Here is a 55,749-nt window from a genome sequence, read left to right on the forward strand (position 1 = left end):
ACCCGACTCCAGGAACGCCGGGCCGACCCCGCTGCCGTCCGCCGCCGCGTTGAACAGGGCGCCCGGATCCCAGGCGAACCGGTCCAGTATCAGTACGGCGACCACGGCGCCCGATCCGAGCAGCATCACCAGCTTCAGGATCTGGATGAGTGCGGTGCCCTTCATCCCGCCGATCGCCGCGTAGCTGATCATCAGCACGCCCAGGCCGACGATGCACCCCGTCTTCAGGGTGTCGCTGGAAAATCCGAGGATGAACGCCAGCAGCTGCCCGGTCCCGGCCAGTTGCACGAGCATCAGCGGCACCAGCGCGGCCAGCGTCACCGCGCAGGCCGCGATCCGTACGCCCCGCCCCGGCATCCGGCGCGCGAGGGCGTCGCCCATGGTGAACCGGCCCGCGTTGCGCAGGGGTTCGGCCAGCAGGAACATCAGCAGCATCAGCGACAGGGCGGTGCTCAGGGCCAGCACGATCCCGTCGTAACCGCACAGCGCGACCACACCGGTGGTCCCGAGCACGGTGGCCGCGCTGATGTAGTCGCCGCCGATCGCCAGGCCGTTGCGCATCGGGGACAGGGAGCTGTAACCCGTGTAGAACTCGTCGAGGTCGTCCCGGTCCGGGCCCGTCATCACGCACAACAGCAGCGTCACGGTGGCCACCGCGCAGAAGGCGACCAGCGACATCGCCTGTGCGTTATCGCTGAATTCCGTCATCGCCACGTCTCCCTCTGCCCCGTGTCCCGGCTGCCCGTCTCCCGCTTGCCCGACTCCCGCTTGGCGTCCACCGCGGCCTCCTTGCGGATGCGGTCCGCGAGCGGGTCGACGTAACGCCGGGCGGTGTGCTCGTACAGCCATATCGCCAGCCAGGTGACCGGCAGTTGGAGCAGCGCGAGCAGCATGCCCGCGGGCAGGCCGTCGGCGACCGTGCTCGACATGAAACCGGGCGCGAAGGCGGACAGGATCAGGAAGAGGGTGAAGTAGCCGAGCGCGGTGAGCGTCGCCACGCGCCGCTGCCAGCGGTAGGCGGTGCGCAGGATCCGCAGGTCACGGTGGTGCCCGAGAGGTGGGTGATCGGGGGTTCGGTGGTGTGGGGACGGGGGTGGTTGCGGTGGGTCGGGGGGTTGCCAGGGGTAGCCGGCGTATGGGTCGTACGGGGAGGACATCCCGGTGCTCCTTGCGTGGCTCGGGTCCGGTGCGGCGGACCGCAGGGAGTGTGGGGGGCGGGCGAGCCACGCACGTTACTTCGGAGTACCTATCGAGCGCGAGGGTTTCATCGAACTGAGTGGTCGGTATGCACTTCCTTCACCGAACCGTGTCTGACCTGGAGTGTTACCGCCGTTAACTCAGACTTTTGAGTCGGCTGTGAGCAACAGCAAGCAACCGCCGCACTACTTCAGGTGAGCCAGCATCGGCTGCCGGCGTCAGGGTGGCGGCTTCAGGCCGTGTCGTCGGGGAGGGGCGCTTGCGAGCGCCGGTAGCGGATCCCGGGCCGGCCGTCGATCGTGATGTCCTCCACGGCGGTGAAGGCATTCCTCTCCAGGACGGTCCGGGAGGCGAGGTTGTCCAGGGTGGTCTTGGCGACCAGGGACGTCAGTCCGTACGCCGTCGCGGCCATCCGGCACACCTGCCCCACCGCCGCCGTGGCGACGCCCTTGCCGGCCGCCCGCTCGCCGACGCGGTACCCGAGTTCGGCGCAACCGTCCTCGACGTCCATCAGATTGACCCGCCCGACGATGCGCCCCTCGTCGTCCAGCACGAGGTGGAAGTGGCAGATCCCGGCGTCCTGTTCGGCCAGCAGTGCCTGGTGTCTCGCGGCGAACCCGGCGGCTTCGAAGTACGCGTCGCCGCGGTCCGGGACCGTACGCGCGAAGTACTTCCGGTTCTCCGCCTCGAAGGCGAGCAGGGCGGGTGCGTGGTCGGCGCGCAGGCGTTCGAGGGTCAGCATGACGGCCAGGGTATGCGTCCGTCCGCGGTACCACGGGGCTTTAAGGGGAGGGGACTTCAGGGCGACGCCCGGCCAGGGGGCCGCGGCCTAGCGTCCTTTGCATGACCAGATCACGTTTCCTGGCGGTCGCCGCGTCCGCCGTCCTCACGCTCGGGCCCGCGCTGACCCTGCCCGCCGTCGCCGCGGGGCCCGCCTCCGCCGCGCCCCTGTCCGCTGCCTCCGCCCTCGCCGACTCCGCAGCCTCCACCACCACCCCCGCCGGGTCGGCCCGACTCCCGCGTCCCACCGGCCCGCACGCCGTCGGCCGCAGCACCCTCCACCTCGTCGACCACGACCGACCGGACCCCTGGGTGCCGTCCGCGGGTGCCCGTCGGCTGATGGTGTCCATGTACTACCCCGCCCGCCCCGGCACGGGCGGACCGACGGCTCCCTACATGACCCCCGAAGAGGCCCGTCTGCTGCTGGAGTTGAGGGTCCCCGACGCCGGCGTTCCGCCGGAGGCCATCAGCGGCGTACGCACCTGGGCGCACACGCAGGCCCGTCCGGCGCACGGTCGGTTCCCGCTCGTCGTGCTCTCGCCCGGGTTCACGTTTCCCCGCGCGACCCTGACCGGTCTCGCCGAGGACCTCGCCGGCCGCGGATACGTCGTCGCGCTGGTCGACCACCCGTACGAGAGCGCCGGTACCACCCTTCCCGACGGGCAGACACTGCCCTGCGCCATCTGCGACGAGTCCCCCTCGATCGGCGGTTCGACCGTTGCGGAGAGCCGTGCGCAGGACGTGTCCTTCGTGCTCGACCGGCTGACGGGGCGGCACCCCGCATGGCGGTACGCGCGCGTGATCGACGCGAAGCGGATCGGCATGGCCGGGCACTCCATCGGTGGCAACGCAGCCGCCGCGACGATGGCCGCCGACGCGCGCGTACGGGCCGGCGTGAACATGGACGGCACCTTCTTCTCCCCGGTGCCCGCCGGCGGACTCGACGGCCGGCCCTTCCTGATGATCGGGGCCGAGAACAGGCCCCCGCTCGACACGACCTGGGACGAGACCTGGGTCGAACTCGACGGCTGGAAGCGCTGGCTGACCTTCGCCGTAGCAGACCACGGCTCCTTCACCGACGTGCCCCTGCTCGCGGAGCTCATCGGCGTCCCGGACACCGCGCCGCTGCCCTACGGGCGCTCGCTGGCCCTCACGCGCGCGTACGTCGCCGCGTTCTTCGACCTGCACCTCAAGGGCGTCCCGCAGCCCGTACTGGACGGGCCGTCACCGGCCAACCCCGAGGTCACCGTCCGTCTTCCCTGAGCCGTCCTCCTTGAGCACCGGGAACCGTCTCGGCGCCAGCAGCAACAGCACCAGAAAGGCCAGCGCCGCCGCACCGGACGCCCCCAGATACACGGCGTGCACGGCGTCGGCGATGGCCCGCCTGGTCGCCTCCGGTGCCGCACTGCCGGAGTCCAGGGCCCGCGTCACCGAGTCCAGGTCGCTCGCCCCGCCGAGCCGCGAAGCCAGCACCCCGTTGGCGACCGCGCCGAAGATCGCAGCGCCGAGGGTCTGCCCCGTCTGGCGGCAGAACAGCACCGACGCCGTCGTCGTGCCCCGCTCCGACCAGCCCACCGTCGACTGCACGCCCACGATCAGCGGCAGTTGGAACAACCCCAGCGCCGCCCCCAGCAACAGCATCAGCAGCGTCGGCTGCCACGCCTGCCCGGGATACGGCAGGAACGGAAACGCCAGCAGGATCAGCGACGCCGTCCCGATCCCCAGCATCGCCGTGTTGCGAAAGCCGATCCTGCGATACACGTGCTGACTGAGCGCCGCCGACACCGGCCAGCTCAACGTCCACACGGACAGCACGAATCCGGCCGCCACCGGCGCCAGACCGAGCACCGACTGGGCGTACGTCGGCAGGAACACCGCCGGCGCCACCATCAGCAGCCCCAGCGCGCCGAGCGCCAGATTCACCGCCGCGATCGTCCGGCGCCGCCACACCCACCCGGGGATGATCGGGTCGGCCGCCCGGCGCTCCACGAGCACCACGACCGCCGCGAGCGCAAGTCCCGCGGCGAACAAGGCGATCGACGGCACGGACAGCCACGGCCACGCCACCCCGCCCTGCACCAGCGCCGTCAGCAGCACGCCACCGCACGCGAACACCGCCAGCGCGCCCGCCCAGTCGACACGCGCGCGCGTGACCGTCGTATCCGCATTCGCGCCCCTGGCACGCTGCGGCTCGTGCAGGTACCGCACGATCAGCCACAACGCGACCGCCCCGATGGGCAGGTTGATCAGGAAGATCCAGCGCCAGTCCGCGTACGCCGCCAGGACCCCGCCCACCCCGGGACCGGCGACTGCCGAAACCGCCCACACCGTCGACAGCTTGGACTGGATCTTCGGGCGTTCATCGAGCGGGTACAGGTCGGCGGCCAGCGTCTGAACCGTCCCCTGAAGAGCTCCGCCGCCCAGCCCCTGCACGATCCGGAACGCGATCAGCGCCCCCATGTTCCAGGCCACCGCGCACAGCAGCGACCCCAGCAGGAACAGCGCCGCGCCCGCGATCAGCACCGGCTTGCGGCCGAAGGTGTCGGAGAGCTTGCCGTAGACCGGGAGGGTCACCGTCACGGCCAGCAGATAGCCGGAGAACAGCCAGGAGAAGACGGAGAACCCACCGAGGTCGCCGACGATCTGCGGTACGGCGGTGGAGACGATGGTGGCGTCGAGTGCCGCCAGCGCCATCGCGAGCATCAGGGCCGCGACCACGGCTGACCGCTTCGGGGTTCCGGTGCGCTGTGCGGTGTCGCGTATCGCGGGTCTCGTACTGCCCACCGGGGTCCTCTCCTGTTGCTTTCCCCTTGCACCTATCCGCCGCCGAACAGCTTCCCACTTGACCCTCACGCGGCGGGAGGGTGGAGCCTTGATGGGTCCGAGGGAGGAGACAACCCCGAGACGCTCTCCATCGAAGGGTGGAGTGCCCCTAGGGGTACCTCCGTACCAGGGGTCGGGGAGGGTTCGTACCGGCGGAGGACGAGACGCCCCGCTGTCCGTCCTTAACCTGGCTTTACGCCGCTGGGGGGCGGCTCACCGAACCGGCGGGGGTGGGGTTTTCCCCCGCACAAGAGGGGGCTGGGCACCAGCGCGCCGGCCCCTCTCCCGCGACAAGACTGACGGTCGTAGCAGTGACCGACCGTCGCAAGACATAGGAGACATACCGTGACATCGGCTGTAACCATTCCCAGGCACGGGGGTACTGGAGGGCGTACGGCCGTTGCCGCGCGGGCGCGGCAGGTCGTCAAGGCGTACGGGTCGGGGGAGACCCGGGTCGTCGCCCTCGACCACGTCGACGTGGACATCGCGCGTGGCCAGTTCACCGCGATCATGGGCCCCTCGGGGTCCGGCAAGTCCACCCTGATGCACTGCCTCGCCGGGCTCGACACCGTCACCAGCGGCCAGATCTACCTCGACGAGACCGAGATCACCGGGCTGAAGGACAAGAAGCTCACGCAGCTGCGCCGGGACCGGATCGGCTTCATCTTCCAGGCGTTCAACCTGCTGCCGACGCTCAACGCCATCGAGAACATCACGCTGCCCATGGACATCGCCGGCCGCAAGCCCGACCGGGCCTGGCTGGGACGTGTCGTCGACACCGTGGGGCTCTCCGACCGGCTCAAGCACCGGCCCACCCAGCTCTCCGGCGGCCAGCAGCAGCGTGTCGCCGTCGCCCGTGCGCTCGCCGCGCGGCCGGAGATCATCTTCGGTGACGAGCCGACCGGAAACCTCGACTCGCGCGCGGGCGCCGAAGTCCTCGGCTTCCTGCGGCGATCCGTCACCGAGCTCGGGCAGACCATCGTGATGGTCACGCACGACCCCGTCGCCGCCTCGTACGCGGACCGGGTGCTGTACCTCGCCGACGGGCGCATCGTCGACGAGATGTACAAGCCGACCGCCGACGCCGTCCTGGACCGCATGAAGGACTTCGACGCCCGGGGGCGTACGTCATGACCGTCCTGAAGACCTCGATGCGCAACTTCTTCGCGCACAAGGGACGCATGGCCCTGTCGGCCGTGGCGGTGCTGCTGTCCGTCGCCTTCGTTTGCGGCACCCTCGTGTTCACCGACACGATGAACGCCACCTTCGACAAGCTCTTCGCCGTCACCTCCTCCGACGTCACCGTCAGCCCCAAGGGCGGCAAGGTTGAGGACGACGGTGGCGGCACCGGCAAACCCGCCTCGCTGCCCGCCTCGGCCGTCGAGCAGGTCGCGGCCGTGGACGGCGTGAAGAAGGCGGAGGGCGCGGTCGCCTCGATGAGCGTGACCGTCGTCAACTCCGAGAACAAGAACATGGGTTCCTCCACCGGCGCGCCCACCTTCGCCGGCAACTGGACCGACAACGAGCTGAAGTCCATGGAGATCACCTCCGGGCACGCCCCGCGCGGGCCCACCGAGGTCATGGTCGACGCGGACACCGCCGACAAGCATGACCTCAAGCTGGGCGACGAGTTGCGCACCATTGCCGCCACCGGCGACATCCGCGCGCGGATCGTCGGCATTGCCTCATGGAAGGTGACCAACCCGGGCGCGGCCGTCGTCTACTTCGACACCGCCACCGCCCAGCGCACCCTGCTCGGCGCCACCGGCCGCTTCACGCAGGTCTACGTCAGCGCGGCGGACGGCGTGAGCGACGCCAAGCTCAAGCAGACCCTCGCGCAGTCCCTGGACGGCACGTACAAGATCCAGACGGCCAAGGAGACCGCCGACGAGAACCGCAAGGACGTCGGCGCGTTCATGGACGTCATCAAGTACGCCATGCTCGGCTTCGCCGGGATCGCGTTCCTGGTCGGCATCTTCCTGATCATCAACACCTTCTCGATGCTGGTGGCCCAGCGCACCCGCGAGATCGGCCTGATGCGGGCGATCGGCTCCTCTCGTCGGCAGGTCAACGGGTCGGTGCTGGTGGAGGCGCTGCTGCTCGGCTTCATCGGCTCCGTCCTCGGTGTGGGCGCCGGTGTCGGTATCGCGGTCGGCCTGATGAAGCTCATGTCGATGGCCGGCATGAACCTCTCCACCGACGACCTCACGGTCAAGGTCACGACCCCTGTGGTCGGCCTGATCCTCGGCGTCGTGGTGACGGTGCTGGCCGCCTACCTCCCGGCCCGCCGCGCCGGCAAGGTCTCCCCGATGGCCGCCCTGCGCGACGCCGGCACGCCGGCCGACGGCAAGGCGGGCCTGATCCGCGGTCTGGTCGGACTGGTCCTGACGGGCGCGGGCGCCTTCGCCCTCTTCGCGGCCGCCACCGCCGACAAGGCGAGCGACGGCGCGCTGATGCTGGGCGGCGGCGTGGTGCTGTCCCTGATCGGCTTCGTGGTCATCGGCCCGCTGCTCGCGGGCGCCGTGGTCCGCGTGATCAGCGCGGTACTGCTGCGCGCCTTCGGCCCGGTCGGCCGCATGGCCGAGCGCAACGCCCTGCGCAACCCGCGCCGTACCGGTGCCACGGGCGCCGCCCTGATGATCGGCCTCGCGCTGGTCGCCTGTCTGTCGGTGGTCGGCTCCTCGATGGTCGCCTCGGCGACGAGCGAGCTGGACAAGTCGGTGGGCGCGGACTTCATCGTCATGCCCCAGCAGGGACGGATCGTCCCGCAGGCCGAGAAGGCCATGGAGCAGACGCCGGGCCTCGCCCACGTCACCCGCTACAAGGACGTCGATGCCACCCTGACCTCGCCGGACGGCAAGACCGACGACCACGGGCTCGCGGCCGCCGACCCGACGTACGCCGAGGACCTGCGCCGCACCACCACGGCGGGCACCCTCTCCGCCGCCTACGGCAAGGACGCCATGTCGGTCGGCTCCGACTACGCCAAGAAGCACGGCGTGCGGGTCGGTGACACCATCACCGTCGCGTTCAAGGGCGGCGAGACGGCGAAGCTGAAGGTCGCGGCCATCACGGACGACGACACCTCCATCGACCAGGGCGCTCGCTACATGAGCATCGAGACCCTGTCGAAGTACCTCCCCGCCGACCGCGTTCCGCAGAGCGTGATGATGTTCGGCAAGGCGAAGGACGGCCAGCAGGAGGCGGCGTACGCGGCCCTGAAGAAGTCGCTCGACGGCTACCCGCAGTACCAGGTCCGCGACCAGACCGACTACAAGGAGGAGCTGAAGGACCAGGTCGGCCAGCTCCTGAACATGGTCTACGGCCTGCTGGCCCTGGCGATCATCGTCGCGGTCCTGGGCGTGGTGAACACCCTGGCCCTGTCGGTGGTGGAACGCACCCGCGAGATCGGCCTGATGCGCGCCATCGGCCTCTCCCGGCGCCAGCTGCGCCGCATGATCCGCATGGAGTCGGTGGTGATCGCCCTGTTCGGTGCCCTGCTGGGCCTCGGGCTCGGCATGGGCTGGGGCGCGACGGCTCAGAAGCTGCTGGCTCTGGAGGGCCTGAACGTCCTCGAGATCCCGTGGCCGACGATCATCGGGGTCTTCATCGGCTCGGCCTTCGTGGGCCTGTTCGCGGCCCTGGTGCCGGCGTTCAGGGCGGGCCGGATGAACGTATTGAACGCGATCGCGACCGAATAGCCACCGCACACGGGGGTTGCGGGGGACGGGCCCGGTCCGAGGGTGACACCTTCGGACCGGGTCCGGACGTGTGCGGGGCCCTGCCGCTGCGTCCGCTATCCCGACCGGCGTTCCAGGAGTACGACTCCGTAGGCGGTGCCCTTGATCGTGTACCGGGCGTCGGGGTGCAGGGTGCGGGCGTAGGCCTCGACATCGCGGTAGCGCTTGCGGGAGTTGTCGAGGGCGATGAAGTCCGGCTCGATGCCGCGCGTGTTGGTGACCCAGAAGACACGGCAGCGCGACGTGAGCCGGCTGATCGGAGCGATGTTCGCCTCCACGGAGGCGCCGTCCGGAACCGTGCCCAGCAGCCGCTCGATGGCACTCACGCGCGCGGGCTTGCGGTAGATCTCCCCCTCGGCCAGCGCGGACAGCGGCAGCGCGGTCGTCAGTGCGACCGAGGCCGCGGCGACGGCGGCCGGCAGGTGCTGGACGTACGACCGCAGCCAAGCGCGCGGGCTGTGCCTGGTGGTGTCGAGCGCGTCGACGAGCGCGAGGGTGACGACGGGCATGAGGACGGCGCTGTAGTGCCAGTCGGTGCCCCAGTACTGCGCGTAGGAGGAGACGAATCGCCAGCCGATGGTGGGCAGGGCGATGAGCAGGATCGGGGACCGCAGTGCGAGCAGCCCGGTGGTGGGGACGATCAGCCAGCACAGCGTGCGCAGCTTGGTGTCGAGGCCGTCGAGGGGTCCGCCGCCGCCGGACTCGCTCACCTTGTTCCAGTAGTCGTAGGTGCCGGCGGAGTTGAAGCTCGGTATGACCAGGAGCAGCGTGAGAGCGACGGCCACCACGCCGAACAGGGCGACGCCGAGCGCGTAGCGGAACGCGCGCGGCGAGAGGTGGCGTGCCCGCCAGGCGACGACCAGGGCGAGGGCGGTGACGGTGAACCCCAGGTCCTCCTTCACGAGGACGAGCGGAACCGCCCACAGCAGAGCGGCGCGCCAGCGCTGCCCGAGAAGCGCCTCGAGGCTGAAGGCGATCAGGGGGACGGCGAAGCAGATCTCGTGGAAGTCGAAGTCGACGGCCTGCTGAAGCCCCCATGACAGCCCGTACGCGATACCGATCGCGAGCCCCCGCCGCCGCCCGAGCAGCAGGGCCGCGGCGCGCGTGACGGGCACTGCGGACAGCGCGAACAGCGCCGCCTGCGCGACGAGCAGCGTCACCGAGGAGGGGAACACCCGGTACACCGGCGCCAGCAGCGCGGTCACCGGGCTGAAGTGGTCCCCCAGGATGTTGAACCCCGGCCCCTTCAGATCGGCGACGGGCGCCTGAAGATGCGCGTACGACCGGATGACCTGCTCGAATATCCCCAGGTCCCACGACCGCTGCCCCAGATGCCGGTAACGACCGACCGAGACGACCGCATACCCGACGAACAGCACGACGGCGAGCACCCAGGGATCACGCCGCCCGGGAGCGGGCTGCGCGTGCTCCGGCTCGCGCGGGGCGGGTACCGGTATGTGGGGGTCCGAGGAGGTGTCCCGGGTCGGGGAGGTGGCGGGGGTGGGCATGGGGGGACCTTACGCGGTACGCGCGTTCGGGTATTCGCCCACCCGTACGAGTCAGTCACTTCCCCGGCGCCGGTCCACGCGCTCCGGCCGGTCGGACGTGTGAGGCGCCGGACCGCGCAATCCAGCCCGTCCGGCGTTTGAGGACGAGGCCCGTCCAGGGCCGAAGCGGGGTCCGGGGCGGCAGCACCGGCGGGGTCGAAGGGGCGGAGCCCCTTCACGACGTCACGTCAACGCCGGGGACCGGAGAACGGACGTTATCCACAGCTCCGGCGCCCGCCCGCGCAGCGACGTACGCTGGAAGCCCCCGGCCCGCAACACGTGTCGGGCCCTTCGTGTTGCCCACCCAGGACGGAAAGCCCCCCTCCATGAGCCTGCACGGTCTGCTCGACGCCGTAGTCAAGGACACCGCCCTCGCGGAAGCGATCACGGCGGCCGCAGACGGCAACCGCATGCACGTCGACCTGGTCGGGCCCCCGGCGGCCCGCCCGTTCGCGATCGCCGCTCTCGCCCGCGAAACGGACCGCCCGGTCCTGGCGGTGACGGCGACGGGCCGGGAGGCCGAGGACCTGGCGGCAGCCCTGCGCTCCCTGCTCCCCCCTGAGGGCGTCGCGGAGTACCCGTCCTGGGAGACCCTCCCGCACGAGCGCCTCAGCCCCCGCAGCGACACCGTCGGACGCCGTCTCGCGATCCTGCGCCGCCTCGCCCACCCCAGCACCGACGACCCCGAGACCGGCCCGGTCTCCGTGGTGGTGGCGCCCGTACGCTCCGTCCTCCAGCCGCAGGTCAAGGGCCTCGGCGACCTGGAACCGGTGGCGCTGAGAACCGGCCGGACGGCCGATCTGAACGCCGTCGTGGACGCCCTCGCGGCAGCCGCGTACGCGCGCGTGGAGCTCGTCGAGAAGCGGGGCGAGTTCGCCGTACGAGGCGGCATCCTGGATGTCTTCCCGCCCACCGAGGAACACCCCCTGCGCATCGAGTTCTGGGGCGACGACATCGAGGAGATCCGCTACTTCAAGGTCGCCGACCAGCGCTCCCTCGAAGTCGCCGAGCACGGCCTGTGGGCCCCGCCCTGCCGCGAGCTCCTCCTCACCGACGACGTGCGCGCACGCGCGCGTGCCCTCGCCGAACAGCACCCGGAGCTCGGCGAACTGCTCGGCAAGATCGCCGAGGGCATCGCGGTCGAGGGCATGGAATCCCTCGCCCCCGTCCTCGTCGACGACATGGAGCTGCTCCTCGACGTCCTGCCCAAGGGCGCCATGGCCGTCGTGTGCGACCCGGAGCGGGTACGCACGCGTGCCGCCGATCTGGTGGCGACGAGTCAGGAGTTCCTGCAGGCCTCCTGGGCCGCCACGGCCGGCGGCGGCGAGGCGCCCATCGACGTCGGCGCGGCCTCCCTGTGGTCCATCGCGGACGTCCGGGACCGGGCGCGCGAGCTGGAGATGATGTGGTGGTCGGTGTCGCCGTTCGCCGCTGACGAGACGCTCGACGCGGACACCCTCAAGGTGGGCATGCACGCGCCCGAGTCGTACCGTGGCGACACCGCGAAGGCCCTCGCCGACACCAAGGGCTGGCTCGCCGACGGCTGGCGCACGGTCTTCGTGACCGAGGCGCACGGTCCCGCGGCCCGCACGGTCGAGGTGCTCGGCGGTGAGGGCGTGGCGGCCCGCCTCGAGGCCGACCTCGGGGAGATCTCCCCGTCGGTCGTTCATGTCGCCTGCGGCTCGATCGACTACGGCTTCGTGGACCCGGCGCTCAGGCTGGCCGTCCTGACCGAGACCGACCTGTCCGGGCAGAAGGCGGCCGGCAAGGACGGCGCCCGCATGCCCGCCCGCCGCCGCAAGACGATCGACCCGCTCTCCCTGGAGGCGGGCGACTACATCGTCCACGAGCAGCACGGCGTCGGCCGCTACATCGAGATGGTGCAGCGGACCGTGCAGGGCGCCACGCGCGAGTACCTCGTCGTGGAGTACGCCCCCGCCAAGCGCGGCCAGCCAGGCGACCGGCTGTACATCCCCACCGACCAGCTGGAGCAGATCACCAAGTACGTCGGTGGCGAAGCCCCCACCCTGCACCGCCTGGGCGGCGCCGACTGGACGAAGACCAAGGCGCGGGCCAAGAAGGCCGTCAAGGAGATCGCCGCCGACCTGATCAAGCTCTACAGCGCGCGCATGGCGGCCCCCGGGCACGCCTTCGGCTCGGACACCCCCTGGCAGCGCGAGCTGGAGGACGCCTTCCCGTACGCCGAGACCCCCGACCAGCTGACGACCATCGCCGAGGTCAAGGAGGACATGGAGAAGTCGGTCCCGATGGACCGCCTGATCTGCGGCGACGTCGGCTACGGCAAGACGGAGATCGCGGTCCGCGCCGCCTTCAAGGCGGTGCAGGACGGCAAGCAGGTGGCCGTACTGGTCCCCACGACCCTGCTGGTCCAGCAGCATTTCGGGACGTTCTCCGAGCGCTACTCGCAGTTCCCGGTCAACACCCGGGCCCTGTCCCGCTTCCAGACCGACACCGAGGCGAAGGCGGTCCTGGAGGGCCTGCGCGAGGGCTCGGTGGACATCGTGATCGGCACGCACCGGCTGTTCTCGTCGGAGACCAAGTTCAAGGACCTGGGCCTGGTCATCGTCGACGAGGAGCAGCGCTTCGGCGTCGAGCACAAGGAGCAGCTGAAGAAGCTGCGCGCGAACGTCGACGTCCTGACGATGTCCGCGACTCCGATCCCGAGGACCCTGGAGATGGCGGTCACGGGCATCAGGGAGATGTCGACGATCACGACACCCCCCGAGGAGCGCCATCCGGTCCTGACCTTCGTCGGCCCCTACGAGGAGAAGCAGATCGGTGCCGCGATCCGTCGTGAACTGCTGCGCGAGGGCCAGGTCTTCTACATCCACAACAGGGTCGAGTCGATCGACCGGGCGGCCGCGCGCCTGCGTGAGATCGTCCCGGAGGCCCGTATCGCCACGGCACACGGCCAGATGTCGGAGCAGTCGCTGGAGCAGGTCGTCGTCGACTTCTGGGAGAAGAAGTTCGACGTGCTCGTATCGACGACGATCGTCGAGTCCGGCATCGACATCTCCAACGCCAACACCCTGATCGTGGAGCGCGGCGACAACTTCGGCCTGTCCCAGCTGCACCAGCTGCGCGGCCGTGTCGGGCGTGGGCGCGAGCGCGGGTACGCGTACTTCCTGTACCCGCCGGAGAAGCCGCTGACCGAGACCGCCCACGAGCGCCTCGCCACCATCGCCCAGCACACCGAGATGGGTGCGGGCATGTACGTGGCGATGAAGGACCTGGAGATCCGAGGCGCCGGAAACCTCCTCGGCGGCGAGCAGTCCGGGCACATCGCCGGCGTCGGCTTCGACCTGTACGTCCGCATGGTCGGCGAGGCCGTCGCGGACTACCGGGCGTCCCTGGAAGGCGGCGTCGAGGAGGAGCCCCCGCTCGAGGTCAAGATCGAGCTCCCGGTCGACGCCCACGTCCCGCACGACTACGCCCCCGGCGAGCGCCTCCGCCTCCAGGCCTATCGGGCCATCGCCTCCGCGAACACGGAGGAGGACGTCAAGTCCGTACGCGAGGAACTCGTCGACCGTTACGGCAAGTTGCCCGAGCCCGTCGAGAACCTCCTCCTCGTGGCAGGCCTGCGCATGCTGGCCCGCGCGTGCGGCGTCGGCGAGATCGTCCTGCAGGGCACCAACATCCGCTTCGCCCCCGTGGAGCTGCGCGAGTCCCAGGAACTCAGGGTCAAACGCCTGTACCCCGGCACCGTCATCAAGCCGGCGGCGCACCAGCTGCTGGTGCCCCGCCCGAAGACAGCGAAGGTGGGCGGGAAGCCGCTGGTCGGGCGGGAGTTGCTGGGGTGGGTCGGGGAGTTCCTGGCGTCGATTCTGGGGTCGTGAGCGGTGCGGTGCCGGGATTGTGAGCGGGGCGATCCCGGGATTGTGAGCGGCGATCCCGGGATCGTGAACGGGGCGATCCCGGGGCCGTGAACGGCGCGATCCCGGGGCCGTGAACGGGCGGTCGGCGGGCGCGGGCGGGTCCTAGTCGACCCGCACCTCGGTGTTCTGGCAGGCGTGCAGCAGCCACCGTCCGTCGTCCTGCTTGGTCATGACGTACAGCGGCGCTCCCGCGGTGTCGCCGCTCGGTGAGTGGTACACCTGCCGGACCTTGACGGCCGCCACGTCCGGCCGCAGGAACTGCGTGTGTGCCACCTCGTAGGTGACCTGGCCGTCCCAGGTGGCGGTGGGCAGGACGGCGCGGGTGAACTCGGCGATGGCGTCGAGGCCGATGAGGACCTTGCCGTGGGCGGTGGTCCACAGCGCGTCGGGGTGGAAGAGGGCGAGGAAGCCGTCGGGGTCCTTGGCCCGCTGGGTGCGTTCGACGGTGGCCACGACCTGAGCGATGGCCTTGAGGTCGGCGGCGTCGCCGGGCTTGGTACCTGTGGTGTCGACGGCCTTGTCGTGTGCGCTTTCGGTGTTCATGAGGGCCACTCTGGGACCTCAAGTGAACTTGAGGTCAAGCGATGTCGGCGACGTCTCAGGGCGCGGTCCGGAACAGCATCGCCGCCAGTGTCCGGAACACCTCCTCGGGGTCTTTGTCGCCGACCGGCCCGTCCAGGTTGTGGCCGAGCAGCAGCGTGGCGAAGCCGTGCGCCAGGGACCAGGCCGCGACACCGGCCAGGCGGGAGTCGATACCGAGGCTCTCGGGCCGTACGGCGGCGACGGCGCCGCGCAGTGCGTCGCCTGCCAGGGTGCGGGCCGTGGTCAGCTCCAGGTCCTCGGCACGCAGCAGCTCCGGCGTGAACATCACCTGGAAGTGCGCGGGATGCTCGCGCGCGAAGCGGACGTAGCGCACGCCGGCGTCCTTGAGGTCCGCCGCTTCGTTGAGCGTGTCCGCGAGCAGCCCGAACCCCTCGGCGGCGATCGCCGTCAGCAGCCCGGTGCGGTCCTTGAAGTGATGGGCCGGCGCCGCGTGCGAGACACCGGCACGGCGGGCGAGGTCACGCAGGCTGAGTGCGGACGGGCCGTCTGCGGCGATGGCGTCCAGCGCGGCGGTGAGGATGGCTCGGCGCAGGTCGCCGTGGTGATAGGGGCGGCGAGGGCTGCGGGATTCGCGCGGGGCGCCGGGGGACTGCTGTTTGGGCGCGTGCTCGTGCTTGTGCTCGGGCTCGGGCTCGGGCGGCTGCGGTGCGGGGGGCATGGCAAGCAGCGTACGCGCAATCTAGGCATTGACAAGTTTTGCCGCGTCGGGCAATCTTGGCAGTGTCAAGTTCCAAGAGTCGGGGATCCGGGACTTCGACTTTCGAGCCTGTGAACTGGGGGACTGCGTCATGACGAATACCGAGGCCCATCTGGAGCCCGATCGCGTACGTCAGCTCTGGCATCTGCTGGAGCCTCTTCACGCGGTGCTGTATTACGCGCCGGAAGCCTTCGAGGAGGCCGCCGCCCTCGGATTCGGCACCGGGGAACGCTGGCCGAGCTACTTCCCTTACCGGGCAGCCCCCTTGGGGGTCGTGGGCGCGGAGCAGGTGTCGTCCGCCTTCTACAGCTTCAGCCCCCGCATGGTCGCCGAACACATCGACCCCGCGTGGAAGATCGCGAGTCCCGAGGCCCTGCTTGAGGCGCGGGCGCGGGGAATCGACCGGGCCTACCGCGCGATATTGGGCGACCGGGTGGACAGTCCCGAGCTGGCGGAAGCCGCAGCCCTCGCACGCCGTGCGGCGGAGGCGGCGGACAGCGCGGGCCGACCGCTCGCCGCGGCCAACGCCGCGCTGGACTGGCCGCAGGCCTCGCACCTCCAGCTCTGGCACGCGGCGACCCTCCTGCGTGAACACCGAGGAGACGGTCACATCGCCGCCCTGATGGTCGCCGGCCTCGACCCCGTCGAGTCACTGGTGTCCTTCGCCGCGATAGGCGCTGCGTCGGTCGCGCGCTTCGAGAGCCGTGGCTGGACACCCGCGGAATGGGCATCCGCCCGGGAACGGCTCATCGTCCGGGGCCTGGTGGACGTCGGCGGTGCGGCCACGGAGGCGGGCCGCGAACTGCGCGGCACCGTCGAGGAGCACACCGACCGACTCGCCGCCGCTCCTTGGCAGTCGCTCACGGCGGACGAGGCGGGCCGCCTCGTGGAGCTGCTGGGGGAGTTCTGGGTCGCGGTGCTGTCGTCGGGGCTGCTGCCCTCGGAGACGACCCTGGGGATCGGGAAGGTCTGAGGAGGGGCGGCATCGGGCGGGGTCCGGGAGGCATCCCCTCGGCGTCGAGGAGTGGCGCGCTGCGGCAACTCTGAAGCCGCCCGCGGGAGGTGAGTCTCCGCGGACGGCCTCTGTCGGAGGTGGGCCGGTGAAAGCCCGGCCCGGACGCGGGCGTCGGCGGGTGCGCTGTGATGTGCCACTGCGTCGGCGCCCTGCCCGGCAGCCGAGTGGTCCTTCGCGTGCCTTGGGGCCTATTGCTGCTCGGGCGGCCGGTCGCGGTCCATTCCCATTCCGCGCTCCATACGTTGCTGCGCGTCGTCGACCTGGCTCTCGTACTTGTTGCCCGTCTTCTCGTTCGCCTTCCGTTCCGCGGTGTCGGACATGTCCCCGGCCTTGTCCTGCGCGTGACGGTTCTTGAACTTGTCGAAGATGCCCATGCACAGCTCCTTCCCGAGGTGACTCCCCACCGACGATACGCCCGGCTTGTGAAGTATGCCCGCCTGGCCGCAAGGTGGTCTGGACCTCTCGAATGCCGCCGTGCGCCTGGTCGCTACCGTGTGTACGACGGTGTACCGGGGAAGGCCGCCTGTGCGGGGCGGAACGGCGGCAGGGGAGGGGCGCATCGTGATGCGTCGAAGGGGCGGGGCGGCGAGCGCCGCGGCGATGCTCGGCATGGTGCTCGTACTGGCGGGGTGCGAGAACGTCGATCTGCGCGTGGACGAGGAGCCCTCCGGCTCCGCCCCGGCCGCGGGCAACGGCCGGGCTGTGAGCCCACTGGACAATCCGGACGGCACGAAAGCGGGGCTCGCACCCCTCACCTCGGACGCCGACCGGGCCGAGGCACGGGCCCTGATCGAGAAGGTGGCGACCAAGGGGCGCGGGCCGAAGACGGGCTACGACCGCGACGAGTTCGGCTACGCCTGGATGGACTCGGCCCCGGGCGGCATCCCGTTCTCCCGCAACGGTTGCGACACCCGCAACGACCTCCTCAAGCGCGACGGCGAAGAGCTCCGGTTCCGTTCCGGCTCAGACTGTGTCGTGGCTTCCATGACCCTGCACGACCCGTACACGGGCCGGACGATCGAGTGGGCCAAGTCCCGCGCCACGAGCGTTCAGATCGACCACATCATGCCCCTGTCGTACGACTGGCAGATGGGCGCCGCCCGTTGGTCGAAGGGCAAGCGCCAGGACATCGCCAACGACCCCCTCAACCTCATACCGGTCGACGGCCCGACCAACAGCTCCAAGGGCGACTCCGGCCCCGCGTCCTGGCTGCCCCCGAACAAGCGGATCCGCTGCTCGTATGCGGTGCGTTTCGCCCAGGTGTCGCTGAAGTACGAACTTCCGGTGACGGCAGCCGACAAGGAGATGATGCTGAGCCAGTGCGGTGGGTGACGCCCCTGGTCCGCCCCCGAAAACGACTTCCGGGCGCGGCCGTCCCACGCCTACGGTGACCGGCATGGAGCCGAAGGTATCGAGCCTCGCAGAACGCCCCGAGATGCTCGAACGGGTGGTGGAAATGCCGGACACCTGGCCGCAGTTCACGACCCAGGACCCCGTGGGCAACGCACACTACGGCCGGATCCCGCGCGAACTCCCCGAGTACGCGCTGTTCGCCGAGGACGAGCGCGGCGAAGTCGTCGCCCACGCCTACAGCGTCCCGTTCGCCCTAGCCGCCGAGGGCCGTGGCCGGCTGCCCGCCCGAGGCTGGGACGAGGTGCTCGTGTGGGCCTTCGCCGACCTGCGCGCCGGCGTCCGCCCCGACACGGTCAGTGCCATCTCCGTCGTCATCGCGCCGCACGCCCAGGGCAGCGGCCTGTCCGCCCGGATGCTCCGCGCGATGCGCGACAACGCCCGGGCCCACGGCTTCGGTGAGGTCGTCGCCCCGGTCCGCCCCAGCGCCAAGCACCTCGAACCGCACACGCCCATCGAGGAGTACGCCCACCGCGTACGCCCCGACGGCCTGCCGCACGACCCGTGGCTGCGCGTCCACGCCCGCGCCGGCGCCACCATCGACTCGATCGCCCCGGCCTCCATGACCGTGGCCGGCTCGCTGGAGCAGTGGCGTGGCTGGACCGGGCTGCCCTTCGACACGGCGGGCGACATCGAGGTGCCGGGCGCGCTGGTGCCCGTGCGGTGCGAGCCTGCGCGGGACCAGGCGGTGTATGTCGAGCCCAACGTGTGGATGCGGCACCCGCTGTGAGCCGGAAGCGAGGCCTCCGCGACCTGTGCCGTCGTACGAAGTGATCAGCTCGGCAACGGTTCGGTACAACCGGTGACCGTATGTCGGTGTCGGCCTATACGCTCGAAGCGACAATCGCACGACCGAGATCGCCCCGCGGGCAGGACCGGCCGTCCTTACGCCCACTTCAGGCATCAGGAGCAGCCATGCAAGGCCACGGCTACACGCAGCCGGTGAAGCAGCCGCCGCCCACCGGGTGGCTGGTCTTCCTGCGCCTGCTGTTCGTCGTGATCTCGGTGCTGAGCTTCGGCCTGCTGACGTGGACGATGATGCTGCGGCTGGCCATCGTGACCCGCAAGCCCCTCGACTGGGGCTTGTTCGCCGCATCGATCGTGGTGGAGTTCCTCGGCCTGTACATGATCGGCTCCGAGCCCGGCGACGAGATCCACACCGCGGGCGGCTGGACCGGCCTCGCCCTCCTCCTGGGTGGTCTCGTGGCCGCGATCGCGTACTACCTCTCCGCGGACATACGCCACTTCCACCAGCTCCGCTTCCCGGGGTACAGCGCCCAGCGGCCCTCCGTCCCGGCCCAGTCCTACGGCTATCCGCAGGCCGGGTCGCCGTACACCGCCACGACGGTGCCGATACCCCAGGGGCCCGGCCCGCAGACGCCGATACCCCAGGCACTGGGCCCCCAGACGCCGACATCTCAGACGCCGACATCCCAGACGCCGATGTCCCGGACCCCCGTCCCGCCGCCCCCGCAGCGCCCCGCACCCGCGCGTATCGACCAGGTGCGCGCCGAGCTCGACGAGCTCAGTGACTACCTGCGCAAGCACGACGGCCGCCAGGACGGCAACCACGAGGGCGACAGGTGACCGTGACGACAGGACGTGTCGTCGCCGACCGCTATGAACTGTCCACGCTCATCGGGCAGGGCGGCATGGGACAGGTCTGGACGGCGTACGACCAGCGGCTCGACCGGCGCGTGGCCGTGAAGCTGCTGCGCCCCGACAAGGTGGCCGGGCAGGAGGCGGGCGAACTGCGCCGCCGGTTCGAGCGCGAGTGCCGGGTCACCGCGCAGGTCGACCACCCCGGGCTCGTCACCGTGCACGACGCGGGCAGCGAGGGCGAGGAGCTGTTCCTCGTCATGCAGTACGTCGACGGCGTCGACCTCGCCGGCCATCTCGCCGAGCGCGACCCGTACCCCTGGCAGTGGGCCGTGGCGGTCGCCGCGCAACTGTGCGCCGTACTCAGCGCCGTGCACGCCGTGCCGATCGTCCACCGCGACCTCAAGCCACGCAACGTGATGGTGAAGCAGGACGGCACGGTCACCGTCCTCGACCTCGGCGTCGCCTCCGTCATGGACGCCGACACCACCCGCCTCACCCACACCGGAACCCCCATCGGCTCGCCCGCCTACATGGCGCCCGAGCAGGCGATGGGCGGCGCGGTCGGCCCGTACACCGACCTGTACGCGCTCGGCGTGGTCCTGCACGAACTCCTCAGCGGCGACGTGCCGTTCTCCGGATCGACCGCGCTCGGCGTGCTGCACCGGCACCTGTACGAGCCGCCGCTGCCGGTGCGCCGTATCCGCCCCGAGGTTCCCGAGGCACTCGAAGCCCTCGTCCTGCGTCTGCTGACGAAGGACCCGCAGCACCGCCCCGCCTCCGCGCAGGAGGTGTACGAGGAGTTGGCGCCACTCCTGCCCGCGCGCGGGACGCCCACCGGCTCGCCGCTCGACCCCACGCGCCCCTTCCTGCGCCCGCACGCACCCTGGCCGGACCTCGCCCGCACCCCCGCGCCGCAGCCCGCCCCGGCCACACCCGGCCCGCCCGCCACGGACAAGCCGGACGTCGCGCGCGCCGTCGACGAGGTCAAGCGCCTCCTCGGAGAGGGCCGTATCACCCAGGCCGTCGACATCCTCGGCTCGATCCTGCCCGCCGCCGCCGAACAGCACGGCGAGCACTCCCCGGTCGTGCGCACCCTGCGCAAGCAGTACGCGGCCACGCTCATGGACGACGGCCAGTACCGGCGCGCGCTGCCCGAGCTGCGCCGCCTCGCCGACGAGCGCGCTGCCGAGGCCGGCCAGGCCGACCCGCAGTCCCTGCGCTTCCGCTACGACGCCGCCCAGTGCCTGGAACAGCTCGGCGAACCGGCGGCCGCGCTCGCGGAGTACCGCCGGCTGCTGCCGTACTACGAGAACCAGTACGTCTCCGGCGACCCCCAGCTCGCCCACGACGTCCGCCGCCGCATCGGCCAACTCCTGCTCGCCCTCGGCGACCGGCCGGCCGCCCACGACACCCTGGCCCGTCTGCTGCACGACGTGGAACGCCTGCACGGCCCCGGCCACCCGCTCGCGACGGAGGTACGGCGGACGCTGCAGTGGCTCGGGCAGATGCGCGGCTAGTTCCTGCCCGGCCGCCCGGCACCGGTGGGCCGGGCGAGGGTGCTTCGGTGCCCGAAGTCGTGGCGAATCGTTGGTCGAATGGGTTGGCCAGAGCTTGCCCACTGCCTACCATCGATCACCGCAAGACTTTGTGCACCGCCGCACAAGCTCCCTCAGGAGGTCTCCTTGCACCGCCGCCGTCGTACCGCGCTCCTTCTCTCCGCCGCGATCGCCGCGGCGCCCCTGCTGACCGCCTGCGGAAGCGACGCGCATCCCGGTGCGGCGGCCGTCGTCGGTGGCCAGCGGATCACCGTCGCGCAGCTGGAGAACCGGGTCGGCGAGGTACGCGCCGCACAGCGCGAGGCCGTCTCCGACGACGCCCAGTACGCACAGGTCATCGCCAAGTCCGGCACCCTCCCGCGGGACGTCCTGCACACCATGGTTCTCGACCAGGTGCTGCACCGGGCCGCCCAGGACGCGGGCGTGACCGTCACCCGCAAGGAGCTCCAGGAAATGCGCGGCGGCCTGGAGAAGCAGGTCGGCGGCGCCAAGGCACTGGAGACGGCCTGGCTCCAGCAGTACGGCATTCCGCCGCAGCGCCTCGACGAGAACCTCCGCCTCCAGCTCGAGGCCCAGAAACTGGCCACCTCCCTCGGCACCGACACCGGCAAGCCCGCCTTCTGGAACGCCCTGGCCGAGGCGTCCAAGAAGCTCGACATCGACCTCAACCCGCGCTACGGCACCTGGGACGTCCAAAAGAGCGGCCGGGCGGATGCGAAGACGCCGTGGGTGCGCGAAGTGACCGCGACCGGGACGCAGCAGACGGCGTAGCGCCGGGGGCCACCGCCGCCCATGTGAACAGGCGAGGGAAGCAGCCCCCACAGCCCGCCACGGCGGGAAGCAGCCCGCACGGCCGGCCCCTGTGAACCTGCGAGGGCAGATCCACCCGACCCACCCAGCCTGTGGACAATCTGCCTGTGGATAACTCGGGGGGCCGTCGGCGACGTGGGTTACGTTCGGATCGTGAACGCAACCAGTCCCGAAGCCGCCCCCGGCCGCATCGTCCTGCTCACCACCAGCCACCGTGTCGCACCCGGCCTGCTGTCCTGGCCGGCCTGGCAGGCCCTGCACGCGGCCGACCGTGTGCTGTGCGCGGACGGCGCGCATCCCCAGCTGCCGTATCTGCGTGAGGCCGGCATAGCGGTCGACGAGACCGCCCCGACCGCCGAGCAACTGATCGACGCGTGTGCCGACGGCCACACGGTCGTGGTCGTGGCGACGGGCGAGGGCGAGCCGGCCCTGACGGACGGCCTGGCACGCCTCGCGGGCTCCGGACGGGTCAGCATGCCCGAATTGGAACTGCTCCCCGCCTCCTACGATCTGCCCGGCGCCCGCCTCCTCGACCTGGTCCAGGTCATGGACCGCATCCGCGTCGAGTGCCCGTGGTCCTCCCAGCAGACCCACAAGGGCCTGGCGAAGTACGGCATCGAGGAGGCCTACGAACTCGTCGAGGCGATCGAGGAGGGCGACCGCGACGAACTCCGCGAGGAACTGGGCGACGTCCTGCTGCAGGTCGTCTTCCACGCCCGGATAGCCGAGGAGGACCCGGAGTCCCCCTTCTCCATCGACGACGTGGCCGGCGGCATCGTCACCAAGCTCATCCACCGCCACCCGCACGTCTTCGGCGACGAGACGGCGACGACCCCCGAGGAGGTCAAGGAGCACTGGCTGCGCACGAAGGCGGCGGAGAAGCGGCGCGAGTCGGTGACGGACGGCATCCCGCTGGGACAGCCGGGCCTGGCACTGGCCGCGAAGTTGGCGTCCCGGGTTCGTACGGCGGGTCTGGAGGTGCCGCTGCCCACGGGCGACGGCCTCGGCTACGAGCTCCTCGCCATGGCGGTCCGCGCGGAGGCCGCCGGGGTCGACCCGGAGGCCGCCCTGAGAGTCGCGGCTCGGACCTACCGGGATGCCGTGCGGACTGCCGAGGGGGTGTCCCCGTGACCGGGGGTGCCCCGCAATAGGGAGCGTGCGCCGGCAGAGGGAGCGGGCGCCGGATCAGGGAGCGGGCCCGGGTCGGTGACGGTTTGCAGGAGCAGGGGCCGGACGGGGGAGGGCTGGCAGGGAGCGGGCGCCGGATCAGGGAGCGGGGCCCGGGTCGGTGGCGGTTCGCAGGAGCAGGGGCCGGACGGGGCGAGGGCTGGCAAGGAGCGGGGCCGGGACGGCGACACTGAGCCAGGAGGGCGGACGGACCGGCGACAGTGAGCAGGGAGGGGCGGACAGCCCGGCGACGGTAAGCAGGGAGGGGCGGACGGACCGGCGACGGTAAGCAGGGAGGGGCGGACGGACCGGCGACGGTAAGCCGGGAGGGGCGGACGGACCGGCGACGGTGAGCGGGGAGCAGGGCCGGACCGGCGACGGTCGGCAGGAAGCGGTGCCGGACCGGCGACGGTAAGTGGGGAGGGGCGGACGGACCGGCGACAGTGAGCGGGAAGCAGGGCCGGACCGGTGACGGTCGGCAGGAAGCAGGGCCGGACCGGCAGCGGATACCGTCAGGGAGTGACCAACCAGCCCACCCCCACCGGCACCACCCCCGGACCTCCCGCGCCCCCCGACCTCTTCACCTGGGAGTTCGCGACCGACCCGTACCCCGCCTACGCCTGGCTCCGCGAGCACGCCCCGGTCCACCGGACCCGGCTGCCCAGCGGCGTGGAGGCCTGGCTGGTCACCCGGTACGCCGATGCCAAGCAGGCCCTCGCCGACAACCGGCTCTCCAAGAACCCGGCCCACCACGACGAGCCCGCGCACGCCAAGGGCAAGACCGGCATCCCCGGTGAGCGCAAGGCCGAGCTCATGACGCATCTGCTCAACATCGACCCGCCGGACCACACCAGGCTGCGCAGGCTCGTCTCCAAGGCCTTCACGCCCCGCAGGGTCGCCGAGTTCGCCCCCCGGGTGCAGGAGCTCACGGACCATCTGATCGACGGGTTCGCGGCGAAGGGGAGCGCCGATCTCATCCACGAGTTCGCGTTCCCGCTCCCCATCTATGCCATCTGCGACCTGCTCGGCGTCCCCCGCGAGGACCAGGACGACTTCCGGGACTGGGCGGGCATGATGATCCGCCACCAGGGCGGCCCTCGCGGCGGTGTCGCGCGGTCGGTGAAGAAGATGCGCGGCTATCTGGCCGACCTCATCCACCGCAAGCGGGAAGCCCTGCCCGAGGAACCCACGCCCGGTGAGGACCTCATCTCCGGTCTCATCCGGGCCTCCGACCACGGTGAGCATCTCACCGAGAACGAGGCCGCGGCGATGGCCTTTATCCTGCTGTTTGCCGGTTTTGAGACGACCGTGAATCTGATCGGCAACGGCGTCTACGCGCTGCTCACCCACCCCGAGCAGCGCGCCCGCCTGCAGACGTCCCTCGCCGCCGAGGAGACCGGCCTCCTCGAAACCGGCGTGGAGGAACTCCTGCGCTACGACGGCCCCGTGGAGCTCGCCACCTGGCGCTTCGCCACCGAGCCGCTCACCGTCGGCGGGCAGGGCATCGCCGCCGGCGACCCCGTTCTCGTCGTGCTGGCAGCCGCCGACCGGGACCCGGAGCGGTTCGCCGAGCCCGATGTGCTCGACCTCGGCCGCCGCGACAACCAGCACCTCGGCTACGGCCACGGCATCCACTACTGCCTCGGGGCCCCGCTCGCCCGACTGGAGGGTCAGACGGCCCTCGCCACCCTCCTCACCCGTCTCCCGGATCTCCGACTCGCCGTGGACCCAGGGGAGTTGAGGTGGCGCGGAGGTCTCATCATGCGGGGCCTGCGCACACTTCCGGTGGATTTCACACCAGTTGGGTGAGTTCGTCCACCTCGTCAAACGTGACACGCGCTCAACTCTGTGATCTTCACGTGATCTACGCGGCATTAACTTGTGACAAGTGATCGAATGCCTATACGTTCACGGATCAACGACGGCGCCAGGTTTCGCGCGCCGCGGTCACTGCTGCCTCGTGAAAGGTCCCCGCATGCTCTCCGGGAACGGTCGTCACCGTCGCCCCCGCCAGGCTCCGGCTCTCCTCGTCGCGGCCGGAGTGACCGGGTCCGCCATTGCCATCCCGCTGCTCGGCGCCACGGGCGCCAGCGCTGCCGACGGCACCGTGTGGGACAAGGTGGCCGAGTGCGAGAGCGGCGGCTCGTGGAGCACGGACGAGGGCAACGGGCACTACGGCGGACTGCAGCTGACCCAGGACGACTGGGAGCAGTACGGCGGCCTCGACTACGCCCCGCGTCCCGACCTGGCGAGCCGCTCCCAGCAGATCGCCGTGGCGCAGGCCATCCTCGCCGACCAGGGGACCAAGCCCTGGGGCACCTGCGCGGTGCTCAACGGGCTCACCCCGAAGAACGGCTTGGTCGACCTCGACACCGGAGTGGAGGACGACTCACCCTCCGAGGTGTCCGGATCCTCTGGATTGCTTGATTCGTCCGGCTCGTCGAGTTCGTCCAATTCGTCTAACTCGTCGGGTTCCTCGAACTCGTCGGACCCGACCGACGGCCCGTCGGGTTCATCGGGCTCGTCGAGTGAATCTCCCAGCGGTTCGTCCGAATCGCCCCGGGATTCATCCTCTTCTCCCTCTTCCTCCCCCTCTTCGTCATCCAAGGCGGACAGCTCGGCGAAGCCTGACGCGTCACCCGACGCCAAGGACTCCAAGTCGCCCGACAGCTCCCCCGTGGAGACCCCGGACGGGGATAATCAGGACAACTGGGTGCAAGAGGTGGGCGCCTGGAGCCTCGTCGACACCGGCGCGCTCTCCGGGGAGGCGGCAGGCTCCGGGCGGCACCGCGGGCCGAGTGCCGACGAGAGTGAGACAGCCGACCCGGCGCCCGAGTCCTCCGGTCGCCACGCCTCGTACAAGGTCCGCGCCGGCGACACTCTGGCCTCCATCGCCGACTCCCTTGACCTCGACGGCGGGTGGCGGGCGCTGTACGACGCGAACAAGGGCGCCATCGGTGGCGACGCGAACGACATCGTCCCCGGTCAGACCCTGGACGTCCCCGTCGAATAAGGGCCGAACAGGGCGAAAAACAGTGGGAGTTCGCGCCACCTTTCGCACCCTAATGTCCGTTTTGGATGCGGTGAGAGATAGATCTCAGAAGCCCTGATCGTCTTTGTAATTCCGGGAATCGGGTGTCTACGGTCGTGATCGCTCGTCACCACGAGCCCCGGCTGCCGCAACGCCGAATCCTGCCAGTGGCCGCCCGGGAACAGTCGTCGCGTCAAGCGCCGTAGGCAGGAGCGGGGGACCCAAGGTAAGCGCCGGGTCCGGCAGTTGAGGCCCTTCGGGGCCGCACGGCCGGAGTCGGCTTGGGGTGAAGCCGCGCAACGCGAGCCGAAAGGCGGACGAGCGCGGCCGGGCAACTCATCTGGCCCGAACCCGACAGCTCACCTCGCAGGCGTCGGTGAGGGGATCCAACCATGCTGTTTTCCAGCAAGGGCAAGCACCGTCGTCCGTCCAAGGCCGCCCGCGCCATAGCCGCCGTCGGCGTCACCGGCGCCGCCGCCGTCGCCGCCCCGCTGATGGCGGCCGGCAGCGCCTCCGCCGCCACCGCCTCCGAGTGGGACGCCGTCGCCCAGTGCGAGGCCGGCGGCAACTGGTCCATCAACACCGGCAACGGCTACTACGGCGGTCTGCAGTTCTCCGCCTCCACCTGGGCCGCGTACGGCGGCACGGCGTACGCCGCCACCGCCGACAAGGCCACCAAGGCCCAGCAGATCGAGATCGCCGAGAAGGTTCTCGCGGGCCAGGGCAAGGGTGCCTGGCCGAACTGCGGCACCGGCCTGTCGAGCGCCGCGTACAACGGCTCCGGCGCCTCCTCGAGCGGTTCCTCGCAGAGCACCGAGAGCACCCCGCGCTCCACCGAGCAGCAGTCGGCCTCCCGCTCCGCCGAGCGTCCGGCCGCCAAGAAGTCGACCAAGACCGTCACCACCCCGACCGGCAAGAAGGTCAAGAAGGGCGACGGCGAGTACAAGGTCGCCAAGGGTGACACCCTCAGCTCGATCGCCGAGGCGGAGAAGGTCAAGGGCGGCTGGGAGAAGCTGTTCCAGCTGAACAAGGACATCGTCGAGGACGCCGACCTGATCTACCCGGGTCAGCAGCTGCACCTGAAGTAGTACGCGGCCAATAGCTGAACCACAGTGCCCTCACATCCGTGGAACTCATCATGAAGACCTCGTGAGGGTCACCCCCGTCCCCCACGGGCTCCCCGCTCCGGTGCGTGTTCCCCCGTACGCACCGGGGCGGGGCTTTTTCTTTCCCTGTAAGTCACCCACCCTTTGTTCCGGTAGGGAACAATGGGTACGGTTCGGTCCTGTCCACGGGACGGTCGGTCGGCTGCCGATGTCCCCGGGGCGGTTAGGCTCTAGTCGCAAGGCTCACAGCCCCGCACCACCAGCGACACAGTGCTTCACATCCCAAGAAGGAGATACTCGTGCCGTCCATCGACGTCGTCGTAGCCCGGGAAATCCTGGACTCCCGAGGCAATCCCACGGTCGAGGTCGAGGTCGGCCTCGACGACGGCAGCACCGGTCGTGCCGCCGTTCCGTCCGGCGCTTCCACGGGCGCCTTCGAGGCCATCGAGCTCCGCGACGGCGACTCGAACCGCTACCTCGGCAAGGGCGTCGAGAAGGCCGTCCTCGCCGTCATCGAGCAGATCGGCCCGGAGCTGGTCGGCTACGACGCCACCGAGCAGCGCCTGATCGACCAGGCGATGTTCGACCTGGACGCCACCGACAACAAGGGCTCCCTCGGCGCCAACGCCATCCTCGGCGTCTCGCTCGCCGTCGCCCACGCCGCCTCCGAGGCCAGCGACCTCCCGCTGTTCCGCTACCTGGGCGGCCCCAACGCGCACCTGCTGCCGGTGCCGATGATGAACATCCTGAACGGCGGCTCGCACGCCGACTCCAACGTGGACATCCAGGAGTTCATGATCGCTCCGATCGGCGCGGAGTCCTTCTCCGAGGCCCTGCGCTGGGGCGCCGAGGTCTACCACACGCTGAAGAAGGTCCTGAAGAGCAAGGGCCTGGCCACCGGCCTCGGCGACGAGGGCGGCTTCGCCCCGAACCTCGGCTCCAACCGCGAGGCCCTCGACCTCATCCTCGAGGCCATCAAGGAGGCCGGCTACACCCCCGGCGAGCAGATCGCCCTCGCGCTCGACGTCGCCGCGTCCGAGTTCTACAAGGACGGCGTCTACACCTTCGAGGGCAAGGAGCGCTCCGCCGCCGAGATGACCGAGTACTACGCGGAGCTCGTCGACGCGTACCCGCTCGTCTCCATCGAGGACCCGCTGTTCGAGGACGACTGGGACGGCTGGAAGACCATCACCGACAAGCTCGGTGACAAGGTCCAGCTCGTCGGCGACGACCTGTTCGTCACCAACCCGGAGCGCCTGGCCCGCGGCATCGACGAGGGCGCCGCCAACGCGCTCCTGGTCAAGGTCAACCAGATCGGCTCGCTGACCGAGACCCTGGACGCCGTCGAGCTGGCCCAGCGCAGCGGCTTCAAGTGCATGATGTCGCACCGCTCCGGCGAGACCGAGGACGTCACCATCGCCGACCTGGCCGTCGCCACCAACTGCGGCCAGATCAAGACCGGCGCCCCGGCCCGCTCCGAGCGCGTCGCCAAGTACAACCAGCTGCTGCGCATCGAGGAGATCCTCGACGACGCGGCGGTGTACGCCGGCCGCAGCGCGTTCCCGCGCTTCAAGGGCTGAGCCGCTGAAGCCGCGGAGCCGCTGAGCCCCAACCTGGGGTGAGCCTTAGCCAGTCGTACGTACGTCCCCGTACTCGGTCCCGTACCGTGTGCGGGGACGTACGCATGTGAAACGGGAGGCGGGACATGGCCGTCAAGGATCGGGACCGGTTCTCCACCGCGACCAGGATCCGGTTGCTCGGCGAGCAGACGGCGGCCCGTGTCTACCGCTCCCAGACCAAGCGGCAGGCCCGGCGCTCCAGGCTCACCGGACGCGCCGCGCTGCTCGCGCTGGTCGTCTGCTCCATGGTCGTGGCGCTCGCCTACCCGATAAGGCAGTACGTCTCCCAGCGTGCCGAGATCGCCGACATGCAGCGGCAGAAGGAAGAGGCCGCGCAGCGGGTCGAGCAACTGCGCGACGTCAAGGCACGCTGGCAGGACGACGCCTACGCCGAGCAGCAGATCCGGCTGCGGCTGCATTATGTGATGCCGGGGGAGACCGGCTACGTCGTGATCGACCCGGACGCGGCCAAGCAGTCGCGCGCCGAGCTGGGTGCGGCCGACCGCCCCTGGTACGCGAACATCTGGGACGGGGTCGACAAGGCCGACGCGTCCCGGCAGTGACCCGATCGTCCGGACCGGTCGACAGACCGCCGACGAGAACAGACAGAAAGACAGGCATGGAATCCGCCCCGCCGCCCACCCCGCGCACCGAGCCCACCGACGCGGACGTCGAGGCCTTCAAGCAGCAGCTCGGCCGTCCCCCGCGCGGGCTGCGCGCGATCGCGCACCGGTGCCCGTGCGGGCAGCCGGACGTCGTCGAGACGGCCCCGCGGCTGCCGGACGGCACCCCCTTCCCGACGCTGTACTACTTGACGTGCCCGAAGGCGTCGTCGGCGATCGGCACGCTGGAGGCGAACGGCGTGATGAAGGAGATGACTGCGCGGCTGGAGTCGGATCCGGAGCTGGCCGCCGCGTATCGCTCGGCGCATGAGGACTACATCCGGCGGCGCGACGAGATCGAGGAGCTGACCGGCTTTCCGAGTGCGGGTGGCATGCCGGACCGGGTGAAGTGTCTGCATGTGCTGGTCGCGCACTCGCTGGCTGCGGGGCCGGGCGTGAACCCGCTGGGGGACGAGGCGATCGCGATGCTGCCGCAGTGGTGGAGCAAGGGCGCGTGCGTGACGCTCCCGGAGAAGTCCGAGGCGTCCGAGGCGTCCGAGGCGTCCGAGGCGTCCGGGGAGTCCGAGGAGGGCGGCCGGTGACCCGCGTCGCCGCCATCGACTGCGGTACCAACTCCATCCGGCTCCTCGTGGCCGACGTCGACCCCCGCACCGGGGAACTCGTCGACCTGGACCGCCGTATGACCATCGTGCGGCTCGGCCAGGGCGTCGACCGCACGGGGCGGCTCGCGCCCGACGCCCTGGAGCGGACCTTCGCCGCCTGCCGTGACTACGCGGCGATCATCAAGGAGCACGGCGCCGAGCGGTTGCGGTTCGTCGCCACGTCCGCCTCCCGGGACGCCGAGAACCGGGACGAGTTCGTCCGCGGGGTCATGGACATCCTGGGCGTCGAGCCGGAGGTCGTCACCGGGGACCAGGAGGCCGAGTTCTCCTTCACGGGCGCGACGAAGGAGCTCGTGGGCCGCGAGGACCTGCACCGGCCCTATCTCGTCGTGGACATCGGCGGCGGGTCGACCGAGTTCGTGGTCGGCGAGGAGCACGTCCGCGCGGCACGCTCGGTGGACGTCGGCTGCGTGCGGATGACCGAGCGCCATCTGGTCCGCGACGGCGTCGTCTCCGACCCGCCCTCCGAGGAGCAGATCGCGGCGATGCGGGCCGACATCGAGGCGGCCCTCGACCTGGCCGAGGAGACGGTGCCGCTGCGCGAGGCCAGGACGCTGGTGGGGCTTGCCGGTTCGGTCACCACGGTGTCGGCGATCGCGCAGGACCTGCCCGAGTACGACTCGGCCCGCATCCACCACTCCCGGGTCGGCCACGACCGGGTCCGCGAGATCACCGACTGGCTCCTGCGCTCCACCCACGCCGAGCGCGCGGCCGTACCGTCCATGCACCCGGGGCGAGTTGACGTCATCGCGGCGGGCGCCCTGGTGCTGCTCGCGATCATGGAACGGATCGGCGCCGAGGAGGTCGTCGTCAGCGAGCACGACATCCTCGACGGCATCGCCTTCAAGGTGGCGGAGGACGCGGAGGCGCCCAAGCGCGGCCGCTGATACGCGCTTTGCCGCGGAACGGCCCCGGTACCTCGTGAAGAGGGACCGGGGCCGTTCCGCGGCAAAGCCCGTGCGGGCTTGTCCGTCAGTTGCAGAGGAGGACGAGGAGGCCGCTGCACCCTCCACCGTCGTGGTGGTCGTGGTCGTGGTGGTGGCCGTGACCGCCGTCGGCCGGACTGGACCGGGCGACCTGGTGGGCAGGGGTGGCTGCCGCAGTGGATGCGGCCGTAGTCCCCAACGCAAGGGCGATGCCGAGGGCAGCGCCGACCGAGACTATTCGCTTGGCAGCCCGAAGGGGCGCCTTCTGTGAGGTGATCATGGCTGCACGTTATGTGGCCTTCTGATCAATTTCGCGCGGAGTGTGGCCGACTGGGTGACGGTGCCTCAGATTGCCGCGGCGGGTGTGGTTCGGGCCTCGTTCGTTACTGGTGGGTAGCTTTCGCTTGAGCAGGTGGGCTAGCGTATGAGCGTCTCCGAGGGGGCTTTCGGGCCCCTCGCCGGGCCGCCACGAGCGCCCGCCCGAGAAAGTTCGTGAAGTTCTTCACAAGGAATTCGGCCCTGTCGGACCACAGATCGGTGTCGGTTGACCCTTCCGAGGGGTGAACAGCCCCTTGAACATGTTCAGATGGACGGTGTAAAGAGGCTCTGGGAGCTGCTCGCCCGGGGGTGTTCCGACCCGCTCACAGGGGCCCTGGAGAGGCAGAGAGGCAGCTCACGCGGCATTGACAACGGGGTGCGCGACCTTCCGGTTCCCGATCGTGACCATGACCTGCGTCACGCGGGCCGGGGAGTGTAGCACAGGGGCTGCAAGAGCTTGTGAAGGGGCGCACGAGCGACCCCCCTGAGGCAGGTGGATACTCGATGGCATGAGCACCACGGAGCGTCCCAGGATCCTCGTAGTAGGCGGTGGGTACGTAGGCCTGTACGCAGCTCGGCGCATCCTCAAGAAGATGCGCTACGGCGAGGCGACCGTCACGGTCGTCGACCCCCGGTCGTACATGACCTACCAGCCCTTCCTCCCCGAAACCGCCGCCGGCAGCATCTCCCCGCGCCACGTCGTCGTCCCGCTGCGACGCGTGCTGCCCAAGGCGGAGGTCCTCACCGGCCGGGTCACCACCATCGACCAGGACCGCAAGGTCGCCACGATCGCCCCGCTGGTGGGCGAGGCGTACGAGCTGCCCTTCGACTACCTGGTCATCGCGATGGGCGCGGTCTCCCGCACCTTCCCGATCCCCGGCCTCGCCGAGCAGGGCATCGGCATGAAGGGCATCGAGGAGGCCATCGGCCTGCGCAACCACGTCCTCGAGCAGCTCGACAAGGCCGACTCCACGACCGACGAGGAGATCCGCCGCAAGGCGCTCACCTTCGTCTTCATCGGCGGTGGCTTCGCGGGTGCGGAGACCATCGGCGAGGTCGAGGACATGGCCCGCGACGCGGCGAAGTACTACACCAGTGTGTCCCGTGAGGACATGCGGTTCGTCCTCGTCGACGCGGCCGACAAGATCCTTCCCGAGGTCGGCCCGAAGCTGGGCCAGTACGGCAAGGAGCACCTGGAGGCCCGCGGGGTCGAGGTCTACCTCTCCACCTCGATGGACTCCTGCGTCGACGGCCACGTCGTGCTGAAGAACGGGCTCGAGGTCGACTCCAACACCATCGTGTGGACGGCCGGCGTCAAGCCGAACCCGGCCCTCACGCGCTTCGGTCTGCCGCTCGGCCCCCGCGGTCACGTCGACTGCGAGCCGTCCCTCCAGGTCAAGGGCACCGACTACATCTGGGCCGCCGGCGACAACGCCCAGGTCCCGGACCTCGTCGGCCGCAAGGCGGGCAACGAGAACGCCTGGTGCCCGCCGAACGCCCAGCACGCGCTGCGTCAGGCCAAGGTCCTCGGCGACAACGTGATCTCCGGTATGCGGGGCTTCCCGCAGAAGGACTACTCGCACGCCAACAAGGGTGCGGTGGCGGGCCTCGGCCTCCACAAGGGCGTGGCGATGATCGTCATGGGCAAGATGAAGATCAAGCTCAAGGGCCGTCTCGCCTGGTACATGCACCGTGGCTACCACGGCATGGCGATGCCGACCTTCAACCGCAAGATCCGCGTCTTCGCCGACTGGACGCTCGGCATGTTCCTCAAGCGCGAGGTCGTGGCGCTGGGTGCGCTGGAGTCCCCGCGCGAGGAGTTCTACGAGGCCGCGAAGCCGGCCCCGGTCGCTCCCGCGAGCACCGCCGAGAAGGGCGAGAAGGCCAAGGCCTCCTGACCTCCGGTCACTTGAACGACCCCGAAGGGGGCCACCCGCCATCCGTGGTGCGGGCGGCCCCCTTCGGGCTTTCCGGGAGAGCTCGGCGCGCACCGGTCGCGTACGCCTTCCCAGGGTTTGCCCAGCTGTGACGCGCGTGGGGGACTGCGCACGGGGCTTGCAGGTGTTTACGTGGTGTTGGACATTCCGGGATCCCATCACGGAGGTGTGCGCCATGCCAGACGCCGCGGTGCGGCTGAAGGGCCTGCTCGAACAGTTGCTGGGGGTTCCGCTCCCGGTGCGCATTCGCGCCTGGGACGGTTCGCAGGCGGGTCCGCCGGGCGCGCCGACCCTCGTCGTACGCAATCGCCGCGCCGTACGGCGGCTGTTGTTCAAGCCCGGCGAGCTGGGCCTGGCCCGGGCCTGGGTGGCCGGGGACCTCGACATCGAGGGGGACCTGTACACGGCCCTCGATCTGCTCGCGGGGTTCGTGTGGGAGCGCGGGGAGGATGCCCGCAGCCTGGCTCAGGCGCTCCGGGATCCCGACGTGCGCGCCGCCGTCCGCGGCCTCGTCAAGCTCGGCGGACTTCCGCTGCCGCCCGCACCGCCTCCCGAGGAGGTGCGCCGTGCCCGTGCCCATCTGCACACCAAGCGCACCGACAGACGCGCGATCAGCCACCACTACGACGTCGGCAACGACTTCTACGAGATCGTCCTCGGCCCGTCCATGGTGTACTCCTGCGCCTACTGGTCCGCCCCGCCCCCGCACAGCACCCTCGAGGCCGCCCAGCACGACAAGCTCGACCTCGTCTGCCGCAAGCTCGACCTCGGGCCCGGCCTGCGACTGCTCGACGTCGGCTGCGGCTGGGGCTCCATGGCCATACACGCGGCCCGCGAGTACGGCGTGAGCGTCGTCGGTATCACCCTCTCCCAGGAGCAGGCGGCCTACGCCCGTAAGCGCATCGCCGACGAGGGGCTCACCGACAAGGTGGAGATCCGCGTACAGGACTACCGGGACGTCGGTGACGGGCCGTACGACGCCATCTCCTCCATCGGCATGGCCGAACACGTCGGCGCCGAGCGGTACCTGGAGTACGCCGACGTGCTGCACCGGCTGCTCAAGCCCGGCGGGCGGCTGCTCAACCACCAGATCGGGCGCCGGCCGCAGCGGGACGAATCCACGTACGAGGTGGACGAGTTCATCGACTCCTACGTCTTCCCCGACGGTGAGCTCCAGCCCATCGGCGTCACCGTCACCCAGCTCGAACGGGCCGGTTTCGAGGTGCGTGACGTCGAGTCGATCCGGGAGCACTACGCCCTGACCCTGCGCCGCTGGGTGGCCAACCTGGAGGCGGACTGGGCGCGGGCCGCCAAGCTCACCGGCACCGGACGCGCCCGCGTCTGGCAGCTGTACATGGCCGCCTGCGTACTCGCCTTCGAGCGCAACCGCATCGGCGTCAACCAGGTGCTGGCCACCAGGACACCCGACTCCGGAGACTCCGGGATGCCGCTGCGGGCCCGCAAGTGGAGTGAACCCGAACGCCGTTGATCCGGACGCAAGAGCTCGCAAGCCGAAGGGCCGGGCTCCCCGTCGTGGGGAAGCCCGGCCCTTCGGTGTGCCGGAGTGTGGTCACTCGGCCTTGATCGCGTTCAGCATGTTCAGCCGTGCGGCGTTACGGGCCGGCCACAGCGCGGCCAGGACGCCCACCAGTCCGGCCAGCACCAGGAAGATCCCGATCCGGTCCCAGGGCAGGACCAGCCGGTAGCCCGGGATCTGCTCGGCGATGGTCTCGCCGATCGCCCAGCCGAGGAACGAGCCGAGACCGATGCCGACCACCGCCCCGAACACCGAGATGACCACGGCCTCCAGCCGGACCATCCGCTTCACCCGGCGCCGGTCGAGACCGATCGCACGCAGCATGCCGATCTCCTGCTGCCGTTCGAACACCGACATCGCGAGGGTGTTGACGACACCCAGCACCGCGATGATCAGAGCCATCGCCAGCAGGCCGTACATGATGTTCAGCAGGGTGTTGATGGCCCCGCCGAACTCGTTGCGGATGTCCTGCTGGTCCATGACCTTGATCGCGGGGTTGTCGCCCAGCGCGTTGATGAGGGCCTGCTCGTTCGCGGCGGACTGGCCGCCGTCCACCTTCACGAAGATCTGCTGGATGTACGGCTGCACCTCGTGCGGGTTCACGACCTTCGTGTCGACGAGGACGGGCGAGAGGAACTCGCTGCCCTTGAAGACGGCTCCGACCTTGAGCGTGCCCTTCTTCTCGTCGTTGAACGTGACGGAGACGCTGTCGCCCGGCTTCCAGCCCTTGCTCTTGGCCGTCTTCTCGGCGACCGCGATCCGGCCCTCGGCGAGCGAGTCGATGTTGCCGCTGACGACGTCGACGTTCAGGACCTGCTCGATGTCGCCCGGGGTGACCGCCGAGGCGGACACGTAGTCCTCGTCACCGGCCTGGAAGTAGACGCTCTGCTGCGGGGAGACCGCCGAGACGCCCTTGGCCTTCTCCAGCGCCGTCAGTGCGGACTGGTCGAGGTCCCCGCCGTTCGCCATCGAGACCATGTAGTCGGCCTTGATGTTGTCCGTGGTCATCTTGTCGATGGCCGTGCCGACCGTGATACCGAGCACCGACAGGCCGGTCACCAGCGTCAGTCCGATCGCCAGCGCCGAGGCGGTGGCGCCGGTACGGCGCGGATTGCGGACCGCGTTCTGGCCGGCCAGCTTTCCGGCCACCCCGAAGGGGCCGACGAGCAGCGGACGGACGAGCGCGATCACGGGCCGGGACAGCAGCGGGATCAGGATGATCACGCCGATCAGCGCGAAGAACGCGCCCGCCCCGATGTACATCCGGCCGTCGTCGCCGCCGGTCGAGGCACCCAGCACGATCCCGGCCGCGCCGAGGCCGGTGATGGCCGTACCGATGGAGTTGCGCACCACCAGCGACTTGGTGGTGGCCGCCGCGTGGACGCTGTTCATGGCCGCCACCGGCGGGATCTTCGCGGCCCGGCGGCCGGGCAGCCAGGCGGCGAACATGGTGATCAGCACACCGACGCTGATCGCGGCGATCACCGGCGTGGCGGACAGGACGAGCGGGCCGTCCGGGATCTTCATCTCGAACGCGGCCATCCCGGACCGCAGGCCGACCGCGAGCCCGATGCCGAGGACGAAGCCGATCACCGAGGCGACCAGGCCCACCACGGCGGCCTCGGCGAGCACCGAGCGGGTGATCTGCTTGCGCGACGCACCGACGGCGCGCATCAGGGCGATCTCCTTCGTGCGCTGGGCGACCAGCATCGTGAAGGTGTTGGAGATCAGGAAGATCCCGACGAACAGCGCGATACCCGCGAAGCCGAGCAGGACCTGCTTGAGATTGCCCAGACCCTGCTCGATCTGCTCGGCCTGCTCGTCGGCGAGCGCCTGGCCGGTCTTGGCCTCGGCGTTGTCCGGCAGCAGCGGCTTGACGGCGTCCAGGATCTTCTTGTCGTCCGCGCCGGGGGCGCCGGTGACGGTGGCGCTCTCGAAGTAGCCGGGCTTGAGGTACTGCTTCTGGGCGACCGCGGTGTCGAAGAGGACGAGGCTGCCGCCGGCGTTCACGGCACCGTCCTCGGTGGTGAACACGCCGCTGAGGGTGTACTCCTGCACCGGCCCGTTCGTGGCCACCCGGACCCGGTCGCCGACCTGGTACTCGCCCTTGGCCGCGGACTCCTTGTCCAGGGCGATCTGATCGTCCTTCACCGGGCCGGAGCCGTCGGTGAACGTGTAGGCGGCGTCCTTGCCGTCCTTGCCGGGGGCGAAGTTGGAGCCCTTGTTGGACCAGCCGACGCCGATCAGCTTCCCGTCGGGGTCGGCGACCCCGGCGAAGCCGTCGACGCGGCCGTAGGCGGCTTCGACGCCGTCCACCGCGGCGATCTTGTCGAGGGTCTTGCGGGAGAGACCGGGCTCTTCCTTGGTGTCGTCCGGGTTCGCGTACGAGGTGACGGCGACGGCGACGTCGTCGTAGCTCTTCGCCGACTGGTTGCGGAAGGCGTTGGAGAGGGTGTCGGCGAAGACCAGGGTGCCGGAGACGAACGCGACGCCGAGCATGACGGCGAGCACGGTCATCAGCAGCCGGGCCTTGTGCGCCAGTACGTTGCGCAGGGCGGTGCGGAACATCAGCTGGTGCGGCCCTTCGCGTCGAACTGCTTCATGAAGTCGAGGACGTTGTCCGCGGTCGGCCGGTACATCTCGTCGACGATCCGGCCGTCGGCGAGGAAGACCACACGGTCCGCGTACGCGGCGGCCACCGGGTCGTGCGTGACCATCACGACGGTCTGCCCCAACTCCCGTACGGAGTTGCGCAGGAAGCCCAGCACCTCGGCGCCCGAGCGCGAGTCGAGGTTTCCGGTCGGCTCGTCGCCGAAGATGATCTCGGGCTTGGAGGCCAGGGCGCGGGCGACGGCGACGCGCTGCTGCTGGCCGCCGGAGAGCTGGGCGGGACGGTGGCTGAGGCGGTCGGCGAGGCCCACCATCCGGATGACCGAATCCACCCACTGCTTGTCGGCCTTGCGGCCCGCGATGTCCATCGGGAGGGTGATGTTCTCCAGGGCGGTCAGCGTCGGCAGCAGATTGAACGCCTGGAAGATGAAGCCGATCTTGTCCCGGCGCAACTTGGTGAGCTGCTTGTCCTTCAGGGAGCCGAGCTCGGTGTCGCCGATGCGCACCGAACCGGAGGAGAAGGTGTCGAGGCCGGCCACGCAGTGCATCAGCGTGGACTTGCCGGAGCCGGACGGGCCCATGATCGCGGTGAACTCGGCCTGCCGGAATTCGACGGAGACCCGGTCCAGGGCGACCACCTGGGTCTCGCCCTGTCCGTAGATCTTCGACAGATCCGTGGCGCGCGCGGCCACGGAGGTGGCCCGGCCGGCGATGGATGCGGTGGTCACGAGAAGGCACTCCTGAGGGACGACGGTGTGTACGAGGGGACGTAGTCCATCGTCCCGGCCGAAGTGGGCCGTGTAGTCAGTCGCTGTTCCGGTTCCGAAGGCAGACTGCGGATGGACCGGACCCCGCCGCGTCATACCTGAGGATGACGAGGACCCCTGACGGCCGCTCACGTCAAGAACAGGTGGAGCGTCCTCGTTCGGACGGTGAAATTCCGTCATTCCGTATGCGTCGTCGACCGCCGCACGTAAGGCTATTGGCAAGTGCGGATGGCGTGTTCCGTGGGCTGATGCACCCTCAGACGTCAATAAAATAAGACAACATCGGTCCGCCAGTCCGCTGTTCGGGGGATGTATCCCGATAGGCTCGGAACCTCGATGCGGAGCCCATGGCCTGCCCAGATGGTGGAATGCAGACACGGCGAGCTTAAACCTCGCTGCCCCTTCGCGGGCGTGCCGGTTCAAGTCCGGCTCTGGGCACTTCCGACGTTCTCCTTTCCCCGTGAGCTTCCTGCAAGCTCCCTTCAAGTCTTCACCGAACCGTTGACAGCGGGCGTGTGCGGTCGGAGACTCGCGTCAGGAAATGGTGAATGAATCTTCACCTGACGAACAGTGAAGGAAGGCGACCGATGCGCACCACCGTCGGCATCATCGGAGCGGGCCCGGCCGGCCTCCTCCTCGCCCGGCTGCTCCACAACGCCGGCATCGACTCGGTCGTCCTGGAGAGCCGCGACCGCGCCTACGTCGAACACCGCCAGCGCGCCGGAATCCTGGAGCAGGGCACGGTGGACGTGCTGCGCGCGGCCGGCGCCGGCGAGCGGATGGACCGCGAGGGCCTCGGGCACGACGGCATCGAGCTGCGGTTCGCCGGGAAGCGCCACCGCGTCGACTTCCCCGCACTCACCGGTGGCCGGTCGGTGATGGTCTACGCCCAGACCGAGGTCTGCAAGGACCTCATCGCCCTCCAGTTGAAGGAGGGCGGCCCGCTGCTGTTCGAGGCGGAGGCGCTCGCGGTGGAGGACGCGGACACCGACAGCCCCCGCGTGCGCTTCCGGCACCAGGGGCGCGAGGACGTCCTGGAGTGCGACTACCTCGTCGGCTGCGACGGCTTCTGGGGAGTGTCCCGCAAGGCGATCCCCGCCGAGCTGACCCGGGTCTTCGAGCGGACGTACCCCTTCGGGTGGCTCGGCATCCTCGCCGACGTTCCGCCCTCCCACGACGAGCTGGTCTACGCCCGCCACGACCGCGGCTTCGCCCTGCTGTCCATGCGCTCGCCGTCCGTCTCCCGCCTCTACCTCCAGGTGCCGGACGGCACCGACGCCGAGCAGTGGGGCGACGACGAGATCTGGGCGGAGCTGGAGCGCCGCTTCGAGACGGACGACGACTGGCGGCTCCAGCGCGGCCCGATCACCCAGAAGTCCGTCACCCCCATGCGCTCCTACGTCCACGAACCCATGCGGTACGGCCGCCTGTTCCTGGCCGGTGACGCGGCGCACATCGTGCCGCCCACGGGTGCGAAGGGGCTGAATCTGGCCGTCGGGGATGTAGTCACCTTCGCGCGGGCGCTGACGCGTCAAAGGCAGACGGGTTCGGCGGAGCTGCTCGACGCCTACTCCGAGACCTGTCTGCGCCGCGTCTGGCAGGCCGAGCGGTTCTCGTACGACATGACGACGCTGCTGCACCGGGCCCCCGACGCAACCCCCTTCGAGGACCGGCTCCAGTTGGCGCGACTGGAGCGGCTCGCGTCGTCGCGGGCCGCCGAGACGGACCTGGCGGAGGGGTACACGGGCTTTCCGTTCGGGTGAGCGCGGGTGCGGGCCGGGGGAGTGATCTCCGACGGGTTCCGGCCACGTACCGGGTTGGTCATGAATGATCCCGTCCATGGCCGGGAATCACCCAGCCGCGTACCGTGTTGCGCAGCACGAAGAGGGAAAGATCCTCCGCAGGTATTAGGGTCGATCCTTTGCCAACCTATTACTCTTGAGCCAAGGCCACGCACGGTGGCCATGGAGGAGTGAAATGAGGAGCAGCAACCCGGTCTTCTCGCGACGGGGGTTCAGCCGCGACAACGGCTACGCGGGCTTCAACACCGCGCCGCAGGCCGGGGGCGCCGCTGTCGGCACGCAGGGCAACCCGTATGCCCAGCCGGCCGGCAACCCGTACGCGCAGAACCCTTACGCCCAGACGGACCTTCAGCACGGCGCTCCGCCGCAGGCCCCGGCCACCACCGGCCGGATGACGATGGACGACGTCATCCTGCGTACGGGCACCACGCTCGGCACCCTGATCGTCACGGCCGCGCTCGCCTGGGCGCTGCTGCCCGTCGACGACGCGAACATCAGCCGGTCGTACGGCATCGCCATCGTGGCCGGTCTCGTCGGCATGGTTCTGGCGCTCGTCCAGTCCTTCAAGCGCAAGGCCTCGCCCGCGCTGATCCTGTCGTACGCCGCGCTCGAGGGCGTGTTCCTCGGCGTCGTCTCCAGCGTCGTCGACAACCGCATCGCGAGCGGTGCGGCCATGCAGGCGGTGATCGGCACCATGGCGGTGTTCGCCGCCGTGCTGGTGGCGTACAAGGCGGGCTGGATCCGCGTCAACCGCCGCTTCGTCGGTTTCGTGATGGCGGCCGCGCTCGGCTTCATCCTGCTGATGGCGGTCAACCTGCTGTTCGCCGTCTTCGGCGGCGGTGACGGCCTCGGCTTCCGCAGCGGCCCGCTCGGCATCGTGTTCGGCATCGTCGGCATCCTGCTCGGCGCCTGCTTCCTCGCCCTGGACTTCAAGCAGGTCGAGGACGGCCTCGCCTACGGCGCGCCGCGCGAGGAGGCCTGGCTCGCCGCCTTCGGTCTCACGCTGACGCTGGTGTGGATCTACATGGAGTTCCTGAGGCTCATCTCGATCCTCAACAGCAGCGACTAGTCCGCGACGGCTTTGCAGCAAAGGGCCCCGGGTTCGATCCGGGGCCCTTCGTCGTGTGCGCGCCTAGAGGAATTTGCGCGCCGCCCTCCTCAGGTCGTACTCGTGGACGATCGCCTTCGCGTGGCCGTACGCGAGGTCGTATTCGTGGCGAAGCCAGCTGACCTTCTCCTCGAAGCGGACGAGGGCCGGGCCTTCTTCTACCGTGCGGAGCCAGTCGGAGACTTCACGACCGGTGCAATGGGGGATGCGGGCGAGCATGTTGCGGTGGGTCTCCTCGGAGAGGACGTGGGACATCGGCGCCTCCGGACGCAAAGGGGATGTAAGCCGGTCCTTCAGGTCACCGTGCCTGAGCGTTCGCCCGTTGGCAACAGTCGCGTACGCTCGCGGCGTGGTTGATACGACGCGTCTGACCCGAGCCGTAGATCACTTCGCCGACCGGTTGCGGGCCGCGCCGCAGTCCCGCTTGCAGCGGGGCGCTGCCGCGGAGGCACTGGCGCTGGCCAGGGAGTTGGCCCGCTGGGCGCAGGTTCTGGAGGCACCCGGGGTTGAGCCTCGGGTGATGCCTGATGCCGGGATGTTCGCCGCTGCCGACCAAATCACCGTCGCCGTTCACGACTTGGCAGTCGTACTCACGAACGAGGGTGAGGTCGAGGAAGCGGTGCGGCTGGTGGAGGAGGCGCAGAAGAAAGCGGGGGTCTGAGCGTCATCGGCGACTGACGGCCGTGTGTGGCTGGTCGCGCAGTTCCCCGCGCCGCTGAAGGGGCGCTTCGCCTCCCGGCGTCATCAGGTCAGAGGGACGCTATGACCCGGTCGGCCAGGATGTAGACGTTCTCCTCGCCGCACGCGAACGTCAGCGTGTACGCGCCCGAGACTCCCGAACCGCCGAGCAGCACGGGCGTCTCCCCCGCGCGCAGGGCCGTCGCGAGGCGCTCCGCCGTCTCGCGGTGGCCCGGGGTCATGCACAGGGTCGTGCCGTCCGCGAAGACGTAGACGTCGAGGGTGCCCAGCGGGCCCGGGCGGACGTCGGTCAGTTCGGTGGCGGAGGCAGCGAGGTCCTCGAGGGTGGCCACCGTGCGCTCGTGATCGTTCACGACCGGTGAGGAGACCGGGACGAAGTCCGGGTGGGAGGGGTGCCGGCGGCGGGCCGCGGCCAGTTCGGGGGACTCCCCGGCGAACTCGTCGGCGTCCGCGGTCGACTCGGTCACCGGCTCCAGGTGCTCCAGTCCCGCGAAATCGGCCTGGCGGGGCAGGAACAGCTCACTGTCGGACAGGCCCAGCAGCGTGGGGGCGTCTCCGGCGTCACGGGACTCCTGGGCGGCCCAGAAGGCCCGCGCCTCGGCCAGCTCCCGCTCGCGCTCCTCGGCGAGCGCCTCGGCCACCGCGGCGCGTATCTCATCGGCGTCCGCGGAGAGGCGGGCCTGCGGGACGAGGCCGCGGGCCGAGCCCGCGTTGCTCCGAGCCAGCTCGGTGTGCAGGGCCGCGACCTGTCGGCGCAACACCATGAGGGTGCGCAGGACGGCGACGCCCACGGCGCCGGTGGCGGCCGTGGTGAGCAGCAAGGCGATCGGCATGGCGCTCACTGACGTACTCCCGGTTCAAAGTCGACCCCCGACTTCCTACATCAGCTTGAAGGGCGGACTATCCAGCTGTCAGTGCGTAACGTCACCAAACGGACAGGACTTTGGGCCTGATGTTTAGCGGTGAACGGCTCTGACCTGCGTAAATCCCTTCGTCGAGGGAGATAGGTCACATCCTGGGGGAGATTGGATCACAAAACGGCCCAGAACCGCGGGGTTTCCCGGGTTCTGGGCCGAAGGCTCACACTGGGTCGTGAGTTGACTACCCAGGGCCTCGAACGGGCCGGTTTCAGCTCAGGCGCTCGATGACCATCGCCATGCCCTGGCCGCCGCCGACGCACATCGTCTCCAGGCCGAACTGCTTGTCGTGGTGCTGGAGGGAGTTGATGAGGGTGGTGGTGATGCGGGCGCCGGTCATGCCGAAGGGGTGGCCGACGGCGATGGCGCCGCCGTTGACGTTCAGCTTGTCGATGTCGATGCCCAGGTCGCGGTAGGAGGGGATCACCTGGGCGGCGAACGCCTCGTTGATCTCGACCAGGTCGATGTCGTCGATGCCGAGACCGGCACGGCGCAGGGCCTGCTGCGAGGCCTCCACCGGGCCGAGGCCCATGATCTCGGGCGACAGGCCGGACACACCGGTGGAGACGATGCGGGCGAGCGGGGTGAGGCCGAGCTCGCGGGCCTTGGTGTCGGACATGATCACGAGCGCGGCGGCGCCGTCGTTGAGCGGGCAGCAGTTGCCGGCGGTGACGAGGCCGTCGGGGCGGAAGACCGGCTTGAGGCCCGCCACGCCCTCCATGGTGACGCCGGCACGCGGGCCGTCGTCCTTGCTGACCACGGTGCCGTCGGGGAGGGTCACCGGCGTGATCTCGCGCTCCCAGAAACCGTTCTTGATCGCTTCCTCGGCGAGGTTCTGCGAGCGCACGCCGAACTCGTCCAGCTCCTCGCGGGTGATGCCCTTCGCCCGGGCGAGGTTCTCGGCGGTCTGGCCCATGGCGATGTACGGGTCGGGGATGAGCCCGTCCTCACGCGGGTCGTGCCAGGTCGTGCCCTCCTGCTGGGCGACCTCGGCGGTGCGGGCCTCGGCCTCCGCGAAGAGGGGGTTGTGGGTGTCCGGGAGGCTGTCGGAGTTGCCCTTGGTGAACCGGGAGACCGTCTCGACGCCGGCCGAGATGAAGACGTCACCCTCACCCGCCTTGATGGCGTGCAGAGCCATGCGGGAGGTCTGCAGGGAAGAGGAGCAGTACCGGGTGACGGTGCAGCCCGGGAGGTGGTCCATGCCCATCTGTACGGCGACGATGCGGCCGAGGTTGTTGCCCTGTTCGCCGCCGGGGAGGCCGCAGCCGAGCATCAGGTCGTCGATGTCGCGCGGGTCCAGCTCGGGGACCTTGGCCAGAGCCGCCTGGATGATCGTGGCGGTGAGGTCGTCGGGCCGCAGGTCTTTGAGGGAGCCCTTGAAAGCGCGGCCGATGGGGGAGCGGGCGGTCGAGACGATCACGGCTTCGGGCATCACGGCTCCAGTTGAAAGGTGCGGCGCGCAGCGCCTCGTTGAGGGGTGGCGGTCGGGCGACGGGTGGGCATACCGGGGGGTCGGGCAGGGCTGTGAGGGAAGTTACCCGTACGTACCCATCCGGTCACGAGAATGGGCATGTGACCTTCGCCGCAGCTTTCTAAGCGCTTGCTTTGGCCTCCTGGGGTGCGTCGGACCGGACCTCGTCCTCAGACGCCGGACGGGCTGGACGGTGTGGACGTCGGCTCGGCCTCGTGCACCCGCCGCCGGCGCCGCCTCTTGAGCAGCGCCCAGGGGCCCTTCGGGCCGGTCGGCATGGCTGCCGTGACCTCGGTGCCCGCCTCCGAAGCGGCCTCGGCCGCGGCGCGGGCCACCGGGAGGAAGCCCTCGCGCCGGGTGACGTCGGGGCGTTCCTCCTCCGCCGGCCACAGGCCCAGGGCCGCGCAGAGCGTCGGCAGGACGGCCATCGCCGCCGTGGCATAGCCCTCCGCGGAGGGGTGGTAGTTGTCGGGGCCGAAGAGCTCGCGCGGGTTCGCCGCGAACTCCGGGCCCAGCAGGTCGCCCAGCGACACAGTGCGGCCGCCCTGTTCGACGACGCCGATCGTCTGGGCGGCCGCCAGCTGGCGTGAGGCCCGTCTGGCGAGCCAGCGCAGCGGCTGCTGGACCGGTTCGATCGTGCCGAGGTCGGGGCAGGTGCCCACCACCACCTCCGCGCCTGCCGTGCGCAGACGCCGTACCGCGGCGGACAGGTGGCGCACCGAGCGGGTGGCCGGCATGCGGTTCGTGACGTCGTTCGCGCCGACCATGATCACGCAGATGTCGGGCACCAGGGCCGGATCGGCGAGGACCAGGGCCACCTGGCGGTCCAGGTCGTCCGAGCGGGCGCCCGGCAGGGCCACGTTGCGCAGCACCACCTGGCGTTCCGCCACCGCGGCCAGCCCCGACGCCAGCAGCGCCCCCGGGGTCTGCCCGGCCCGGTGCACGCCCTGTCCCGCGGCCGTGGAGTCACCCAGAATGGTCAGGCGCAGGGGCGGCTCGCCAGGAGTGGCGTACAGGCGGCCGTACCGGCCGTCGGCGTTCGGTACGTGGTTGCTCGTGCCGTTGCCCACGTGGCGCCGGGCCATTCGCACCTCGGCGAGGACCAGACCGACGGCCGCCGCCCCCGCCAGACCGATGCCGCCTCCGCCGTACGCGGCGCCCGCCGCGATCCGCCGTGCCACCCTCGCCCTCGACATGCTCGTCATGCGTCGCCGCCACCTCCTCATAGCCGTACATCAACTGCTTGCCCCGCACGGACCGTGGCCCAATCCCAACGAGGAGTGAACGACCGTCATGGGCCCCGCGCAGGCCATAGGCTGGCTGAACCACTAAGACCACTTCTTTTGCAGCATCCGGAGACAACGGTGCATTTCCACGACTCGATGATCAGTCTCGTCGGCAACACCCCGCTGGTGAGGCTCAACAACGTGACCAAGGGCATCCGGGCTACCGTCCTGGCCAAGGTGGAGTACTTCAACCCGGGCGGCTCAGTGAAGGACCGCATCGCCCTGCGCATGATCGAGGCCGCGGAGGAGAGCGGCGCGCTCAAGCCCGGCGGCACGATCGTCGAGCCGACCAGCGGCAACACCGGTGTCGGCCTCGCCATCGTGGCGCAGCAGAAGGGGTACAAGTGCATCTTCGTGTGCCCCGACAAGGTCAGCACCGACAAGATCAACGTGCTGCGGGCCTACGGCGCCGAGGTGGTCGTCTGCCCCACCGCCGTCGATCCCGAGCACCCGGACTCGTACTACAACGTCTCCGACCGGCTGGTCCGTGAGACGCCCGGCGCCTGGAAGCCGGACCAGTACTCCAACCCCAACAACCCGCTCTCCCACTACCACTCCACCGGCCCCGAGCTGTGGGAGCAGACGGAGGGGAAGATCACCCACTTCGTGACGGGTGTGGGGACGGGCGGCACCATCTCGGGTACGGGCCGCTACCTCAAGGACGCCAGCGACGGCAAGGTGCAGGTCGTCGGCGCCGACCCCGAGGGCTCCGTGTACTCCGGCGGGTCCGGGCGGCCGTATCTCGTCGAGGGCGTCGGTGAGGACTTCTGGCCGACGGCGTACGACCGGACCGTCGCCGACGAGATCGTCCCCGTGTCCGACAAGGACTCCTTCCAGATGACCCGGCGGCTGGCGAAGGAGGAGGGCCTGCTGGTGGGCGGTTCGTGCGGCATGGCCGTCGTGGCCGCGCTGCGGGTCGCCGAGCGGCTCGGCCCGGACGACGTGGTGGTCGTGCTGCTGCCGGACAGCGGCCGCGGCTACCTCTCCAAGATCTTCAACGACGAGTGGATGGCCGACTACGGCTTCCTCGAGGACACCGGCCCGAGCGCGCGCGTCAGTGACGTCCTCAACGACAAGGAGCACGGCGCCATCCCGTCCCTCGTCCACATGCACCCGGACGAGACGGTCGGTCAGGCCATCGAGGTGCTGCGCGAGTACGGCGTCTCGCAGATGCCGATCGTGAAGCCGGGTGCCGGTCACCCCGACGTCATGGCCGCGGAGGTCGTCGGGTCCGTCGTCGAACGCGAGCTGCTCGACGCCCTGTTCGCCAAGCGGGCCTCGCTGGAGGACCCGCTGGAGAAGCACATGTCGGCGCCGCTGCCGCAGGTCGGCTCCGGTGAGCCCGTCGCGGACCTGATGTCCGTCCTGGGCGCGGCGGACGCGGCGATCGTCCTCGTCGAGGGCAAGCCGACCGGCGTGATCAGCCGGCAGGACCTGCTGGCCTTCCTCGCCAAGGGCGGGAAGTAGCGGCAAACCTGCGGTGAACGGCCCGTGTCCGCGGCGAACTTGCGGTGACCGGCGCCGCTCGGGCCGTCGCGGAACTGGTACGAGCGCGTCACGTCCACGCAGCACCCGCTTAACACGGGTCGGGCACATTAGTGGGTGTCGGCAGGGCGGGAGCGGCTCCCCGCCCGGGCCGGCGCCGAACGTCCAAGGACCTCCGGAGCGGCTCCCGGACCTCCATGGACGCCCGGACGTGAGACCTGGCCCTGACCCGGTCGACGTCCCTCGCGGGGACCGCCGTCGTCCCGCCCCCCGGCAACGGGGGTGCGGCGGTCCCCGCGCATAGCTCTGTCCGACGGCCGGTCGAGGTCGTCGGCCGCTGCCTCAGCGCGCCTCCGCCGCGGCCCAACTCCCGAGCAGCGCGAGCCGCTCCGCCGTCTCCGAGCCCGGCTGCGGTGTGTAGACCACCATCGTCTGGTCCGGTTCCGTCTGGATGGTCATGGTCTCGTACGGGAGGGTCAGCAGGCCCACGAGCGGGTGCTGGATGCGTTTCGTGCCGGACATGCAGGGCTCGACCTGGTGGTCCGCCCACAGTCGGCGGAAGTCCTCGCTCCTGTCGGACAGTTCGCCGACGAGCGCACGCAACTCGCCGTCGTCCGGGCGATGGCCGGCGTTCAGGCGGAGGTGGGCGACCGCCTGCGCGGCGATCGCGGGCCACTCCGGGTAGCGGGCCCGGGCGTCGGGGTCGAGGAAGACGTGCCGCGGGATGTTGCGGTCGGCGGGAGCCGTACGGGCGTAGTCGCTGACCGCGTCGGCGAGGGTGTTCCAGGCGAGGACGTCCATGCGGGGGCCGATGACGAAGGCGGGCGTGCGGTCCATGCTGTCCAGCAGGGTCTGGACGCCCGGGCGGACGCGCGCCGTGGCGGGGCGGCGGGTGCCTCGGTCGCGGGGCCGGGCCACCGTACGCAGATAGTCGTGCTCCGTCTCGTCCAGCCGCAGGACTCGCGCGATCGCGTCCAGGACGGCATCCGAGACGCTCTGCCCCCGGCCCTGTTCGAGGCGGACGTAGTAGTCGACGCTCACTCCGGCCAGTTGCGCCACCTCTTCGCGGCGCAGACCCGGAACCCGGCGCCGCCCGTACGAGGGCAGCCCCACCTCCTCCGGCTGGATGCGGCCGCGGCGTGAGCGCAGGAAGTCTCCCAGGTCCCCGTCCATGGTTTCGAGCGTAGCCGGGCATCGGGCCGCGAGCCTGGTACTGCCAGACACAGGAACAACGCAGCCCTGGGTAGGGCGGGCACGACGGCGAAGGGTGAGTGGTGTCCCCGAGGTGCCGGGACACGCCCAGGCGCCTCCCTCACCTGGAGGAATCCCATGTCGTACGAGAACCTGACCGGCCGTACCGCCGTCGTGACCGGAGCGGCGAGCGGGATCGGCGAGGCTGTCGCCGTGCTGCTCGCCGAGCAGGGAGCGCGGGTCGCGCTGCTGGCCCGGCGCCGGCAGCGGCTGGACGAACTCGCCGGGAAGATCACCGCGGGTGGAGGCACGGCGCTGGGTGTCGTAGCCGACGTCACCGACGACGCGTCCGTGGCCGCGGCCGCGGAGCGGGTCCACGAGGCGTACGGGGCCGTGGACCTCGTCGTCAACAACGCCGGTGTCATGCTGGGCAACCCCGTCGAGGCGGGACGGCTCGACGAGTGGCAGCGGATGATCGACACCAATGTGACCGGGGTGCTGCGCGTCGTCAGGGCGTTCACCGGCGACCTGGTGGCGGCGGCCGCCGAGGGCCGCAGCGCCGACCTGGTGAACATCTCTTCCGTCGGCGCGCACCTCGCCTTCCCCAACTACGCGGTGTACGGGGCGACGAAGGCCGCGATCACCCATCTCTCCCAGTGCCTGCGCACCGAGTTCGGTCCGCGTGACGTACGGGTCACCAACATCGAGCCGGGGTTCGTGGAGAGCGAGCTGCGGCTGCACACCGACAACGACGAGATCTCGGCGCAGGTCGACGGCATGGTCGAGGCGATGGGCACGCTGTCGGCGGCGGAGCTCGCCGATGTGGTGGCCTACGCCGCGAGCCGCCCCCGGCATGTGAACCTGCGGCAGATCATGGCCATGCCGACCCGGCAGGCGTGAACGGCGCGGCCGCCGGGAAGGCTCAGTCCTCCCAGCGGTCCTCGTTCCTGGCCGACTTGCGGCGCCAGCCCCGGAACAGGCCGGGGTTGGTGCGCGCCGCCTGGACGACGTTCACGCCGACGATGCCGACCCAGGCGACCAGCAGGCCGGGGAGGTGGGCGACGCCGCCGCCGATCGCGGAGAGCGGGATGGCCAGCACCAGCGAGACGATGCCGAAGCCGAAGCGCTCACCGAAGGAGTCCGTCGGCCTTGGCGACCGGGAGCCCCGGGCCACCACCATCTGCTGCTCGGCCATCTGCCGCCGCATGCGGCGCTCGACCGCCCCGTCGATGCGCTGGTCGACCTTCTCCATGAATGAGTCGACCAGCGCGGACTCGTAGTCGTCGCCCAGTTCCCTGCGGGCCTGCAGGGTGGCGTTGAGTTCCTTCTTGAGCTCGGTGTCCCGCGCGTCCATTCCGGTCATGGGATCCACGGTAGGCAGCGGGGACGGGGGCCGCACTGGGGTTAGCCCCCCTGTTGGACAGGGGGCGTACGGCAGTGCGCCGTCACTTCACCAGCCCGTGCTCCCTGGCGTACTCGTCCGCCACGTCCTGCGGATCCTTCTTGTCCTTGTCGACCAGCCGGTTCAGCTCTGTCAGCTGGGCGGTCGTCAGGGTGTTGCCGAGGCGGGCGAGGGCCTTGCGGACCGTGGCGTCGGCCTTGCGGTCGGCTATGAGGGGGACGACGTGCTGGCCGGGGATGAGGTTCTTGGGGTCGGTGAGGACCACCCAGTCGTTGGCCTGGATGTCGGTGTCCGTGGTGAAGAGGTTGGCCACGTCCACGTCGCCGTTCTTCAGGGCGCCCTTGACCAGCGGACCGGAGGAGTCGAGGGACTTGAACTCCTTGAACTCGACTCCGTACACGTCCTTCAGGCCGACCGCCCCCACCTCCCGCTTCTTCACCTCGGGCGCCGCGCCGATCACCAGCTTGCCGTTCTGCTTCTTCAGGTCGGCGAGGGAGGTCAGGCCGTACTTCTCGGCCGTCTCCCGGGTGACGGCGAAGGCGTCCGAGTCCTCGGCCATGCCGTACGGCAGCACCTGGAGGCCGCTGGGGAGGGCGATCGTGAGGGCGTTCTGCATCTCGCCCTCCTCCGTGGCCGTCGCCTTGGGGGAGACGTAGTGCAGCAGGGCGCCCTGGTACTCGGGGAGCAGGTCGATGTCGCCGCCCCTGAGAGCGGGGATCAGGATCTCGCGGGTGCCGAGGTTGGGGCGGACGGTGACCTTCACGCCGGCCTCCTCCAGGACGGCCGCGTACAGGTAGCCGAGCACCTGGTTCTCCGTGAAGTTGGCGGTGCCGATGGTGATGCCGCCCTTGCTGGAGCCGCCGCCTCCGGAGGACGAGCCCTCCCCGTCGAGGGATGTGATGCCGCTGGAGCAGGCGGTGAGGGCGGGGACGGAGGCGGCTGCGAAGAGGCCGCCGAGGAGCGTGCGTCGGTTCATCGAAAGTCCCTAAGCGGTGCGGTGGCGGAAGAGGAAGCGCTGGAGGCCCGAGAGGCCCAGGTCGAGGACCACGGCGACCACGGCGACCAGCACCGCGCCGCCGAGCACCTGCACGAGGTCGCGCTGGGCGAGGCCGTCGAAGACGTAGCGGCCCAGGCCGCCGAAGGAGACGTACGCGGCGATGGTCGCCGTGGCCACGACCTGGATCAGGGCCAGCCGCAGGCCGGTCATGATCAGGGGGAGGGCGAGCGGCAGTTCCACCTGGAAGAGGACCTGGTGGGCGCGCATGCCCTGGCCGCGCGCCGCGTCCTTCACGTCCGGGTCGACGGCACTCATCCCCGCGTAGGTGTTGGTGACGATCGCCGGGACCGCGAGGGCGACCAGGGCGACGTAGACCGGGAGCATGGACAGTCCGCCGGCCAGGAACACCAGCACGACCAGGCCGACGGTCGGCAGGGCGCGGCCGAAGGACGCGAGGTTGATCGCGACGAAGGCGCCCTTGCCGGTGTGGCCGATCAGCAGGCCGAGGGGGAGGCCGATCGCCGCCGCGATGAGCGTGGCGAGCAGCGAGTACTGGAGGTGCTCGGCGAGGCGGTGCGCGATGCCGTCCGAGCCGGCCCACTGCTCGCCGCTGACCAGCCAGTCGCCGAGGTTCTTGAAGAGTTCGTACATGTCAGGCTCGCCGCCTCCGCCAGGGGGTCAGGACGTACTGCAGGGCGACCAGGGCCGCGTCCGCGACCACGGCCAGCAGGAGGGTGAGGACCACTCCGGCGATCACCGGGGTGGGGAAGTTGCGCTGGAAGCCGTCGGTGAAGAGCTGGCCGAGGCCGCCGTCGCCGATGTAGGTCGCGACCGAGACCAGGGAGATGGACATGACCGTCGCGATCCGCACGCCGGCCATGATCACGGGGAGCGCGAGCGGGAACTCGACGGTCAGGAGCGTGCGCAGGGGGCGCGTGCCCATCGCCTTCGAGGCCTCCTTCACCTTCACGGGGACCGAGTCGAGGCCCTCGACCGTGTTCCGCAGCAGGACGACCAGCGTGTAGATCGTCAGGCCGATCACGGTGGTGGTGCGGGTGAGGCCCGATACCGGGAGCAGCAGGACGAAGATCGCGATCGACGGGATCGTGAACAGCACGTTCGACAGGCCCAGCAGGAAGCCGCGCAGGGGGCGGATCCGGTGGGCGATCACCGCGAGGGGCAGCGAGATCAGTACGCCCAGCAGGACAGCGGTGAGGGCGGCCTGGAGGTGGGAGACGGTGAGGGTGGTGAGGTCGTCGGTGTGGTCGCCTATCCACGACCAGTCGATGGTCATGCGGCCACCTCGGTCTCCGAGGAGTGGGCGCGGGCCTCGGTGTGCGCCTGTCCGGCGTGCTCGTGGATGTCCTCGCGGGACGAGACGCCGGTGAGGACACCGCCGGCGTCGACGCGGGCTATCAGGCCGGTGGGGGAGGCGATGGACTCGTCGAGGGCCGCGAGGAGGGAGTCGGAGTCCTTGAGCGGCCGTACCGGGATCTCGGCGCCGTCCGTGGAACGCCAGTGCAGCGGCTTGCCGGCCTCGTCGGGTACGAGGCTCCAGTCGCCGCCCTGAGGGGCCGGGCCCTGCGGGACGTCCGCGAGGGTCCGCAGCGACAGCAGCTTCAGGCCGCGCTCGGCGCCGAGGAAGTCGGCCACGAAGTCGTCGGCCGGGCGGGCGAGGAGCTCGGCGGGGGAGGCGCACTGGACGAGGTGGCCGCCGGTGCGGAAGATCGCGATCTGGTCGCCGAGGCGTACGGCCTCGTCGACGTCGTGCGTGACGAAGACGATGGTCTTGCTCAACTCCTTCTGCAGGCGCAGAAGTTCGTCCTGGAGCTGGGTGCGGACCACCGGGTCGACCGCGCCGAACGGCTCGTCCATCAGCAGCACGGGCGGGTCGGCGGCGAGCGCGCGGGCCACGCCGACGCGCTGCTGCTGGCCGCCGGAGAGCTGGTGCGGGTAGCGCTTGCCGGTGTCGGGGGTGAGGCCCACGGTCTCCAGCAGCTCGGCCGCGCGGGCCCGGGCCTTCCTGCGGCCGTGGCCCAGCAGCAGCGGCACGGTGGCGACGTTGTCGAGCACCGTGCGGTGCGGGAACAGGCCCGCCTGCTGAATGACGTACCCGATGGAGCGGCGCAGTTCGGCGGCGTCCTGCCGGGTGACGTCCTTGCCGCCGACCCGGATGGTGCCGGAGGTCGGCTCCACCATCCGGTTGATCATCCGCAGGGTGGTCGTCTTGCCACAACCGGAGGACCCGACCAGGACGGTCACGCCGCCCTCCGGCATCTCCAGGGAGAGATCGTGGACTGCTGTCGTGCCGTTGGGGAAGCGCTTGTGGACCGCGTCGAACTGGATCATGAGTTGTCCCTTGCCCGGCTGTATAACGTCATGCAGAGTTCTTGGTAGCTGAATAGGTTGTCAACGGGTTGGTGTAAATCCGAAGTAACGGATGACCGACAGGCAAGACCCGATGTCCGGATTGAGGGGAGCTTGGGCTTTATGTCGTCTCGGATCGTGGACGCGCCGAGTGCTGTGACTTCTGGGCACACCGCCCTGGTCGTCCTCGACGGGATCGGGCTCGGCGTCGAGGACGTCGTCCGCCTCGCCGACGGGACCGCGCGGCCGGTCGCCGCGACCGACGCGATGAAGCGCGCCGAGGAGTCCTGGGACGCCGCCCGCCTGATCGCCGCGACTGGGCGGGTCTACGGCCGTTCCACCGGCGTGGGCGCCAACCGGAACGAGGATGTGCCCACCGAGGCCGCCGCCGAGCACGGCCTGCGCCTGCTGCGCAGCCACGCCGGCGCCATCGGCGAGGAACTGCCCGCCCGGGAGGTGCGGGCCATGCTCGCCGTGCGCGCGAACCAGCTGCTGGCCGGCGGCGCGGGCCTCAGGCCCACCGTCATCACGGCGATGTGCGAGGCGCTGGAGAGCGGCGCCCACCCGGTCGTCAACGAGTTCGGCTCGGTCGGCACCGGAGACCTCGCGGCGCTGGCGCAGACCGGCCTCGCGCTGGCCGGCGAACACCCGTGGCGGGGGCCCGGCGCCCCCGAGGCGCAGCCGCTGGACAACAACGACGCCCTCGCGTTCATCAGCAGCAATGCCCTGACCCTCGGCCAGGCCGCCCTCGCGCTGCACGAACTGCGCGGGCTCGTCGCCGCCACCCAGGTCGTCGCCGCCCTGTCGCTGCTCGCCGTCGACGGCTCCCACGAGGCGTACGCCGCTCCCGTGCACGCCGCCCGCCCGCACCGGGGCAGCTCCGAAGTCGCCCGCGAGATGCGTGCGTTCATCGGCGCCGAGGACCGGCCCACCCCTCCGCTGGGCCGGCTCCAGGACCCGTACGGCTTCCGCTGCCTGCCCCAGATCCACGGCCCCGCGCACGACGCGGCCGACGCCCTGGAACAGGTGCTGGCGGTCGAGATCAACGCGGCCGCGGAGAACCCCCTGATCTCCCCCGAGGACATGGCCGCCTACCACCACGGCGGCTTCTACCAGGCCCAACTCGCCCTCTCCCTGGACCACTTCAGGCTGGCGCTGACCCAGGTTGCCCGGCTGTCGACGTCCCGCCTGTCGACCCTCAACGAGCCCGCCTACACCCGTCTGAAGCCCTTCCTCGCCGACCATGAGCCCGCCTCTTCCGGCGTGATGATCCTGGAGTACGCCGCCGGTGCCGCCCTCGGCGACCTGCGCGCGTTCTCGGCCCCCGCCTCGCTCGGCCACGCTGTACTCTCCCGGGGCGTGGAGGAGCAGGCCAGCTTCGCCTCGCTCGCCGCGCGGCAGACACTGCGCGCGTGCGACGCGTACCGTCTCGTCGTCGGCTGTGAACTCGTCGCCGCCGTACGGGCGTTGCGGCTGCGCGGTCTGCGGCCCGAACCGGAGCTGGGCGTGAGCCGGGCACTGGAGCTGGCCGAGTCGGTGCTCGACGACGACCTGGCCGACCGCCCGCTCACCGACGACGTGACGGCGGCGGCAGCACTGCTGGACCGGTTCACGGACATCTGGAGGGGGAGCGCCGTATGAGCGCGGACAGGACCACGAGCGGGACGGCGCACGGGGTGTCCCATGGGGCGCCTCACGGGGCCGACAGCCCCGCCGCGCGTCTTCAGGCGCTCTTCGAGGGGCACCGGCTCACCCCGACCCAGCGGCGCATCGCGCACAGCATGGTGCGGCGGGCCGCCGACGTGCCGTTCCTGTCCAGCGTGGAGCTGGCCGAACTGGCCGGGGTCAGCCAGCCGTCCGTGACCCGCTTCGCCGTCGCCCTCGGCTTCGACGGCTATCCAGCCCTGCGCAGGCACCTGCGCGAGGTCGCGCCCGTGGAGCCGGCGGCGGACGCGGGCTCGTACAACGAGTACCAGCAGGCCGTCGAGGCCGAGATCGAGAACCTGCGGCACCTCGCGGAGGTGCTCGCGGACCCGCGCCCGGTGCAGAAGGCCGGACGCCTGCTCGCGGCCTCCCGCCCGCTGCCCGTGCTCGGTCTGCGGGCCGCGGCCTCCCAGGCGTACGGCTTCGCCTACTTCGCCGCCAAGGTCCACCCGGACGTACGGCTGCTGCACGAGGGCGGCACGATGATCCACGACCGGATCGACGCCGCCGTACGGGCCGGCGCGAGCACCCTCCTCTGCTTCGCACTGCCCCGGCATCCGCGCGAGGTCGTGGACACCCTCGCCTACGCCAAGGAGGCCGGGCTGACGGTCGTGACGGTCGCGGACTCCGCCTTCGCGCCGGTCGCCAAGGTCTCCGACCTGCTGCTGCCCGCCGCCGTCGGCACGGGCCTCGCCTTCGACACGGCCTGCGCGCCGATGCTGCTGGGCCGGGTCCTGCTGGAGGCGATGTGCGACGACCTGCCGGACGCCCAGGCGCGACTGGAGGAGTTCGACGCGCGGGCGGCGGTGCGGGGGCTGTTCGTGGAGTGAGTTCCTGACCGCTTCTTAAGGCTCGTCTCACGTTGGCTGGCTAGCGTGCCCGCACAGCTGATGGACAGTGCCGGCACGGGAGGCGGAACGTGGCACGCGGTGGAGGACAGGGGCTGGCTCGGGTGGCCGTCGTCGTACGGGCCGGGGCGGGGCCGCTCTGGTGGCTCGGGACGTTCGCGGCGGGGATCGGGGTGCTGGTGCCGGGCATCACGGGCCGCAGGATCGGCGTCCTGGCCGGCGCCGCGCTGTTCATCGTCACGGCGGTCGTGGTGGCGGCCGTGCGCCGCAAGCGCTACACAGCGCTGATCGGCTTGGCCACCCGCGCCGGCAAGCACGACGTGCTCCAGGACCGCGCGGTCGCCGTGCGCAACTGGCGCCGGGGCCACCGCTGGTGGCTGGTACTGGCGTTCCTCGCAGCGCTGGGCAGCGCGTTCGCGGTGCCGGCGGTCGGCGGGATGCTGCTGGCGGGGTGCGGAGCGGGGCTGCGGCTCAAGGCCGCGTGGCTCGGGCG

The 55,749-nt window shown here is 70.5% G+C and carries 49 protein-coding genes, 1 tRNA gene and 1 riboswitch (2 of these 51 running past the window's edge); of the genes, 29 read left to right on the plus strand and 21 right to left on the minus strand.

What is annotated here, in order from left to right; all coding sequences use genetic code 11:
- The 3 genes from ACFY5C_RS17960 to ACFY5C_RS17970 form a co-directional block, all read right to left on the minus strand.
- Positions 1-708: the start of a cation acetate symporter gene (locus tag ACFY5C_RS17960; RefSeq protein WP_389445273.1), read on the minus strand. The gene continues 903 nt to the left of window position 1, outside the view; only the first 708 of its 1,611 coding nucleotides appear in the window; it begins with the start codon at positions 706-708; its stop codon lies off the left edge, out of view.
- Positions 705-1,157: a DUF485 domain-containing protein gene (locus tag ACFY5C_RS17965; RefSeq protein WP_389445275.1), complete on the minus strand. Its 453-nt coding sequence runs from the start codon at positions 1,155-1,157 to the stop codon at positions 705-707. The genes ACFY5C_RS17960 and ACFY5C_RS17965 overlap by 4 nt, the downstream gene beginning before the upstream one ends.
- 272 nt (positions 1,158-1,429) lie before the next feature.
- Complete coding sequence (locus ACFY5C_RS17970; RefSeq protein WP_389445277.1) at positions 1,430-1,939, minus strand: GNAT family N-acetyltransferase; 510 nt, start codon at positions 1,937-1,939, stop codon at positions 1,430-1,432.
- Between the two features lie 101 nt (positions 1,940-2,040).
- Between ACFY5C_RS17970 and ACFY5C_RS17975 the strand changes: the two genes are divergently transcribed.
- Complete coding sequence (locus ACFY5C_RS17975; RefSeq protein WP_389445279.1) at positions 2,041-3,240, plus strand: alpha/beta hydrolase family protein; 1,200 nt, start codon at positions 2,041-2,043, stop codon at positions 3,238-3,240.
- On the opposite strand, the gene ACFY5C_RS17980 is transcribed toward ACFY5C_RS17975, so the two are convergent.
- Positions 3,202-4,761, minus strand: coding sequence for an MFS transporter (locus ACFY5C_RS17980; RefSeq protein WP_389445281.1), 1,560 nt, complete (start codon positions 4,759-4,761; stop codon positions 3,202-3,204). The genes ACFY5C_RS17975 and ACFY5C_RS17980 overlap by 39 nt on opposite strands.
- A 384-nt stretch (positions 4,762-5,145) precedes the next feature.
- Between ACFY5C_RS17980 and ACFY5C_RS17985 the strand changes: the two genes are divergently transcribed.
- Positions 5,146-5,934: an ABC transporter ATP-binding protein gene (locus tag ACFY5C_RS17985; RefSeq protein ID WP_389445282.1), complete on the plus strand. Its 789-nt coding sequence runs from the start codon at positions 5,146-5,148 to the stop codon at positions 5,932-5,934.
- Positions 5,931-8,501 carry an ABC transporter permease gene (locus ACFY5C_RS17990; protein WP_389445284.1) on the plus strand — a complete coding sequence of 857 codons (2,571 nt, stop codon included), beginning with the start codon at positions 5,931-5,933 and terminating at the stop codon, positions 8,499-8,501. Before ACFY5C_RS17985 ends, ACFY5C_RS17990 begins: the two co-directional genes overlap by 4 nt.
- 95 nt (positions 8,502-8,596) lie before the next feature.
- Here the strand turns inward: ACFY5C_RS17990 and ACFY5C_RS17995 are convergent, their stop codons facing one another.
- Positions 8,597-10,048 (minus strand): DUF2079 domain-containing protein, encoded by a 1,452-nt coding sequence (locus ACFY5C_RS17995; protein ID WP_389445286.1) that lies wholly within the window; start codon positions 10,046-10,048, stop codon positions 8,597-8,599.
- A 365-nt stretch (positions 10,049-10,413) separates the two neighbouring features.
- On the opposite strand from ACFY5C_RS17995, the gene mfd reads away from it, so the two are divergent.
- Complete coding sequence (mfd, locus tag ACFY5C_RS18000) at positions 10,414-13,944, plus strand: transcription-repair coupling factor (protein WP_389445288.1); 3,531 nt, start codon at positions 10,414-10,416, stop codon at positions 13,942-13,944.
- Between the two features lie 141 nt (positions 13,945-14,085).
- Here mfd and ACFY5C_RS18005 read toward each other — a convergent pair whose 3' ends face one another.
- On the minus strand, positions 14,086-14,526 hold the full coding sequence (locus ACFY5C_RS18005; RefSeq protein ID WP_389445290.1) for an SgcJ/EcaC family oxidoreductase: 441 nt from the start codon (positions 14,524-14,526) through the stop codon (positions 14,086-14,088).
- A 55-nt stretch (positions 14,527-14,581) separates the two neighbouring features.
- Positions 14,582-15,244, minus strand: coding sequence for a TetR/AcrR family transcriptional regulator (locus ACFY5C_RS18010; protein WP_389445291.1), 663 nt, complete (start codon positions 15,242-15,244; stop codon positions 14,582-14,584).
- A gap of 130 nt (positions 15,245-15,374) precedes the next feature.
- Here ACFY5C_RS18010 and ACFY5C_RS18015 point away from each other — a divergent pair, with 130 nt between their 5' ends.
- Positions 15,375-16,256, plus strand: coding sequence for a hypothetical protein (locus ACFY5C_RS18015; RefSeq protein ID WP_389445293.1), 882 nt, complete (start codon positions 15,375-15,377; stop codon positions 16,254-16,256).
- A 230-nt stretch (positions 16,257-16,486) separates the two neighbouring features.
- Here ACFY5C_RS18015 and ACFY5C_RS18020 read toward each other — a convergent pair whose 3' ends face one another.
- Positions 16,487-16,672, minus strand: a complete 186-nt coding sequence (locus ACFY5C_RS18020; RefSeq protein ID WP_389445295.1) for an Rv0909 family putative TA system antitoxin — start codon at positions 16,670-16,672, stop codon at positions 16,487-16,489.
- A 190-nt stretch (positions 16,673-16,862) separates the two neighbouring features.
- Here ACFY5C_RS18020 and ACFY5C_RS18025 point away from each other — a divergent pair, with 190 nt between their 5' ends.
- The 13 genes from ACFY5C_RS18025 to ACFY5C_RS18085 all read left to right on the plus strand — a co-directional run bounded on the left by ACFY5C_RS18025 (position 16,863) and on the right by ACFY5C_RS18085 (position 30,771).
- Positions 16,863-17,630: an HNH endonuclease family protein gene (locus ACFY5C_RS18025; protein ID WP_389445471.1), complete on the plus strand. Its 768-nt coding sequence runs from the start codon at positions 16,863-16,865 to the stop codon at positions 17,628-17,630.
- Positions 17,631-17,694: 64 nt separating this feature from the next.
- Complete coding sequence (locus ACFY5C_RS18030; protein WP_389445297.1) at positions 17,695-18,438, plus strand: N-acetyltransferase; 744 nt, start codon at positions 17,695-17,697, stop codon at positions 18,436-18,438.
- Positions 18,439-18,623: 185 nt separating this feature from the next.
- The gene (locus ACFY5C_RS18035) at positions 18,624-19,295 is read left to right on the plus strand and encodes a hypothetical protein (RefSeq protein WP_389445298.1); all 672 of its coding nucleotides are present in this window, start codon (positions 18,624-18,626) and stop codon (positions 19,293-19,295) included.
- Positions 19,296-19,333: 38 nt separating this feature from the next.
- A complete protein-coding gene (locus ACFY5C_RS18040) occupies positions 19,334-20,827 on the plus strand; it encodes a protein kinase (RefSeq protein ID WP_389445473.1) in 1,494 nt (497 codons plus the stop codon).
- 165 nt (positions 20,828-20,992) lie between these two features.
- Positions 20,993-21,637 carry a SurA N-terminal domain-containing protein gene (locus tag ACFY5C_RS18045; protein ID WP_389445299.1) on the plus strand — a complete coding sequence of 215 codons (645 nt, stop codon included), beginning with the start codon at positions 20,993-20,995 and terminating at the stop codon, positions 21,635-21,637.
- Between the two features lie 192 nt (positions 21,638-21,829).
- Positions 21,830-22,807, plus strand: a complete 978-nt coding sequence (locus tag ACFY5C_RS18050) for a nucleoside triphosphate pyrophosphohydrolase (protein ID WP_389445300.1) — start codon at positions 21,830-21,832, stop codon at positions 22,805-22,807.
- A 555-nt stretch (positions 22,808-23,362) separates the two neighbouring features.
- The gene (locus ACFY5C_RS18055; protein ID WP_389445302.1) at positions 23,363-24,652 is read left to right on the plus strand and encodes a cytochrome P450; all 1,290 of its coding nucleotides are present in this window, start codon (positions 23,363-23,365) and stop codon (positions 24,650-24,652) included.
- Positions 24,653-24,818: 166 nt separating this feature from the next.
- Positions 24,819-25,856: a transglycosylase family protein gene (locus tag ACFY5C_RS18060; protein ID WP_389445304.1), complete on the plus strand. Its 1,038-nt coding sequence runs from the start codon at positions 24,819-24,821 to the stop codon at positions 25,854-25,856.
- 206 nt (positions 25,857-26,062) lie between these two features.
- Positions 26,063-26,262, plus strand: a riboswitch (cyclic di-AMP (ydaO/yuaA leader).
- Positions 26,263-26,266: 4 nt separating this feature from the next.
- Complete coding sequence (locus ACFY5C_RS18065) at positions 26,267-26,962, plus strand: transglycosylase family protein (RefSeq protein ID WP_389445306.1); 696 nt, start codon at positions 26,267-26,269, stop codon at positions 26,960-26,962.
- Between the two features lie 317 nt (positions 26,963-27,279).
- Positions 27,280-28,560 (plus strand): phosphopyruvate hydratase, encoded by a 1,281-nt coding sequence (gene eno / locus ACFY5C_RS18070; RefSeq protein WP_384187483.1) that lies wholly within the window; start codon positions 27,280-27,282, stop codon positions 28,558-28,560.
- A 125-nt stretch (positions 28,561-28,685) separates the two neighbouring features.
- Positions 28,686-29,162: a septum formation initiator family protein gene (locus ACFY5C_RS18075; protein ID WP_389445308.1), complete on the plus strand. Its 477-nt coding sequence runs from the start codon at positions 28,686-28,688 to the stop codon at positions 29,160-29,162.
- A 56-nt stretch (positions 29,163-29,218) separates the two neighbouring features.
- Positions 29,219-29,803: a DUF501 domain-containing protein gene (locus tag ACFY5C_RS18080; protein ID WP_389445309.1), complete on the plus strand. Its 585-nt coding sequence runs from the start codon at positions 29,219-29,221 to the stop codon at positions 29,801-29,803.
- Positions 29,800-30,771, plus strand: coding sequence for an exopolyphosphatase (locus tag ACFY5C_RS18085; protein WP_389445310.1), 972 nt, complete (start codon positions 29,800-29,802; stop codon positions 30,769-30,771). Before ACFY5C_RS18080 ends, ACFY5C_RS18085 begins: the two co-directional genes overlap by 4 nt.
- An 85-nt stretch (positions 30,772-30,856) precedes the next feature.
- Here ACFY5C_RS18085 and ACFY5C_RS18090 read toward each other — a convergent pair whose 3' ends face one another.
- Positions 30,857-31,090, minus strand: a complete 234-nt coding sequence (locus ACFY5C_RS18090) for a hypothetical protein (protein WP_389445311.1) — start codon at positions 31,088-31,090, stop codon at positions 30,857-30,859.
- A 547-nt stretch (positions 31,091-31,637) separates the two neighbouring features.
- Between ACFY5C_RS18090 and ACFY5C_RS18095 the strand changes: the two genes are divergently transcribed.
- Complete coding sequence (locus ACFY5C_RS18095; protein WP_389445312.1) at positions 31,638-33,026, plus strand: NAD(P)/FAD-dependent oxidoreductase; 1,389 nt, start codon at positions 31,638-31,640, stop codon at positions 33,024-33,026.
- A 214-nt stretch (positions 33,027-33,240) separates the two neighbouring features.
- Positions 33,241-34,554: a class I SAM-dependent methyltransferase gene (locus ACFY5C_RS18100; protein ID WP_389445314.1), complete on the plus strand. Its 1,314-nt coding sequence runs from the start codon at positions 33,241-33,243 to the stop codon at positions 34,552-34,554.
- Positions 34,555-34,635: 81 nt separating this feature from the next.
- Here ACFY5C_RS18100 and ACFY5C_RS18105 read toward each other — a convergent pair whose 3' ends face one another.
- Together ACFY5C_RS18105 and ACFY5C_RS18110 are read right to left on the minus strand one after the other, a co-directional pair.
- On the minus strand, positions 34,636-37,170 hold the full coding sequence (locus tag ACFY5C_RS18105) for an ABC transporter permease (RefSeq protein WP_389445316.1): 2,535 nt from the start codon (positions 37,168-37,170) through the stop codon (positions 34,636-34,638).
- Positions 37,170-37,940, minus strand: a complete 771-nt coding sequence (locus ACFY5C_RS18110; protein WP_328427174.1) for an ABC transporter ATP-binding protein — start codon at positions 37,938-37,940, stop codon at positions 37,170-37,172. Before ACFY5C_RS18110 ends, ACFY5C_RS18105 begins: the two co-directional genes overlap by 1 nt.
- Positions 37,941-38,333: 393 nt before the next feature.
- On the opposite strand from ACFY5C_RS18110, the gene ACFY5C_RS18115 reads away from it, so the two are divergent.
- From ACFY5C_RS18115 to ACFY5C_RS18125, 3 genes are all read left to right on the plus strand, one after another.
- Positions 38,334-38,417, plus strand: a tRNA-Leu gene (locus ACFY5C_RS18115).
- Positions 38,418-38,566: 149 nt separating this feature from the next.
- Entirely contained in the window at positions 38,567-39,742 is a 1,176-nt protein-coding gene (locus tag ACFY5C_RS18120) for a 4-hydroxybenzoate 3-monooxygenase (RefSeq protein ID WP_389445318.1), read from the plus strand.
- A 214-nt stretch (positions 39,743-39,956) separates the two neighbouring features.
- Positions 39,957-40,850, plus strand: a complete 894-nt coding sequence (locus ACFY5C_RS18125) for a Bax inhibitor-1/YccA family protein (RefSeq protein WP_389445320.1) — start codon at positions 39,957-39,959, stop codon at positions 40,848-40,850.
- Between the two features lie 63 nt (positions 40,851-40,913).
- Here the strand turns inward: ACFY5C_RS18125 and ACFY5C_RS18130 are convergent, their stop codons facing one another.
- Positions 40,914-41,144 (minus strand): DUF4287 domain-containing protein, encoded by a 231-nt coding sequence (locus ACFY5C_RS18130; RefSeq protein ID WP_030049879.1) that lies wholly within the window; start codon positions 41,142-41,144, stop codon positions 40,914-40,916.
- Positions 41,145-41,238: 94 nt separating this feature from the next.
- On the opposite strand from ACFY5C_RS18130, the gene ACFY5C_RS18135 reads away from it, so the two are divergent.
- The gene (locus ACFY5C_RS18135; RefSeq protein WP_389445322.1) at positions 41,239-41,550 is read left to right on the plus strand and encodes a hypothetical protein; all 312 of its coding nucleotides are present in this window, start codon (positions 41,239-41,241) and stop codon (positions 41,548-41,550) included.
- A gap of 88 nt (positions 41,551-41,638) precedes the next feature.
- On the opposite strand, the gene ACFY5C_RS18140 is transcribed toward ACFY5C_RS18135, so the two are convergent.
- The 3 genes from ACFY5C_RS18140 to ACFY5C_RS18150 all read right to left on the minus strand — a co-directional run bounded on the left by ACFY5C_RS18140 (position 41,639) and on the right by ACFY5C_RS18150 (position 45,181).
- Complete coding sequence (locus ACFY5C_RS18140; RefSeq protein ID WP_389445475.1) at positions 41,639-42,421, minus strand: hypothetical protein; 783 nt, start codon at positions 42,419-42,421, stop codon at positions 41,639-41,641.
- Positions 42,422-42,716: 295 nt separating this feature from the next.
- On the minus strand, positions 42,717-43,937 hold the full coding sequence (locus ACFY5C_RS18145) for an acetyl-CoA C-acetyltransferase (protein ID WP_389445324.1): 1,221 nt from the start codon (positions 43,935-43,937) through the stop codon (positions 42,717-42,719).
- Positions 43,938-44,146: 209 nt separating this feature from the next.
- Positions 44,147-45,181, minus strand: a complete 1,035-nt coding sequence (locus tag ACFY5C_RS18150; RefSeq protein WP_389445326.1) for an SGNH/GDSL hydrolase family protein — start codon at positions 45,179-45,181, stop codon at positions 44,147-44,149.
- 159 nt (positions 45,182-45,340) lie between these two features.
- Between ACFY5C_RS18150 and ACFY5C_RS18155 the strand changes: the two genes are divergently transcribed.
- A complete protein-coding gene (locus ACFY5C_RS18155; RefSeq protein WP_389445327.1) occupies positions 45,341-46,729 on the plus strand; it encodes a cystathionine beta-synthase in 1,389 nt (462 codons plus the stop codon).
- A gap of 360 nt (positions 46,730-47,089) precedes the next feature.
- On the opposite strand, the gene ACFY5C_RS18160 is transcribed toward ACFY5C_RS18155, so the two are convergent.
- Complete coding sequence (locus ACFY5C_RS18160; RefSeq protein WP_389445329.1) at positions 47,090-47,920, minus strand: helix-turn-helix transcriptional regulator; 831 nt, start codon at positions 47,918-47,920, stop codon at positions 47,090-47,092.
- 156 nt (positions 47,921-48,076) lie between these two features.
- On the opposite strand from ACFY5C_RS18160, the gene ACFY5C_RS18165 reads away from it, so the two are divergent.
- Positions 48,077-48,838, plus strand: coding sequence for an SDR family oxidoreductase (locus ACFY5C_RS18165; protein ID WP_389445331.1), 762 nt, complete (start codon positions 48,077-48,079; stop codon positions 48,836-48,838).
- A 22-nt stretch (positions 48,839-48,860) separates the two neighbouring features.
- Here the strand turns inward: ACFY5C_RS18165 and ACFY5C_RS18170 are convergent, their stop codons facing one another.
- The 5 genes from ACFY5C_RS18170 to ACFY5C_RS18190 all read right to left on the minus strand — a co-directional run bounded on the left by ACFY5C_RS18170 (position 48,861) and on the right by ACFY5C_RS18190 (position 52,686).
- Positions 48,861-49,301, minus strand: a complete 441-nt coding sequence (locus ACFY5C_RS18170; protein WP_389445332.1) for a hypothetical protein — start codon at positions 49,299-49,301, stop codon at positions 48,861-48,863.
- An 82-nt stretch (positions 49,302-49,383) separates the two neighbouring features.
- Complete coding sequence (locus ACFY5C_RS18175) at positions 49,384-50,316, minus strand: ABC transporter substrate-binding protein (RefSeq protein WP_389445334.1); 933 nt, start codon at positions 50,314-50,316, stop codon at positions 49,384-49,386.
- A 9-nt stretch (positions 50,317-50,325) separates the two neighbouring features.
- A complete protein-coding gene (locus ACFY5C_RS18180; RefSeq protein WP_389445336.1) occupies positions 50,326-50,988 on the minus strand; it encodes an ABC transporter permease in 663 nt (220 codons plus the stop codon).
- A gap of 1 nt (position 50,989) precedes the next feature.
- The gene (locus ACFY5C_RS18185; RefSeq protein ID WP_389445337.1) at positions 50,990-51,631 is read right to left on the minus strand and encodes an ABC transporter permease; all 642 of its coding nucleotides are present in this window, start codon (positions 51,629-51,631) and stop codon (positions 50,990-50,992) included.
- On the minus strand, positions 51,628-52,686 hold the full coding sequence (locus tag ACFY5C_RS18190) for an ABC transporter ATP-binding protein (RefSeq protein WP_389445339.1): 1,059 nt from the start codon (positions 52,684-52,686) through the stop codon (positions 51,628-51,630). Before ACFY5C_RS18190 ends, ACFY5C_RS18185 begins: the two co-directional genes overlap by 4 nt.
- 141 nt (positions 52,687-52,827) lie before the next feature.
- Here ACFY5C_RS18190 and ACFY5C_RS18195 point away from each other — a divergent pair, with 141 nt between their 5' ends.
- The 3 genes from ACFY5C_RS18195 to ACFY5C_RS18205 all read left to right on the plus strand — a co-directional run.
- Complete coding sequence (locus ACFY5C_RS18195) at positions 52,828-54,345, plus strand: aromatic amino acid ammonia-lyase (RefSeq protein ID WP_389445340.1); 1,518 nt, start codon at positions 52,828-52,830, stop codon at positions 54,343-54,345.
- Positions 54,342-55,238, plus strand: coding sequence for a MurR/RpiR family transcriptional regulator (locus tag ACFY5C_RS18200; protein WP_389445342.1), 897 nt, complete (start codon positions 54,342-54,344; stop codon positions 55,236-55,238). Before ACFY5C_RS18195 ends, ACFY5C_RS18200 begins: the two co-directional genes overlap by 4 nt.
- An 89-nt stretch (positions 55,239-55,327) precedes the next feature.
- Positions 55,328-55,749, plus strand: partial view of a hypothetical protein gene (locus tag ACFY5C_RS18205; RefSeq protein WP_389445344.1) — the 5' portion only. Its footprint extends 166 nt past the window's final position; the window shows 422 of its 588 coding nt (coding positions 1-422); its start codon is at positions 55,328-55,330; the stop codon falls past the right edge of the window.

The sequence above is a fragment of the Streptomyces sp. NPDC012935 genome (genome assembly GCF_042900345.1).
In the GTDB taxonomy this organism is placed as follows: Bacteria; Actinomycetota; Actinomycetes; order Streptomycetales; family Streptomycetaceae; genus Streptomyces.

What these genes read in the sequence shown, in the direction of transcription:
- ACFY5C_RS18010 (WP_389445291.1), bottom strand. Translation starts at nt 15,244, where the DNA reads ATGCCCCCCGCACCGCAGCCGCCCGAGCCCGAGCCCGAGCACAAGCAC.
- ACFY5C_RS18060 (WP_389445304.1), top strand. Translation starts at nt 24,819, where the DNA reads ATGCTCTCCGGGAACGGTCGTCACCGTCGCCCCCGCCAGGCTCCGGCT.
- ACFY5C_RS18125 (WP_389445320.1), top strand. Translation starts at nt 39,957, where the DNA reads ATGAGGAGCAGCAACCCGGTCTTCTCGCGACGGGGGTTCAGCCGCGAC.
- ACFY5C_RS18105 (WP_389445316.1), bottom strand. Translation starts at nt 37,170, where the DNA reads ATGTTCCGCACCGCCCTGCGCAACGTACTGGCGCACAAGGCCCGGCTG.
- ACFY5C_RS18165 (WP_389445331.1), top strand. Translation starts at nt 48,077, where the DNA reads ATGTCGTACGAGAACCTGACCGGCCGTACCGCCGTCGTGACCGGAGCG.
- ACFY5C_RS18120 (WP_389445318.1), top strand. Translation starts at nt 38,567, where the DNA reads ATGCGCACCACCGTCGGCATCATCGGAGCGGGCCCGGCCGGCCTCCTC.
- ACFY5C_RS17970 (WP_389445277.1), bottom strand. Translation starts at nt 1,939, where the DNA reads ATGCTGACCCTCGAACGCCTGCGCGCCGACCACGCACCCGCCCTGCTC.
- ACFY5C_RS18065 (WP_389445306.1), top strand. Translation starts at nt 26,267, where the DNA reads ATGCTGTTTTCCAGCAAGGGCAAGCACCGTCGTCCGTCCAAGGCCGCC.
- ACFY5C_RS18160 (WP_389445329.1), bottom strand. Translation starts at nt 47,920, where the DNA reads ATGGACGGGGACCTGGGAGACTTCCTGCGCTCACGCCGCGGCCGCATC.
- ACFY5C_RS18035 (WP_389445298.1), top strand. Translation starts at nt 18,624, where the DNA reads ATGCAAGGCCACGGCTACACGCAGCCGGTGAAGCAGCCGCCGCCCACC.
- ACFY5C_RS18030 (WP_389445297.1), top strand. Translation starts at nt 17,695, where the DNA reads ATGGAGCCGAAGGTATCGAGCCTCGCAGAACGCCCCGAGATGCTCGAA.
- ACFY5C_RS18200 (WP_389445342.1), top strand. Translation starts at nt 54,342, where the DNA reads ATGAGCGCGGACAGGACCACGAGCGGGACGGCGCACGGGGTGTCCCAT.
- ACFY5C_RS18150 (WP_389445326.1), bottom strand. Translation starts at nt 45,181, where the DNA reads ATGACGAGCATGTCGAGGGCGAGGGTGGCACGGCGGATCGCGGCGGGC.
- ACFY5C_RS18180 (WP_389445336.1), bottom strand. Translation starts at nt 50,988, where the DNA reads ATGTACGAACTCTTCAAGAACCTCGGCGACTGGCTGGTCAGCGGCGAG.
- ACFY5C_RS18145 (WP_389445324.1), bottom strand. Translation starts at nt 43,937, where the DNA reads ATGCCCGAAGCCGTGATCGTCTCGACCGCCCGCTCCCCCATCGGCCGC.
- ACFY5C_RS18100 (WP_389445314.1), top strand. Translation starts at nt 33,241, where the DNA reads ATGCCAGACGCCGCGGTGCGGCTGAAGGGCCTGCTCGAACAGTTGCTG.
- ACFY5C_RS17990 (WP_389445284.1), top strand. Translation starts at nt 5,931, where the DNA reads ATGACCGTCCTGAAGACCTCGATGCGCAACTTCTTCGCGCACAAGGGA.
- mfd (WP_389445288.1), top strand. Translation starts at nt 10,414, where the DNA reads ATGAGCCTGCACGGTCTGCTCGACGCCGTAGTCAAGGACACCGCCCTC.
- ACFY5C_RS18170 (WP_389445332.1), bottom strand. Translation starts at nt 49,301, where the DNA reads ATGACCGGAATGGACGCGCGGGACACCGAGCTCAAGAAGGAACTCAAC.
- ACFY5C_RS17975 (WP_389445279.1), top strand. Translation starts at nt 2,041, where the DNA reads ATGACCAGATCACGTTTCCTGGCGGTCGCCGCGTCCGCCGTCCTCACG.
- ACFY5C_RS17965 (WP_389445275.1), bottom strand. Translation starts at nt 1,157, where the DNA reads ATGTCCTCCCCGTACGACCCATACGCCGGCTACCCCTGGCAACCCCCC.
- ACFY5C_RS18175 (WP_389445334.1), bottom strand. Translation starts at nt 50,316, where the DNA reads ATGAACCGACGCACGCTCCTCGGCGGCCTCTTCGCAGCCGCCTCCGTC.
- ACFY5C_RS18140 (WP_389445475.1), bottom strand. Translation starts at nt 42,421, where the DNA reads ATGCCGATCGCCTTGCTGCTCACCACGGCCGCCACCGGCGCCGTGGGC.
- ACFY5C_RS18080 (WP_389445309.1), top strand. Translation starts at nt 29,219, where the DNA reads ATGGAATCCGCCCCGCCGCCCACCCCGCGCACCGAGCCCACCGACGCG.
- ACFY5C_RS18015 (WP_389445293.1), top strand. Translation starts at nt 15,375, where the DNA reads ATGACGAATACCGAGGCCCATCTGGAGCCCGATCGCGTACGTCAGCTC.
- ACFY5C_RS17995 (WP_389445286.1), bottom strand. Translation starts at nt 10,048, where the DNA reads ATGCCCACCCCCGCCACCTCCCCGACCCGGGACACCTCCTCGGACCCC.
- ACFY5C_RS18025 (WP_389445471.1), top strand. Translation starts at nt 16,863, where the DNA reads ATGCGTCGAAGGGGCGGGGCGGCGAGCGCCGCGGCGATGCTCGGCATG.
- ACFY5C_RS18020 (WP_389445295.1), bottom strand. Translation starts at nt 16,672, where the DNA reads ATGGGCATCTTCGACAAGTTCAAGAACCGTCACGCGCAGGACAAGGCC.
- ACFY5C_RS18190 (WP_389445339.1), bottom strand. Translation starts at nt 52,686, where the DNA reads ATGATCCAGTTCGACGCGGTCCACAAGCGCTTCCCCAACGGCACGACA.
- ACFY5C_RS18005 (WP_389445290.1), bottom strand. Translation starts at nt 14,526, where the DNA reads ATGAACACCGAAAGCGCACACGACAAGGCCGTCGACACCACAGGTACC.
- ACFY5C_RS18185 (WP_389445337.1), bottom strand. Translation starts at nt 51,631, where the DNA reads ATGACCATCGACTGGTCGTGGATAGGCGACCACACCGACGACCTCACC.
- ACFY5C_RS18095 (WP_389445312.1), top strand. Translation starts at nt 31,638, where the DNA reads ATGAGCACCACGGAGCGTCCCAGGATCCTCGTAGTAGGCGGTGGGTAC.
- ACFY5C_RS18075 (WP_389445308.1), top strand. Translation starts at nt 28,686, where the DNA reads ATGGCCGTCAAGGATCGGGACCGGTTCTCCACCGCGACCAGGATCCGG.
- ACFY5C_RS18195 (WP_389445340.1), top strand. Translation starts at nt 52,828, where the DNA reads ATGTCGTCTCGGATCGTGGACGCGCCGAGTGCTGTGACTTCTGGGCAC.
- ACFY5C_RS18090 (WP_389445311.1), bottom strand. Translation starts at nt 31,090, where the DNA reads ATGATCACCTCACAGAAGGCGCCCCTTCGGGCTGCCAAGCGAATAGTC.
- ACFY5C_RS18130 (WP_030049879.1), bottom strand. Translation starts at nt 41,144, where the DNA reads ATGTCCCACGTCCTCTCCGAGGAGACCCACCGCAACATGCTCGCCCGC.